The 42,145-nt window shown below is 59.4% G+C and carries 37 protein-coding genes and 4 tRNA genes; 30 read left to right on the top strand and 11 right to left on the bottom strand.

Annotated elements, in window-relative coordinates; all coding sequences use genetic code 11:
• Nucleotides 1-75 precede the first annotated feature (75 nt).
• Nucleotides 76-732 carry a DedA family protein gene (locus tag QZ540_RS01720; protein ID WP_294627256.1) on the bottom strand — a complete coding sequence of 219 codons (657 nt, stop codon included), beginning with the start codon at nucleotides 730-732 and terminating at the stop codon, nucleotides 76-78.
• A gap of 337 nt (nucleotides 733-1,069) precedes the next feature.
• On the opposite strand from QZ540_RS01720, the gene QZ540_RS01715 reads away from it, so the two are divergent.
• From QZ540_RS01715 to QZ540_RS01675, 9 genes are all read left to right on the top strand, one after another.
• Nucleotides 1,070-3,256 (top strand): RecQ family ATP-dependent DNA helicase, encoded by a 2,187-nt coding sequence (locus QZ540_RS01715; protein ID WP_294627255.1) that lies wholly within the window; start codon nucleotides 1,070-1,072, stop codon nucleotides 3,254-3,256.
• Between the two features lie 42 nt (nucleotides 3,257-3,298).
• Nucleotides 3,299-3,826, top strand: coding sequence for a nucleoside deaminase (locus QZ540_RS01710; protein WP_294627254.1), 528 nt, complete (start codon nucleotides 3,299-3,301; stop codon nucleotides 3,824-3,826).
• A 299-nt stretch (nucleotides 3,827-4,125) separates the two neighbouring features.
• Entirely contained in the window at nucleotides 4,126-5,013 is an 888-nt protein-coding gene (locus QZ540_RS01705) for a multidrug ABC transporter ATPase (RefSeq protein ID WP_294627252.1), read from the top strand.
• 2 nt (nucleotides 5,014-5,015) lie between these two features.
• Nucleotides 5,016-7,622: a YhgE/Pip domain-containing protein gene (locus QZ540_RS01700; protein WP_294627250.1), complete on the top strand. Its 2,607-nt coding sequence runs from the start codon at nucleotides 5,016-5,018 to the stop codon at nucleotides 7,620-7,622.
• A gap of 79 nt (nucleotides 7,623-7,701) precedes the next feature.
• Nucleotides 7,702-8,322, top strand: a complete 621-nt coding sequence (locus QZ540_RS01695) for a TetR/AcrR family transcriptional regulator (protein WP_070665911.1) — start codon at nucleotides 7,702-7,704, stop codon at nucleotides 8,320-8,322.
• Nucleotides 8,323-8,489: 167 nt separating this feature from the next.
• Nucleotides 8,490-8,576, top strand: a tRNA-Ser gene (locus QZ540_RS01690).
• Between the two features lie 172 nt (nucleotides 8,577-8,748).
• Nucleotides 8,749-9,387: a uracil phosphoribosyltransferase gene (gene upp / locus QZ540_RS01685; protein WP_070832204.1), complete on the top strand. Its 639-nt coding sequence runs from the start codon at nucleotides 8,749-8,751 to the stop codon at nucleotides 9,385-9,387.
• A 574-nt stretch (nucleotides 9,388-9,961) separates the two neighbouring features.
• Nucleotides 9,962-10,714, top strand: coding sequence for a winged helix-turn-helix domain-containing protein (locus QZ540_RS01680; RefSeq protein WP_294627247.1), 753 nt, complete (start codon nucleotides 9,962-9,964; stop codon nucleotides 10,712-10,714).
• 155 nt (nucleotides 10,715-10,869) lie between these two features.
• Nucleotides 10,870-11,415 (top strand): histidine phosphatase family protein, encoded by a 546-nt coding sequence (locus QZ540_RS01675; protein ID WP_294627245.1) that lies wholly within the window; start codon nucleotides 10,870-10,872, stop codon nucleotides 11,413-11,415.
• 79 nt (nucleotides 11,416-11,494) lie between these two features.
• Here QZ540_RS01675 and QZ540_RS01670 read toward each other — a convergent pair.
• Nucleotides 11,495-11,586 (bottom strand) — tRNA-Ser (locus tag QZ540_RS01670).
• Between the two features lie 256 nt (nucleotides 11,587-11,842).
• Between QZ540_RS01670 and QZ540_RS01665 the strand changes: the two genes are divergently transcribed.
• From QZ540_RS01665 to QZ540_RS01645, 5 genes are all read left to right on the top strand, one after another.
• On the top strand, nucleotides 11,843-12,199 hold the full coding sequence (locus QZ540_RS01665) for a DUF4190 domain-containing protein (RefSeq protein WP_294627243.1): 357 nt from the start codon (nucleotides 11,843-11,845) through the stop codon (nucleotides 12,197-12,199).
• Between the two features lie 222 nt (nucleotides 12,200-12,421).
• Complete coding sequence (locus QZ540_RS01660) at nucleotides 12,422-13,048, top strand: DUF4190 domain-containing protein (RefSeq protein ID WP_294627241.1); 627 nt, start codon at nucleotides 12,422-12,424, stop codon at nucleotides 13,046-13,048.
• Between the two features lie 182 nt (nucleotides 13,049-13,230).
• Nucleotides 13,231-13,674 (top strand): hypothetical protein, encoded by a 444-nt coding sequence (locus tag QZ540_RS01655; protein WP_294627239.1) that lies wholly within the window; start codon nucleotides 13,231-13,233, stop codon nucleotides 13,672-13,674.
• 188 nt (nucleotides 13,675-13,862) lie between these two features.
• Nucleotides 13,863-14,306: a hypothetical protein gene (locus QZ540_RS01650; protein ID WP_294627237.1), complete on the top strand. Its 444-nt coding sequence runs from the start codon at nucleotides 13,863-13,865 to the stop codon at nucleotides 14,304-14,306.
• Nucleotides 14,307-14,388: 82 nt separating this feature from the next.
• Complete coding sequence (locus QZ540_RS01645) at nucleotides 14,389-14,829, top strand: hypothetical protein (protein ID WP_294627235.1); 441 nt, start codon at nucleotides 14,389-14,391, stop codon at nucleotides 14,827-14,829.
• Between the two features lie 107 nt (nucleotides 14,830-14,936).
• On the opposite strand, the gene QZ540_RS01640 is transcribed toward QZ540_RS01645, so the two are convergent.
• A tRNA-Ser gene (locus tag QZ540_RS01640) sits at nucleotides 14,937-15,024 on the bottom strand.
• A 125-nt stretch (nucleotides 15,025-15,149) separates the two neighbouring features.
• On the opposite strand from QZ540_RS01640, the gene QZ540_RS01635 reads away from it, so the two are divergent.
• The 3 genes from QZ540_RS01635 (at nucleotide 15,150) to QZ540_RS01625 (ending at nucleotide 18,131) form a co-directional block, all read left to right on the top strand.
• Nucleotides 15,150-16,160: an NAD(P)H-quinone oxidoreductase gene (locus tag QZ540_RS01635; RefSeq protein WP_294627234.1), complete on the top strand. Its 1,011-nt coding sequence runs from the start codon at nucleotides 15,150-15,152 to the stop codon at nucleotides 16,158-16,160.
• 245 nt (nucleotides 16,161-16,405) lie between these two features.
• On the top strand, nucleotides 16,406-16,945 hold the full coding sequence (locus tag QZ540_RS01630) for a dehydrogenase (protein WP_294627232.1): 540 nt from the start codon (nucleotides 16,406-16,408) through the stop codon (nucleotides 16,943-16,945).
• A gap of 310 nt (nucleotides 16,946-17,255) precedes the next feature.
• On the top strand, nucleotides 17,256-18,131 hold the full coding sequence (locus QZ540_RS01625) for a CoA ester lyase (protein WP_294627230.1): 876 nt from the start codon (nucleotides 17,256-17,258) through the stop codon (nucleotides 18,129-18,131).
• A 112-nt stretch (nucleotides 18,132-18,243) separates the two neighbouring features.
• On the opposite strand, the gene QZ540_RS01620 is transcribed toward QZ540_RS01625, so the two are convergent.
• On the bottom strand, nucleotides 18,244-18,510 hold the full coding sequence (locus QZ540_RS01620) for a hypothetical protein (RefSeq protein WP_294627228.1): 267 nt from the start codon (nucleotides 18,508-18,510) through the stop codon (nucleotides 18,244-18,246).
• A gap of 106 nt (nucleotides 18,511-18,616) precedes the next feature.
• A tRNA-Thr gene (locus tag QZ540_RS01615) sits at nucleotides 18,617-18,691 on the bottom strand.
• 322 nt (nucleotides 18,692-19,013) lie between these two features.
• On the opposite strand from QZ540_RS01615, the gene QZ540_RS01610 reads away from it, so the two are divergent.
• Both QZ540_RS01610 and QZ540_RS01605 read left to right on the top strand, forming a co-directional pair.
• Nucleotides 19,014-19,766, top strand: a complete 753-nt coding sequence (locus QZ540_RS01610) for a thioredoxin domain-containing protein (RefSeq protein ID WP_294627226.1) — start codon at nucleotides 19,014-19,016, stop codon at nucleotides 19,764-19,766.
• Nucleotides 19,766-20,554 carry a spermidine synthase gene (locus QZ540_RS01605; RefSeq protein ID WP_294627225.1) on the top strand — a complete coding sequence of 263 codons (789 nt, stop codon included), beginning with the start codon at nucleotides 19,766-19,768 and terminating at the stop codon, nucleotides 20,552-20,554. The genes QZ540_RS01610 and QZ540_RS01605 overlap by 1 nt, the downstream gene beginning before the upstream one ends.
• Before the next feature lie 102 nt (nucleotides 20,555-20,656).
• Here the strand turns inward: QZ540_RS01605 and QZ540_RS01600 are convergent, their stop codons facing one another.
• Entirely contained in the window at nucleotides 20,657-21,631 is a 975-nt protein-coding gene (locus QZ540_RS01600) for a DMT family transporter (protein ID WP_294627224.1), read from the bottom strand.
• 182 nt (nucleotides 21,632-21,813) lie between these two features.
• Nucleotides 21,814-22,875: a DMT family transporter gene (locus tag QZ540_RS01595; protein ID WP_294627222.1), complete on the bottom strand. Its 1,062-nt coding sequence runs from the start codon at nucleotides 22,873-22,875 to the stop codon at nucleotides 21,814-21,816.
• A 271-nt stretch (nucleotides 22,876-23,146) separates the two neighbouring features.
• Here QZ540_RS01595 and QZ540_RS01590 point away from each other — a divergent pair, with 271 nt between their 5' ends.
• Complete coding sequence (locus QZ540_RS01590; protein WP_294627220.1) at nucleotides 23,147-24,028, top strand: di- and tripeptidase; 882 nt, start codon at nucleotides 23,147-23,149, stop codon at nucleotides 24,026-24,028.
• A gap of 112 nt (nucleotides 24,029-24,140) precedes the next feature.
• Here QZ540_RS01590 and purB read toward each other — a convergent pair whose 3' ends face one another.
• Nucleotides 24,141-25,574, bottom strand: coding sequence for an adenylosuccinate lyase (gene purB / locus QZ540_RS01585; RefSeq protein ID WP_294627218.1), 1,434 nt, complete (start codon nucleotides 25,572-25,574; stop codon nucleotides 24,141-24,143).
• Between the two features lie 251 nt (nucleotides 25,575-25,825).
• Here purB and QZ540_RS01580 point away from each other — a divergent pair, with 251 nt between their 5' ends.
• The 6 genes from QZ540_RS01580 to QZ540_RS01555 all read left to right on the top strand — a co-directional run bounded on the left by QZ540_RS01580 (nucleotide 25,826) and on the right by QZ540_RS01555 (nucleotide 34,391).
• Complete coding sequence (locus QZ540_RS01580) at nucleotides 25,826-26,419, top strand: ABC transporter substrate-binding protein (RefSeq protein WP_294627216.1); 594 nt, start codon at nucleotides 25,826-25,828, stop codon at nucleotides 26,417-26,419.
• Nucleotides 26,420-26,438: 19 nt separating this feature from the next.
• Nucleotides 26,439-28,892, top strand: coding sequence for an extensin (locus QZ540_RS01575; protein WP_294627214.1), 2,454 nt, complete (start codon nucleotides 26,439-26,441; stop codon nucleotides 28,890-28,892).
• Nucleotides 28,893-29,115: 223 nt separating this feature from the next.
• Nucleotides 29,116-30,243 carry a histidinol-phosphate transaminase gene (locus QZ540_RS01570; protein WP_294627212.1) on the top strand — a complete coding sequence of 376 codons (1,128 nt, stop codon included), beginning with the start codon at nucleotides 29,116-29,118 and terminating at the stop codon, nucleotides 30,241-30,243.
• Between the two features lie 402 nt (nucleotides 30,244-30,645).
• Nucleotides 30,646-31,812, top strand: a complete 1,167-nt coding sequence (locus QZ540_RS01565; RefSeq protein ID WP_294627210.1) for a thiamine pyrophosphate-dependent enzyme — start codon at nucleotides 30,646-30,648, stop codon at nucleotides 31,810-31,812.
• Nucleotides 31,813-31,814: 2 nt separating this feature from the next.
• Complete coding sequence (locus QZ540_RS01560) at nucleotides 31,815-32,801, top strand: alpha-ketoacid dehydrogenase subunit beta (protein WP_294627208.1); 987 nt, start codon at nucleotides 31,815-31,817, stop codon at nucleotides 32,799-32,801.
• A 99-nt stretch (nucleotides 32,802-32,900) separates the two neighbouring features.
• Complete coding sequence (locus QZ540_RS01555; protein ID WP_294627206.1) at nucleotides 32,901-34,391, top strand: dihydrolipoamide acetyltransferase family protein; 1,491 nt, start codon at nucleotides 32,901-32,903, stop codon at nucleotides 34,389-34,391.
• A 149-nt stretch (nucleotides 34,392-34,540) separates the two neighbouring features.
• Here the strand turns inward: QZ540_RS01555 and QZ540_RS01550 are convergent, their stop codons facing one another.
• From QZ540_RS01550 to QZ540_RS01540, 3 genes are read right to left on the bottom strand one after another with little or no spacing between them, the layout of a single operon-like run.
• On the bottom strand, nucleotides 34,541-35,686 hold the full coding sequence (locus QZ540_RS01550) for a hypothetical protein (RefSeq protein ID WP_294627204.1): 1,146 nt from the start codon (nucleotides 35,684-35,686) through the stop codon (nucleotides 34,541-34,543).
• A gap of 33 nt (nucleotides 35,687-35,719) precedes the next feature.
• A complete protein-coding gene (locus tag QZ540_RS01545; RefSeq protein WP_294627202.1) occupies nucleotides 35,720-36,382 on the bottom strand; it encodes a sugar O-acetyltransferase in 663 nt (220 codons plus the stop codon).
• Nucleotides 36,382-36,531 carry a hypothetical protein gene (locus QZ540_RS01540; RefSeq protein WP_005504480.1) on the bottom strand — a complete coding sequence of 50 codons (150 nt, stop codon included), beginning with the start codon at nucleotides 36,529-36,531 and terminating at the stop codon, nucleotides 36,382-36,384. Before QZ540_RS01540 ends, QZ540_RS01545 begins: the two co-directional genes overlap by 1 nt.
• Nucleotides 36,532-36,678: 147 nt before the next feature.
• On the opposite strand from QZ540_RS01540, the gene QZ540_RS01535 reads away from it, so the two are divergent.
• From QZ540_RS01535 to QZ540_RS01520, 4 genes are all read left to right on the top strand, one after another.
• Complete coding sequence (locus QZ540_RS01535) at nucleotides 36,679-38,457, top strand: long-chain-fatty-acid--CoA ligase (RefSeq protein ID WP_294627200.1); 1,779 nt, start codon at nucleotides 36,679-36,681, stop codon at nucleotides 38,455-38,457.
• A gap of 305 nt (nucleotides 38,458-38,762) precedes the next feature.
• Nucleotides 38,763-39,647: a MetQ/NlpA family ABC transporter substrate-binding protein gene (locus QZ540_RS01530; protein WP_294627198.1), complete on the top strand. Its 885-nt coding sequence runs from the start codon at nucleotides 38,763-38,765 to the stop codon at nucleotides 39,645-39,647.
• A gap of 145 nt (nucleotides 39,648-39,792) precedes the next feature.
• Nucleotides 39,793-40,848, top strand: a complete 1,056-nt coding sequence (locus tag QZ540_RS01525) for a methionine ABC transporter ATP-binding protein (protein WP_070846715.1) — start codon at nucleotides 39,793-39,795, stop codon at nucleotides 40,846-40,848.
• Nucleotides 40,849-41,544: a methionine ABC transporter permease gene (locus tag QZ540_RS01520; RefSeq protein WP_294627196.1), complete on the top strand. Its 696-nt coding sequence runs from the start codon at nucleotides 40,849-40,851 to the stop codon at nucleotides 41,542-41,544.
• The last annotated feature ends 601 nt before the right edge of the window (nucleotides 41,545-42,145 follow it).

Below are 42,145 nucleotides of genomic sequence, written 5' to 3'. Positions count from 1 at the left end.
GTTCAGACGTGTGCTCTTCCGATCTATCCCCACCCTTTCTCATTCCCGGCTCAGTAGCCGAGAAGGACTCACGTATTACTCAGCAGATTCCTGCTTCGCCTTCGAACGGCCACGCAGGTACTCGATAATAACCGGCACCACAGAAACCGCCACAATAATCACAGCAATGTACTCAATGTTGTTGTGCACGAACGGGATACCGCCCAGCAGCACACCCGCCAGACCAATCGAACCAATCCACGCAACCGCACCAACAACATTCCACAGGTGGAACTTCTTACGGTCGTACGAAGAAATACCCGCCGCAAGAGACACAAACGTACGAACAATCGGCACAAAACGGCCCAGAACCAGAGCCAAGCTACCGCGCTTCTGGAAGAACTCCTCAGTAGTGTGCAGGTTCTTAGTGCTCAGAATCTTCGCGTCATCCTTGAAGATCTTACGGCCGTAACGGGCACCAATCTGATAGCCAACCTCAGCGCCAGCAATAGCAACCAGCACCAGAACCGGGAAAGCAACCCACAGGGACAGGCCCATCTGCTCATGAAGCATACCCAGAGCAAAAATCAGGGAGTCACCCGGAAGAATCGGGAAAAGAACACCGGACTCAATAAATACGATAATTGCCGAAACAACCAGAACCCAGGGGCCGGTATCGAGCAGGAACTGCTCAAGGTCAAAGCCCAAGAGCGCAACCGGAAGATGCGCCAAAGCGGTGGCAAGAAAAGTCATGAAAAATCCTGAACTGTGAGTGGACCGCACACACGGATCGGCGGCGGAGTAACACCAGCATAGAAAGCGTACCTATGGTGAACATTGCGCATAACTATGCGGAGGCTGTGTATTACTGGCACAATTCTACCGGCATTTACGCCGGATGCACGGGTGAGCGAGGCGTAAATCTCCCCACCCGCACGGCGAAACTACACGAGGTGACGCGGCGCTCGCACGCCTCCCCAAGAAATGGCCATCCGCAGAGCCGAGCGATACGGGGTGTGACATGATGGGAAGAGAGTACGGCGCGTCGCGGCGTAGCGATGACCCCAACCACCCACCGTTGGAGAGAACCATGAACCCCCAGCAGTCAGCTTCCAGCCCCGCGGATTCCTTGCGCACCGATTCCCTGCGCGCTGACCCTCTGCATGCTGAAGCCCGCGAAGTGTTGCGCCGCCTCACCGGTGTCGCTGATGCTGAGTTCCACGATGGCCAGTACGAGGCGATTCGTGCCCTCGTCGCCGACCGAGCCCGCACTGTGGTGGTGCAGCGTACCGGCTGGGGTAAGTCCGCTGTCTACTTCATTTCTTCTCTGCTGTTGCGTGCCCGCGGTATGGGCCCGGCGCTTATTGTCTCCCCGCTACTTTCCCTGATGCGTGATCAGGTTGAGGCTGCATCCCGCGCGGGAGTGCGCGCTGCAATGGTGAACTCCGCGAATGTCACCGAATGGGATGAGATCCGCACCCGCCTCGAAGCTGATGAGCTTGACGTGCTGCTGGTGGGCCCCGAACGCCTCAATAACCCGGCATTCCGCGAGCAGTGGATACCGTACCTGCTGCCGCGCCTGGGTCTGCTCGTCATTGATGAGGCGCACTGTATTTCTGACTGGGGCCATGACTTCCGCCCCGATTACCGCCGCATTGGTTCGCTCATTAAGTCTCTGCCTGCAGGGGTTCCGGTGCTGGCGACAACCGCGACCGCGAATGACCGCGTCAGCCGCGATATTGCCGAACAGCTCAGCACTGACACCGCCCCCGTGCACGTAATCCGCGGCCCGCTATCCCGCGAGTCCCTGCGCTTGGGTGTGCTTACCCTGCCTGATGAGGCACAACGCATCGGCTGGCTGCTCACCCACCTGAACGACCTGCCCGGATCCGGCATTATCTACACGCTGACTGTCTCTGCGGCAGAAGATACCGCAAACGCTCTGCGCGCCAGCGGCTACGAGGTGCTCGCCTACACCGGCAAAACCGACCCGGATGAGCGCCTGGTTGCAGAGCAGGCACTCAAGGAAAACCAGGTGAAGGCTCTTGTGGCAACCAGTGCCCTCGGTATGGGTTTTGATAAGCCTGATTTGGGTTTTGTGGTGCACCTGGGCGCGCCGTCTTCGGCGGTGAGCTACTACCAGCAGATCGGTCGTGCCGGTCGAGGCGCCGCCAACGCGGATGTTCTGCTCCTGCCCGGTCGTGAAGACCGCGCCATTTGGGAGTATTTTGCGACCGCCTCCATGCCTAATGAGGAGCAGGCGCTGGCTGTTCTTGATGCGCTGGCTCAGGCCCCGGAGGGGTTGAGCATTACCGCTTTGGAGGCGCGCGTTCAGCTGCGCCGCTCCACCCTGGAGCTTCTGCTGAAGGTGCTGGACGTTGAGGGTGCCGTTGTGAAGGAAGGCAACTATTGGCGCCGAACCTCTTCGCCGTGGCGGTACGATAACGCCCGCTATGCGGCGGTGGCGCAGGCGCGTGTGGCGGAGCAGAACGCCATGCTCGAGTATGAACGTACTAGTCAGTGCCGCATGCTTTTCCTGGCTCAGCAGCTTGATGATGTTTCCGCTACCGCTTGCGGTCGTTGCGATGTGTGCGCGGGCCCCTGGTACCCGGCGGAGGTCCCTGCTGAGGCGCTACAGGCGGCACAGAATAGCTTCAACACGGTCGGTGTACCGTTGCAGCCGCGTCGTATGTGGCCGAGCGGTCTGGATCAGCTGATGGGTGCGGATGCACCGCGCGGTCGTATCCGCCCGGAGGAGCAGGCTGAACCCGGTTATGCGTTGGCGCGTCTGAGCGACATGGGGTACGGCACTCGCCTGCGTGAGCTTCTGGCGACGAATGAGCTGGGTGAGCCGGTTGATTCTGAGGTTCCTGCCGAGCTGGGTCGCGCCTGCGTGAAGGTGCTGGCGGCGTGGAAGTGGGGTGCCGCGGGTCGCCCGGTGGCGGTGCTGACTCTGCCTTCTCCGGTGCGTCCTCGTCTTGCTCAGTCGTTGGGCCGGGGGCTTGCATCAGTGGGTCGCCTGACGGATTTGGGGCAGGTATCTCTGGTGGATGAGCCGCGTTTCTTTGGCGGTAATAGCGCGTTCCGTTGCGCGGACGTGTTGCGCTCGTACCGGGTGCCTGCTGAGGTTCTGGACTACGTGCGTGAGCATCAGTGCCCGGTTCTGCTGGTTTCTGATGTGGTGGATTCGCGCTGGGTGTTTATTGCGGTGGCGCGTGAGCTACGACTGGCGGGCGCTTCCGCGGTGTATCCTTTCTCCTTGGCAGCTACTCACTAGGCTCGCACAATAATGCTTCATTTATTCCCCTGACGAGGATTTATGTCATATTCAGAATATTCAAAATTAACGGTCACTGACGGTTCCTCCGCTGTGCTCAGCGATATTCCCACTCGCCCTGAACACAGCGAGTGGATGGCGCACGCCCTCGCTGAGGGCGCCGCCGCAGGGGAGCGTGGAGAGATTCCTATCGGTGCCGTGGTGGTGGATGAGCGGGGCATCATTATCGGTTCGGCGGGCAACACCCGCGAGCAGGAGCATGACCCTAGCGCCCATGCTGAGGTGAATGCGATTCGTCAGGCGGCGGCGCATCGTGGGCAATGGCGCCTGGACGGGTGCACACTCGTGGTGACGGTTGAGCCGTGCCTGATGTGTGCCGGCACGATTTTGGCGTCACGCGTTTCGACGGTGGTTTTTGGCGCCTGGGAGGAGAAGACCGGTGCCGCCGGTAGCCGTTACGATGTGCTGCGTGATGGCAAGGTTGCCCCGGCTCCCGAGGTGTATGCGGGGGTGCGCGCCGATGAGTGCGCGCAGTTGATGGTGGACTTCTTTAAGGAACGCCGCCCCTAACCGTCACCCGTGGTGGCGCTTCAGGAACTGTTTTGTATAACGTGGAAAGCTGCGTGAGAACGCGTGGCTTTCCGCGTTATTTGTACGAAACCCCCCATTTATTTGAAAAATACTTCAAAAATTTCAAAATTGGTACCCAATTTCAGGCAAAAAGCCCACTACATCACACATGTCTGGGTCTACCATATATAGGCACTGGAGCCTCCGTCTGCCCGTGACTGAAAATAGATACCCCACGCAACCTGCGGAGTGCTCCCCGAAACTCACCTGAACCGTCCTGTAATCGAGGGGATTTACTCGTGCTTCGCGTTGACAATATTTGGGCTAAGGGGCGTCACCACGCCCTTTTTGGTCGTACCTCTTTTTCTGTAAATCAGGGCGAGGTCATCATTATTCAGGCGGATAGCCAGATGGAGCGCACCTCGCTGGGTTTGGCTCTTACCGGCCGTTTGCCCCTGTCGGGTGGCGAGATTTTCTGGAGCGCCGGGGATGGTGAGCCGCAGCCGATTTCGATGAAGAAGCTGCGCCGCATCAGTGACATTGTTGATTCTCCCGATGTGACTGCCCCGGAGCAGCACATGCGTGTGCACGATTACGTGTCTGAGATGCTCTCCTATAATCTGCCGGTTTTTGGTCGTCCCCGTGCGAGCCGCTGGCTGAAGGAACGCGGTCTTGAGGACCTGGACGGCCTGTGGATGGATGAGCTGGATGGTGAGATGAACATTGAGCTGATGGCGGCTTTGGCGCAGGCGAGTCCTTCGGACCTGCTGGTTTTTGATACGCCCTCCCGTCATTTGAATCACACCTATATGTGGCTGCCTTACCTGGAGGAGCTTGCCACTGACGAGGATCGCCCGCGTACCGTGGTGGCGATTGTTCCGCATATTTCGGAGTCTTGGCAGGGCGCCCGTGCTGTGGTGGGTAGCGTTCATATGGATCAGGACGGCGAGTTTGAGCCGGCTGAGGAGCCTGCGGAAGAGCTGTCCGAGACGGAAGAGCTGACTGAGGCTGAACCCGTGAATGACGTGATTGAGATGCGTGAGGTGGAGGAAATCCCTTCGGCCTCTTCGATTTCCTTCACCCCCGCGGCATCCGGCGCGCTCGGTCAGGCCACTGACCATAAGACTGACAACCAGAAGACCGGCAACCAGAAAACTGTTGCCCAGAAGACCGCTGAGAAGGAGTAAGAATGACTGTTCTGCGTGTGGCTCTTGTTGAGCTTAAGCGCCTGACCAGCGGTGTTTTGCCGGTTCTGGTGCTGCTTGCAATGTCCTGCATCCCGCTGCTGTATGGTGCCCTGTACCTGTACGGTAACTGGGACGCTTACGGCAATGTGAATGGCATTGTGGGCGCTCTCGTGGTTGAGGATGAGGGCGCGACGGATTCTGAGGGTCAGCAGGTGAATACCGGCGCTGACGTGAAGAAGAATCTTCTGGATGCTGGCACGTTTGATTGGCGTCAGGTGCAGACCCGTTCTGAGGCTGTCGAGGGCGTGGAGAAGGGCACCTATGACTTTGCGATGGTGATCCCGAAGGATTTCTCCCGCAATTTGCAGAGTGCCGGTTCGTTCAAGCCTGATGCTGACGGTAAGACGGGCACTATTGATGCGCGTTCGGCGGGTATTGAGGTCATTACGAATGACGCGAATAACTATGTGCTGACGAATATTGTCACGAAGGCGGGCACTGCGGTCCGTGATTCGGTGGCTGAGAAGGTCGGTAATTCGACGGCTAATTCGCTGTTGGCTAGCTTCACGACCATCCATTCGAAGATGGGTGAGGCTGCTGATGGTGCCTCGAAGGTGAATAACGGTACGGTGAAGCTGGCGGACGCTATCACTCAGCTGAAGGACGGCACCGCCACGGTGAATGATGGTGCCGTGAAGCTGAAGGATGGCACCTCCTCTTTGGCTGATGGTCAGTCCCAGCTGTTGGACGGTCAGAAGCAGTTGGCGGAGGGCGCCGCGAAGCTTGCTGATGGTGTGTCGACTTTGGATTCTGGTGCGGCGAAGCTGGATTCTGGTGCCGCGAAGCTTGCCGATGGTGCTTCGAGCTTGAAGGATGGTTCGTCGACGTTGGCTTCGGCGGCGGCGTCTGCTTCTGATGGTGCGGCGAAGCTGAAGGACGGCTCAGCGACTCTGGCTGAGGGTACTGCGAGCTTGAAGGATGGCTCTGCGGCGGTTGCGAAGGGCGCTAATGATTTGGCGTCGGGTATCCATCAGATGCGTGAAGGCATGGATCAGGCGGGTATTCGTGAGTTGCCGGCTGAGCTGAACGCGATGTGCATGCGCCTGCATGAGACGGATACTTCTGCTGGTAGTGGCGATTTTGGTCGTGACTTGTCGAATACTGTGGTGTCTGCGAGTGCGCAGAAGGTGCGTGCTCAGGTGACTCCGCTGGTTGAGGCGGGTACGTTGACTCAGGAGCAGGCTGATCAGCTGGTGGCGGCTGTTGATTCTGAGGAGACGAAGAATGAGGTTGCTGAGCTGAATCAGAAGGCTCTGCAGTCGCACCTGGCTACTCGTGATGCTGCCGCTGCTGATGCCCTGTCGAAGTTGAGTGCGTTGAAGTCGAGCCATTGTGTGTCTGATGGTACGTCGTCGACTGCGGCAAAGATTCAGACTTTGGTGGCTGGCGTGGATTCGCTGGATTCCGGTGCGTCTTCGCTTGCCAAGGGCGCTTCGTCGGTGGCTGATGGTGCCGCTCGCGTGGATGCTGGCGCATCCTCGTTGGCGTCGGGCTCGGCGACCTTGGCTGATGGTAATTCCAAGATCGCTTCGGGTGCTTCGAGCCTTGCGAGTGGTTCTGCGACTCTGTCCGGTGGTGCTTCTGAGCTGAAGGAGGGTACTGATTCTTTGAAGAACGGCACTGCCGAGCTGAAGGATGGTAGCGGTACTTTGGCGGAGAAGGAGCAGTCTGCGGTTGAGGGTCAGCAGAAGCTGGCTGATGGCGCGAATGAGCTGAAGGATGGCGCGTCGCAGCTTTCTGACGGTACGGCAAAGCTGTCTGATGGTTCGACTCAGCTGAATGATGGTGCTTCCGAGTTGAAGGATGGTACTTCGTCGCTGGAGAGCGGTCTGGCTTCTGGCGCTAAGCAGGTTCCGAGCCTTGCGCCGACCGATCAGGCGAAGGTTGCGGATACGATGTCGAACCCTGTGACTTTGTCGCAGGAGTCGTTGGCGTCGGCTCGTAACTATGGTGAGGGTATGGGTCCGTTCTTCATGTGCTTGGCGCTGTGGATTGGCGGCCTGATGCTGGTTCAGACGCTGCGTGTGATGAATAACCGTGCGCTGGCTTCGCATGCTCCGTCGATTCGCGTGATGCTCGGTAGCTGGATGCCGTTCGGCCTGGTGGGTATTGCTCAGGCGACTCTGATGTTCGCGGCGATTAAGTTTGGTTTGGGCTTTGAGATGGCTCATCCGTGGCTGGTGTGGCTGTTCCTCTGCTATGTGGCTCTGGTCTTTACCGGTTTCATTCATGGTTTGACGGTGATTTTGGGTGCGCCGGGTAAGCTGGTTGCTTTGGTCATTCTGATTCTGCAGCTGATTACTGCGGGCGGCACGATGCCGTATGAGACTCTGCCTGAGTCGATTCGTTGGATGCATGACTTCTTCCCGATGGGTTATGCGGTGGCGGGTACGCGTCGTTTGGCGTACGGCATTAATGAGTCGAGCCTGTGGGGCATCATGCTGGTTTTGACTCTGTGGGGTCTGGCTGGTCTGGTGTTGGGTTACATTGGCACGCGTCGTGATCGTACGTGGTCGCTGAAGAAGCTTGCGCCGGAGATTACGGTGTAACAAACCCTGTTTAGTCGCACCGGGGAAAACTGTCTAATAAAATAGAGATATATCTGCAAAAAGGGAGGGAGGACTTCTGATGTTGCAGCGCCCAGTCGCTGAAGCTGCAAGTCGTCGTCCCGGCCGTACTGGTAAAACTCAGTTGAAGTTGTTCAACGCTGCCATGGATATCATGACCCAGAAGGGGCTTGAGTACGCCACTGTTGAAGAGGTGGCTGCCCGGGCGGGGGTTTCTAAGGGAACTGTTTATTACAATTTCGGTTCTAAGAAGACCATGGTGGATCAGCTGGTCCAGTACGGCACGCAGTTGCTGCTGAGCGATGCGCGTCGCGCGGCGTCGGTTCATTCTGATCCGCGTGAGGCGTTGCGGAGTGCTATTCGTGCCGCGTTCCAGTATCTTGAGGACCGTCCGGGTTTTACTCGGATGTGGCTTGCGGAGGCGTGGAAGGGCGCGGATGGTTGGACCGAGGCGATGAGCGATAACCGTCTGGATCTTCTGAATTATTTGGAGGAGATGACGGAGGCTGTGGCTCGCCGCTATACGGTTGATACCGCTCAGAATCCTCGTGCGATTGCGATCTCTATGTTCGGCGCGATTTATATGCTTGCCATGGATCGTGAAGTGCATCAGGCGGAGCGCAATGCTGAGGATGCAACGCGTGCTGTCATGCTGGTTGTAGATGGGTATATCCGTCATTAGGCGGACCTGTTGGGTCTGCAGACGTAGCCGGGACTTCGGTGTCGGGTGTCGAAAAGGGCACGGTTAAAGGGGCCGTGAAAGAGGCGACACCCGGCTGCCGTACGCGCACGATATGTAGGCTCGTTCTTGCCCTCCTGTTGGGGGGTGTGCTATAGTTTTCCACTGTTGGTGGTGTGTCCGAGCGGCCGAAGGTGCATCACTCGAAATGATGTTTGGTGTAAAAGCCAACGGGGGTTCAAATCCCTCCACCACCGCACCAACGAAAACCCGTCGAGATTCGTCTCGGCGGGTTTTTGCATGCCCGGATTGTTCTGGGGTGGTGCTGGCGGGTGTTTGTGCGGCGTTATTTGCTGTGTTTTATGGGGTGTGTGCCACTTCCGGGGCTTTGCCGGTGCTTGCGGTTTCGGGGCTGGGTAAAATCGTATTATGCGTATTAAGATTCTTGACCACCCGCTGGTCTCTCACAAGATTAGTGTTCTGCGTGATAAGAACACTCCGTCCCCGATTTTCCGTCAGCTGGTTGATGAGCTGGTGACTCTGCTTGCCTATGAGGCGACTCGCGAGATCCGCGTGGAAGAGGTTGAGGTTGTGACTCCGGTGGCGACCACTACCGGTGTTCGTATTGCTGATCCGAAGCCGCTGGTTGTTCCGATTCTGCGTGCTGGTTTGGGTATGCTGGAGGGTATGACTCGCATGGTTCCGACCGCTGAGGTGGGCTTCCTGGGCATGGCTCGTAATGAGGAGACCCTGGACATCGTGACCTATGCTGAGCGTCTGCCGGAGGATCTGACTGGCCGTCAGGTGTACCTGCTGGATCCGATGCTGGCTACCGGTGGCACTTTGATTGAGGCTATTAAGTTCCTGCGTAAGCGTGGTGCTGAGTCTGTGACTTGTGTGTGCCTGATTGCTGCTCCTGAGGGCATTGCTGCTCTGGAGAAGGGTGTTGAGGGCATGGAGAATGTTGACCTGTTCTTGGCTGCTCGTGATGAGCGTCTGAACGAGAAGGCTTACATTATTCCGGGTCTGGGCGACGCCGGTGACCGCCTGTACGGTCTGGCTGAGTAATAGCCTGGCTGAGCGAGCTTATTTGCTTACGGTGAGCGGGCGCCTCTGCATATGTATGTGCGGGGGCGCTTCGCTATGTCTTGTGGGTATTCGGTGGGTTGCGTGCCGCGGTGTGGCGGTGCGTGTCTAATGTGTCTGGGGCTTGGGTGGCGATGGTGCGGCTGGGTGTTGGTGTAGGCTTTTGCAACACCCTCCCTATATGTGATTAGGAACACATTAAAGCATTTGAGGGCGCTTCAAAACTTCAAGCATATTCACAGTCTCACATGAAAATACAGGGCATGACCCATACATAAAAGAAACCGTGAATATTTATGTGAGAAAAAAGCTGAAAGCCTCAGGTTCCGCATGAAACCTCCCAAAATAGCGGAAGGGTATTGTACTCCTATTGGCCTCAAGGGGGTATCCATTATGCTGAATCCGCTTGATTTATCTGCCAAATAGGAGAAATATTAAGTAAGAGGATTGAGGCTCAACAGGTATTGGGGACTGTTCGCCTCGGCGTCACTTCCGGCGCACCCCACCCCATGTACGACTGGGATCCCGTACACAGACTTTGAGAGAAGGTTGAACCATGTCAGGCGCTGTACCTGGATATGTCCACATCTCCCAGCGCGGCCGCGCCGCTAAGCGTCAGGCCGTGCAGCCCCAGCGTCCCGCGATGCCGGCCGCAACGTTGCGCCCGATGACATTCTCTGCCGGGGATTCTGCCCATAAGCAGGCTCAGGAAAATGAGGCACGTGGCTTCGTGCTGTACGTGGGTCTGAATGAGGAACTTGCCGCCGCAAACGGTACCTCTCTGGTGCGTATTGTTCAGGATTTGCGCACCTACGCACACCACCTTGCTCCCGAGTCGGAGTCGTACGCTGCTGTGGCGTTGGCTCCCGTGAATGCTGAGGGTAGCGACCTTGAGGTTGTGCGTAATGCGTTGGGTGATCCGACCGCAATGTACATGCATCCGGAGGCGAATGTCGCCCGCGAAGCAGAGACCACGAACAGCCACTCTTCGGGCGTTCTGATTGACCTGGCGCGTCGCGAGGTGTTCCTGGACGGTGAGCCGCTCATGCTGACCTTCAAGGAATTCGAGCTACTGGCGCACCTGGTGGAGAATTCTTCCCGTACCGTGGGTCGTGAAGAGCTACTGAAGGCGCTGTGGAGCTCGGGTGACGAGCATCCGCACGAGCGTACGATTGACGTGCATATTCGTCGTCTGCGTTCGAAGCTGGGCCGCCTGTCGGGTACCGTGCGTACGGTGCGCGGTCAGGGCTACCGCTTCTTTGAGCACCCCGAGGTTGTTGTCTGGGCTGCTCCGGAATACTCGATTTAGCGTGTACAGAATTTAGTCTCTGTAGAGTACACCCCGGTGTGCTGGCGTGATGCCGGTGTGCCGGGGTTTACTTATGCCTGCTTACTTGTGTCTGCGGGGCTTGTTCACGTGGCGGTGTGCGGCACGTTCCGGCGCCCTCTAGATAGAATGGGTGTATGGCTGAAAATTCTTCCAACACTGCATCTGGCTCGCACCGCCGCGGGGTTAAGCGTCTGATTATTATGCGCCATGCGGAGGCTGATTGGGGTCTGAACGATTTTGATCGCCCGCTGACGAAGCGCGGTCATGAGCAGGCTGCCGCTGCTGGCGCTTGGTTGGCTTCTCGCGGTTATATTCCGGAGCAGATTATGTCGTCGTCGGCTTTGCGTACCCGCCAGACGACGACCTGGGTTTCGGATGGTTTGGGGGCGAAGGCGCCTACTGCTCATCTGGATGAGGGCCTGTATGAGGTGTCTGCGTCCCGCATCATTGCGCGTATCAACAGTGTTTCTGAGAATGTTCATTCTCTGATGGTAGTGTCGCATCTGCCCGGTGTGCAGGATGCCGCGCAGCGTCTGATGAGCCCCGATTCTGACCCGAATGCGTCCATGGATGTGTACTATGGCTTCCCGCCCTCTTCCATTGCGGTGTTTGAGGTGCCGGGGGAGTGGGCTCTGCTGGATGGTGCGGATGCGCGCCTCGCGGACTTCAAGAGCTTCTAGGCCAGGAGCTTCTAGACTTCGCGCCCGAATATAGTTGGGCATAGCAAAAGCCCCGTACCAGCCGGTACGGGGCTTTTAGTGGCGGAGACGGGGGGATTTGAACCCCCGGTCGAGTTTAACCCCGACCCTTCATTAGCAGTGAAGTCCATTCGGCCGCTCTGGCACGTCTCCACGGTGCGCTCGTGAGCGCATCCCTATAAGAATATAGGCTGTTTTGCGCTTGGTCAATTCGACCTGTGTAGCAGGTGAGGCGTAGGCAGGGGAGGTAGGCCTCTAGGCGTGGACTACCGGTCGTAAACATTGAGGCTCATACACATTTTCGATACACTGCATGTGTCCAACCGATAAATAGAGGGCGTCTCTGGCGTGTGATTTTTTCATACAGTGTTGCCAGAGTTGTCTTATTTACTCAACGAAATGAGAAATCATGTCTGAAAACCCCAACAACCCCCAGCCCCAGTTCAACCAGGATCCCCAGTTCAGCCAGGATCCCCAGTTCAGCCAGCAGGCTCCGTACGGTCAGCCGGTCCCGACCCCCGAGCAGCAGGCTCAGATGAAGAGGGCGAAGATTCTGTCGATTCTCGCTATTGTATTTGGTGCTGTTGGTTTGGTTCTTCTGAGCCCGCTTTTCAGTGCATTGGGCCTGGCATTTGGTTTGGCGGCTCTGCGTGTCCCTGAGCTGCAGACCCGTGGTCTGGCACTGACTGGTTCCATCATCGGTGGTGCTGCTCTGGTCCTGAGCATTATTGTTGTGGGGCTGGGTGCTATCAGGAACCTGGGCTAGAACCCTATAACGTTTTAGTCAGCATCCTCCATGGACACTGGCTACAGAAAGTCCGTGAGCGCTCCGTGCGCACGCGGGCTTTTGTGCGCTCTGTAAAGCCCGTGCCCAGTGCATCAAGGTGCATTGTGCGGGGTTGCATGACGGGCTTAGTTGTACCTGTCCCATTCATGGGTTAGGGTGAATTAGGTTTAATGCACACCAGCCGTACGAAAGTGAGATGCCATGTCTCAGACTCCTCGGGGCTCAGACCCCTACGACTACAACCCGGACTACAACCGTCTGAACGAGCAGTACAACCAGAACGGTCAGTACGGGCAGAACACTCAGTACGGCCAGGGTTCTTACGGCCAGTACGGGCAGGGCTCCCACGATCAGTATTCCTATGACCAGTACGGTCAGAATTCGTACGGTCAAGACTCGTACGGCCAGAACCAGTACGACCCGTATGGCCAGCAGTACCAGCAACCCGACCAGTACGGTCAGCCCATGATGGTTCCTATGGGCTTTTTGCAGAAGACTCCCGAGCAGATTGCTGGTGAGAAGGCTGCTCAGACTTCTACGGTGCTCGGTATTATCGGCTTGATTTGTACTCTAACGTTTGGCTGGTTCGTGCTGGGTCTGCCCTCTCTGATTCTGGGTGTTATCGGTGTCTCTAAGGCTAATGAGGCTGAGCGTTTCGGTGTGGCGGCTTCTACTGGCCGCATCCTGAACTGGATTAGTGTAGTCGTTGGTGGCATTTTCCTGGTGTTTTACGGCGGTAGTATTCTGCTGTTGATTCTGCTGGCTTCTTCAGATTCCGCAGCCAATTCCAGACTGGTGGATGTTGCGCAGATGCTGGCGCTTTTCTAAAAACTTTGCCCTCGCTGGAGGGTACGCATAGGCCCCGTTCCTCGACGTGAGGAGTGGGGCTTTGCTGTATGTATGCCGTGTGTTTCCTGGATTGGGCTCGACATGCTTGTTCCCTCGGCGGGGGAGGGTCTAGGGTGAAGTTAACGCCCCTTGCGTGTGGAATGTGAAAGGTTGTGGATGCAATGTCGCAGCTACCCCAAAACAATGAAGATTTTGATAACAACCCTGAATACGCCCAGCTCTACCAAGCGGATGACAGCCAACAGTCGGAGGCTGACGACACGGACGACTGGGAGCAACTTGCGAGCGCGCAACCTTCCGACGGGCAAGGGACACAAGACGGTAAAAGGGCAGCGAACCTCTCCCTACTTTTCGGCTTCCTCAGCCCGCTGTCTTTCGTTCTAGGGTTTTGGTTGCTTGTCCAGGGTCTTGGAGAAAGCGGTCTGCAGGTAGCTCTCGCCGCGCCGGTGCTGAACATCCTGGGTATCTGGCAGGGGCGGGTAGCGCAGAGGCATGGTACGCGCGCCCTCGAAGGTCGTATTCTCAACGGGCTGGGGCTATGCTTTTTCATCGGTATCGCCGCCCTCTTCATGTATATTGCGAATGCCTTGTCACAAATCAACTAACGACGCCCCCGATAACTCGAAACGGCATATGTGAAAAGCCCCGTTCCTCATGGTGAGGTGCGGGGCTTTGCTGTATGTATGCCGTGTATTTCCTGGAATGGGTCCGACATGCTTGTTCCCCAGGTGGGGGAAGGTCTAGGGTGAAGTTAACACCCCTCGCGTGTGGAATGTGAAAGGTTGTGGATGCGATGTCGCACCTACCCCAAAACAATGAAGCCTTCGATAACAACCCCGAATACGCCAAGCTCTACCAGGAAGATAACAACGAGCAGCCTAGCCCGGATACTTCTGACGAACAGCTACTACCCGCAAATGAGTCTCCGGGTGAGTTTTCAGATCAAGCGGCGGGTAAAAGGGCAGCGAACCTCTCCCTACTGTTTGTCTTCCTCAGCCCGCTGTCTTTCTTTCTAGGGTTCTGGTGTCTTGTCCAAGGTCTTGAAGAAACTGCTCTGCAGATAGCTCTCCTTGCCCCAATCCTGAACATCCTGGGTATCTGGCAGGGGTTCACAGCAAGGCGGCGCGGTACGCGTGCCAGCGGTGGCCTGATTCTCAACGGGCTGGGGCTATGCATTTTCATTGGTATCGCCGCCTTCATCATGCTGATTGTGAACGCCTTGTCAGGCATCAACTAATGACGCTGGCTCGATGGTGAGCTCAGATGCTCTCCCGAGTCGCTAGACACGTAACACCCGGTATTGAAAGGTTGTGGATGCGATGTCGCAGCTACCCCAAAACAACGAAGATTTCGATGACAACCCCGAATACACCAAGCTCTACCAGGAAGATGACAGCGAGCAGCCCGAGGTCGACGATACGGACGACTGGTCGCTACATGAAAGCGAGCTACCTCCCGACGTGCGGAGGGCACAAGCCGGTAAAAGAGCGGCGAACTTATCCCTCCTTTTCGGTGCCCTGGGCCTGCTGTTTCTCTTCCTGGGGATTTGGCTGTTTGCCGAGGAGCTTGAAAACGGTATAGTCCTGGCTATTATTGCCCCATTACTGAGCATCCTGGGCATCTGGCAGGTGTTCGTGGCACGCCGGTACGGCAAGCACGCCTTCGGAGGCCTAATCCTCAGCGGGATAGGAATCGGCATTGTCATTGCTATCGTTGCCCTCATCATATTGATTCTGAACGCCTTGTCACACATCCACTAACGATGCTCCCGGTAACTCAAAACGGCATATGCGAAGAGCCCCGTTCCTCGCGTTGAGGAACGGGGCTCTTTGCACTCCGCACATGAGGCGAAGCAGAAGCTATAACGCGGATGGTAAGGGATTTGAACCCTTGAGACGGGGTTACCGCCTACTGGTTTTCAAGACCAGCTCCTTCGGCCGCTCGGACAACCATCCATGCACTCCAGAGACCGGCATTTTATGGCAATACCGTGCCGCAGGGCACTAAGAGATTATCGCACGTTGTATGCTTTCTGTAAATCGCGCACCGACGATGGTGCTTCCGGCAATGAGGAGGACTCATGAGAGCAATTATCGAGAAAAACCACGGTGGACCTGAGGCTCTGACCATCACCAAAGTACCCGCCCCCGTGCCCCGCTCCCACGAAGTTCTCATCCGTGTTCACGCCGCCGGAATCAACCGCGCCGACGCTCTGCAGCGCCGCGGATTCTACCCGCCGCCCGCTGGTGCGAGCGCCATCTACGGCCTCGAAGTAGCCGGCGTTATTGAGGCGGTCGGTGAGGGTGTCTCCGTGGAGAACCGTGGCACCTCCGTCATGGCGCTCCTTTCTGGAGGCGGCTATGCCGACTACGTGACCGTCCCGGTCGACCACGTGCTGCCCGTACCCGAACAGCTGAGCTTCGTAGAGGCGGCAGGTATTCCCGAGGTTGCCGCGACCGTCTACTCGAACCTGGTACTCACCTGCGGTATGAGCATGAACCCCGCCGAAAACCTCAAGGAAGACGGCGAACCGGCGGTGGTGCTCGTGCACGGCGGCACCGGCGGTATTGGGGTGCATGCTATCCAGCTGGCGCTCGCCGCCGGAACTCGCGTGTTTGCGACCGTCAGCAGCGAGGAAAAAGCTGAATATGTGCGCTCACTAGGTGCGGAGCCCATTATCTATACCGAACATTCGTTCCGTGAAGTTCTGTTGGCTGAAACCGGCGGCCGCGGCGCCGACTACATCCTCGACGTAGTGGGCGGAAAGTACCTGGACGACAACCTGCACACCCTCGCCGACGGCGGCCACCTGTGCATTATCGGCCTGATGGGCGGCGCCAAAGCGGAATTGAACCTGGGCTACATGCTCTCCCGTCGCCTGTCGGTGCACGCCACGAGCCTGCGCACCCGCTCAGACCGGCAGAAGGCCGAGATCCTGCGCGGTGTACGCGAGCACGTGCTGCCGCTGATTGAATCCGGCAGGATCGGTGTGGGGCTGGACCGCGTTTTCGACATGGAGGAGGCGGTTGCCGCCCACGAGTACTTCGACTCGGGCCAGCATCGCGGCAAGATTGTGCTGCGCATGGTCTAGAAATCGCTGTGCTCCCCGCGGTGCCGCTTCACGTGGGTGCCGCGGGGAGCGTCGCGTGAGGGTCGCGTGAGGGTCGTGATGAAAATCCGGGTTTGAAATAATCAGCTGACTGCTGACATCTCGTCACCAAAAGAGATTTAGGGTAACCTAAGTATAAGGAGGTTTGCGGGTTGTCGCACAGCCCAACACCGGCAACCTCCACCAACCAATAGACACGGCACACACACCACGCAGAGGAGGACATATTGGGACTTAAAAGCTACCTGCAATCGCGCCGCGACGACGCCGAACTCGGCAAAGGCATCTGGCGCCGATCCCACGACCGGTTCATCCGCGGCATTGACCGCTTCCACCAGGTCCTCGAACGCCTAGCGGCAACCGATTCGTCCACCTCCATGATTGAGCTCATCGTGCCGGACGCAAACGCGCTCGCCGACCTGATTCCGCGCGTGCGCGCAGTCGCCATGGAGGCGCACCGCCTCGCCCCCAGCGACGGCGATATTCCCGCCTCCCCGTACGGCACCTACTCGGATCTGAACCGTGCCCTCTCCAAGGCGGGTAACGCCGTCGCCCTCTGCGCTGAAGCGCTCGCCATGGCACGCTGCTTCGGCGAATGCGCCACCGGATGCGACCGCCAGGTGAGTGTACACCGCCGCGTGGAAACCGTCCTTCAGCACATTGAGGAAGCCGAACGCCTCATCCAGCGCGCCCAGAAGGAAGCCGCCGGCGAGCTGACCTTCGACGACGGAATCCCCGTAGGCCGCACCGAACTCGTCGAAGCCTAACACCAATCGCGTGACCCGCCCGCAGCACCCACACCGGACGCTGCGGGCAGGCTCATTTAAACCGCCCACCGTGCCGCGTCCGCCAGATGAACACGGCCAATCTGAACGGTGCCGAGAGGGCGGGTTAGTTTGATGTGCACCTCAACAGGCGATACGCTTAAAGAAGGGGTGTAGGACACTTCTTATGCGGTTCCGTCACAATGGAGGTGACGACACAACGCGATGGTACGCGCGGAAGAACCGCAGGCTTTTTCCTGCCCCTCTACGGCACAACCCAATGCACAATAATTCACGGAAGAAGTCACACACCATGTTTGAATTCCACCGCAACGAGCGCGCACGCCAGCTGCGCCCCAGCCTCTCTCGTTCCTGGCTCCTCGTGCGCGCCAACTCCACTGAAGAAGTTTTTGAAGAGGCCTTCGAATCCGAGGCCGACTCCATCATCATCGACCTTGAAGACGGCTGCCCGCCCGAAGAGAAGGACACCGCCCGCGAACAGGTTGTCCGCATGCTCAACTCCGGCGTGGTCGCATGGGTGCGAATCAACGCCATCACCACCGAACACTGGTGGAAGGACGTCAAGGCTCTCAAGAACGTGAAGGGCCTGCGAGGCGTCATGCTCGCCACCGCAGAGCACGCCACCGACATCGACCGCACCGCAGCAGAGCTGCCCGCCGGTACCCCCATCATCGCGCTGATTGAGTCCGCACTCGGCGTGCACCACTCCGTCGAGATTGCCCGCGCAATCGGCACCTTCCGCCTCGCATTCGGCGCAGGCGACTACCGCCGCGACACCGGCTCCTCCGCAACCCCCATGGCGCTCGCCTATGTGCGTTCGCAGCTGGTCATCGCCTCCACCCTGGGTGGTCTGCCCGGCCCCATCGACGGCCCGACCCTCGGCGCATACGGTGCTGACCTCTCCAAGGCGTGCGGCTTCGCAAACGACCACGGCATGACCGGCAAGATTACTCTGGACATCCGCCAGACCGAGACCATCAACGCGGCATTCTCCCCGAGCGAGGTCGAAATCGAAGAAGCACACCAGATGCTCGACGTGCCCCTCGACGGCCCCCGCGACGGCTCCTACCTGCCGCGTTACCTGCGTGCAAAGAAGGTCAAGGAACTCGCCAAGGTCTACGGCCTGTGGGGCAAGACCGACAGCGACTTCCAGCGCGCATCCAAGTAAGGTGATCGCCTAAGGTACACGCGTAAAAAGCCGCGCATCCGAACCCCGAACGGGGAACCGGATGCGCGGCTTTTATATGCTCTAAAACCTCTGGCGCGCTACAACTTAGATGCTAGTTGCGGGGCGACTTGCCGCCCGTCAACGCATGAGCACACACATACGAAGTCACCAAAGAAATCACAATCGGCACCAAGAACGAGGTGTCATCCTCATACACGGAACGGTAGAAGAACCACACCGCCAAGGAAACCACCAGCGCCAGCACGTACACCAGCGCAAAACGCATCGTGGGGCTCATCGGACGCGAAGAACCCGCAGCGGCACGACCGCCCTGCGAGCGGTTCTGCAAACGCTGAGTATTTGAGGAGTGAGAAGACATGAGAATCTCCTAAAAATCGACGGTGACATCTCTCAAGACAATGACATCTCGCAGATGCTAAAAACCGCCGCAACACACCGGAAACCGGCACGCGTTACGGCGGATGTGGAGCCCCCAGTGGGATTCGAACCCACGACCTTTTCTTTACGAGGGAAATGCTCTACCCCTGAGCTATAGAGGCACATATGCTGTCATCCGTAGCCGCCCGAAAGCAACTGACGAACAGTGCATACCCCGCAATAGTACCAAAAAGGCGGGGGAGAGGCTAATTACTTTCAGCACCGAGACCGCAGCTGAGAGCCCGCGGCAGAGAACCTATGGCGTGCACTGCATTCACCCCACAAACCCGCCCGCAGATAGGGAATGTTCAGGGCAGAGGCATACAATAAACCCTATACCCACGGCGGCTGACAGCGCCTCACAGCGCCCAACAACCACTGGCACATCAACCACAGATGTATCAACCACAGACCAGCCCGCCACCCATAGAGAGAGGAACCATCATGACTTCACCCCTCAACCGCCGCACCCTTCTGCTGGGCGTAGTGCCCGCCGCCGCCCTGGGACTGAGCGCATGCGGTTCCAGCTCCTCCCAGTCTTCTGCGACCGCATCGGCATCTGCGAGTGCCTCGGCAAGTGGTTCGGCAAGCACCGCCGCTACCTCGGCGAGCGCCACCGCGAGCGCTTCGGCATCCGCTTCCGCGACCGCCGACGACGGCTACGTCGGCTACCGCCTCAACCGCGAAGTACCCGGCGCAGGCACCGCAACCCTGTACACCGACTACCAGTGCCCCTACTGCGCCAAGGCAGAACCCAAGTTCGAAGAAGCCGCCAAGAAGCTCGACGGCGTGCTGAACGTGACCGTACGCCACATGCCGCTGAACATGCACGTCAACGCCGTACCCGCCGCACTCGCAGTGGAAGCCGCCGAGGCACAGGGCAAGCACCTCGAAATGGCAAACAAGCTCTTCGCCACCCAGAACGACTGGAAGGGCATCAGCGAACGCGACAAGCTACGCACCCTCTTCAACGACTACGCCAAGGAACTGGGTCTGAACACCGAAGAATTCGACAAGGTTCTGCTCGCTTCCGATACCGTCAAGCCCATCCAGCGCGACTACGATCACGCCGTGAAGATTGGCGTGAAGGGCACCCCCACCTTCGTCGTGAACGACAAGGTCGTTGAGGGCCTGGATTCCTCCTCCTCGGTGGATGACCTGGTCAGCACCTTCAAGCGTGAAGCTGGCGTGAAGTAGTGGCGCACATTCAGCTCTCCGGCGGCCAGCGCGCCGAAATCCACCCGGACGGGTTCAGCGACCACGGCTACGTTCTCGAAATCGGCGGTGCCGAACAGTCCCACGTGGATATTGCGGACCCCTCCTACGTGTTCTACGAGTACCTGCGCCGCATCGCCAACACGGTGGATGCGCTCGCCCCCGCCGGCGAACCCATTACCGCCGCACACCTGGGCGCCGGTGCGTTGACCCTCGTGCGCTACATTCAGGCGACCCGCCCCGGATCCCGCCAGGTTGCTGTCGATATCGAACCCGAGCTTATGGGCTTCGTGACGGACCGCCTGCCGCTGCCTGTCGGCACCGACTGCCAGCTGGTAGTCGGTGATGCCCGCGAGCAGTTGGCGAACCTGCCCGAACTGCTGGGCGTACCCGGCTTCGACGCGATTATCCTCGACATCTTCACCGGCATGGACGCGCCCGCGCACCTGGCGAACCGCGACTTCTACCGCGAACTCAAGGACGCCCTGAGCGAGCGCGGCATGGTCGCCATTAACGTGGGCGATGACGCGGGTCTGCCCTTCTTCCAGCTGCAGGCAACCGCCATGCTGGAAGTCTTCGACCACGTGTGGTGCCTGTGCGAGAGCTCCATGCTCAGCGGGCAGAACGAAGGTAACCTCGTGCTGGTTGGTACCTCCCGTGAGCTGGACGAGGACACCCAGGACCGGCTGTACGCGATGGGCCCGCATCCGGCGGAGGTGCTCACCACCGACGAGTTGCGCGATCTGCTGGACGAGCTGGCCGAGAGCTAAAACTGGAACATAAAACCGTTGAGGCGGGTACCAACCAGGTACCCGCCTCAACGGTTTTGTATATGGGTTTTCTATATGCCGCGCGCCGGCGGAATTTTTGTTTTACTCGGGTAGCGGCACGGGGACGGGCTCCTCGCCCTCATCCTTCGGCTTGGGGGAGCTGCCCTGCGTGGTGGTGAGCGTAATACCCACACTCGCCGTCATCAGCAGACAGATTGCCACCCAACGAATCGGGCCGGTCTCCTGATTCAGCAGCGCCCAACCGGCAATCGCCGCAATCGCCGGTTCCATGCTCATCAGCACGCTAAACACCTGCTGCGGCAGGTTACGCAGAGCCATCAGCTCCGCGCTGTAGGGAATCACCGAAGCGAACATCGCGGTACCAAAAATCATGAGGAGCAGCATCGGATCCTGCGCCGCATTCCACAGCGGCTGGGGTGCCGGAACAATCGCCGCCACCGGAGCAATAAACGCGGCACCAACAAGCATCGCAACCGCCAGGCCGCTCGCACCCGGCACCAGTGCACCCACCTTCGCGCTCGAGCGAATGTACAGCGCCCAGAACACGCCAGCAACCAGAGCGAACGTCAGACCCAGGTAGTCGGTATCCCTACCGACCGCCGCCTCGTAGCCGAGCACCAGCATGCCCGCCAGGGCGCAGAGCACCCACACCGCGTCGCGGAGCCTGCGAGTCAGCATGGACGCCAACGCCAGCGGGCCCAAGAACTCCACCGCAACCGCCAAACCAATCGGGATGCGGTCAATCGCGCAATAGAAGAAGCCGTTCATCAGGCCGAACGTCATACCGAAAATGATGACGGCACACCACTGCTCCTTCGACCACGACAACGCACCCGGCGGCATCGTGCCGCCACGACGGGCACGCCAACGAGCCGCCAACCACACGGCGCTACCCACCACAATGGAAGCAATCGCCAGGCGGCTCACGCTAATAGCCAGAGCACCAAACAACGGGAAGAGCGTCACCGCGAACGCGGCACCGAACTGTAGCGACGAGCAGGACATCAACACAAACATGATGCCCAGCGCGGGGCGTTGGGGTGCGGTATGCGACAAGGTTCTCCTTCCTGCGCCTGATGAGGCGGTAGTTCTTCACGTGTGTATGCTGTGCCGCTACGGGGCAGAATGAACGCTCTAATAGCGCCGTTTTAAACAGTGCACCCCGGGCAACACGAGATACTATCCTACTCGTTACCCGGGGGTGCTAGAAACCGTCGACACGGCTACAGTTCAGTAGATTAGAGGCCCTTCGCCTCACGGTCAGCCTTAATCTGATCGGCAGAAGGAATCGTAATGGAGCTGGTCGCCATCTGCGCAATATCCACCGCGTGCGCATCCACAGCGCCGGGGAGGTAGCGGTCAGCTTCCTCCAGCGTGCCCTCCTCCTGCGCCTTCTTCTGGGCGCGAGCGTGAGAAATCGAAATACCGATACTCGCCGCCACCAGCAGAGCAATAGCAACCCAACGAACCAGGCCGGTAGCCTCACCAAGCATCACAATACCCACAGCCGCCGCAATCGCAGGCTCCAGGGACAGCACCACGCTGTAAATATGCGCGGGCAGCAGACGCAGCGAAGAAACCTCACCCAACGCCGGCAGAGCAGAAGCCAACAGACCCATCAGGCAGCCAATAGCCAGCAGGTTCACATCCTGGGTCACCTTCAACAGGTTATTGCCGCTCAGAATAAACGGGAACGGCAGAACCAGCAGAGTCGAAACCGCGTTACCCATCACCATGCCGCCCATACCCGGGATCAGCGCGCCCACCTTCTCAGTCGCCAAAATGTAGGCGGCACGAGAAATCGCGGTCAGCACCGCAAAGAACACACCCACCAGGGCGAAATCCTCCGGCTTCGCCTGCGACTCAGCCGTCAGAATTGCCATACCCGTAAAGGACAGGGCAATCCACACCAAGTCCAGCTTGCGGCGCGACATCACCGTCGCCAACACCAGCGGACCCATAAACTCAATAGCCACAGCAATCGCCAGCGGAACCTGCTCAATCGCAACATAGAAGAACGCATTCGCGCCCGTCAGCGCAACACCCATGACGACCACAGTCAGCCACTGCGCACGAGTCCACGAACGAATCTGCGGGCGGAAAAATGCCCACATCAAAATGGTAGAGGTCAACAGGCGCAGAGTCACCACGCCCCACGGGCCCAAATCGCCCATCAGCTGCTTAGCAAGAGCCGCACCGAACTGCGCCGAAATAATCGCGCCGGTCGCGTAAGCAACACCCAGCCCCTGAGTCATCACAGGAGAACGCGCAGCATTGGGCGTATGGGTGGAAGAAGTCATAGCAATCCTTATAGTCCAGAAGAGGTATTAGCCGCTATCTGTCATCAGGCGCGACCCGGAATCATCGTGAAACAGGTCACGCACTATGCAAACAATGAATAGTGTGTAATCTAGGACAATTTTACGCGGTTTAAAAATGGGCGCAAATAATGACCAAAACACCCTAACCAACCGCATACCACCCGCACGCCCTCAGTGAAAAAACACCCCCAAACCCCACCACAACCCCCATATTCAGGAAATATTCACCCAGCCGTGATTTACTGAGAGCATGCTTGACCCGAAGAAGTCTCTATTCGATGAGGACGGCAACCCCCGTCCCGCGCTAACCACCACCCTCGACAACGTACTGCGCATGCAACGACCGCTCGCGCTGTCCATCGTCAAAAAACTCCGTGAAGCGCACCCCGACGAAACCCCCGAACAAATCCACAAGCGCCTCGACCGCACCTACCTGCGCGACATCACCGCCATCGGCGGCGTCACCGGCGCATCCGCATTCGTACCCGGCGTAGGTACCGTCACCTCCATGAGCCTGTCCGCGCTCGCAGTCGGCGGCTACCTCGAACGCACCGCCCTCTACGCCCAGGCCGTCGCAGAACTGCACGGCGTGCACGTACACGACGCCGAAACCGCCCGCTCCATGGTCATGGCCATCATGCTCGGCGACGAAGGCTCCCAGCTCATGAACACCGTGCTGCTGCAGACCGGCAAGGCAAGCGGCGTCTCCAACAAGTGGGGCATGCTGCTCGGCAACTCCTCCGGCGGCAAGATGTTCAGCGTCGAACGCACCATCCGCAATATGTTCATCCGCCGATTCCTGACCCGCCAGACCGGCGCACTGCTCGGCCGCGCCCTGCCCTTCGGCGTCGGCGCAGTCGTAGGCGGCGGTGCAAACCTGACCCTCGGCAAGGACGTCGTGCGCAACACCCGCCGAGCCTTCGGCGACGCACCCGCCTACTTCCCCGCAGAGCTCATGATCACCCCGCGCGCACCCCGCGTACAGGGCGGCGACGGTTCGGAAAGCTCCTCCGGCGTGGCTGGTGCCCTCCTCAAGGGCGTCAAGGACGTAGGAAAGGCGGCAGGCAAGGTCTTCACCCGCGGCAAGGGCAACGACACCGAAACCGGCCACCGCCGCATGCTCGGCCGCTAAACCCGCTGGTTATAAAGCCAGAACATAAAAAGACCCAACACGCTAAAGACCCCGGATCCCTATACAGGGACCCGGGGTCTTTAGCGTGTAAACCGTTAGCGGGCGCTACAGGCTACGCGTTCTTCGCGTGGTCCAGCAGCTGAGCCGCAATACCGTTGTAGGTGTGCGGGGTCAGGTTCGACAGACGCTCCTCAGCCTCGGGGGAGAGGCCCAGGGTTGCCACGAACTCCTTGAGGCGAGCAGCATCCACGCGGTGACCGCGGGTCAGCTCCTTCAGACGCTCGTAGGGGTTCTCCATACCGGGAACACCCGCGATAGCCTCAGCGCGCATCACCATCTGGATCGCCTCAGCCAGGACCTCCCAGTTGGAATCCAGGTCAGCAGAAATCACGTCGGTCGCGATGTCCAGGCGCTTCAGGCCCTTCACCACGTTCGAAATGGCCAGAACCGAGTGACCGAACGCCACACCGATGTTGCGCTGAGCCGAGGAGTCGGTCAGGTCGCGCTGCCAGCGGGAAGTCACCAGGGTTGAGCCCAGCGAATCCAGCAGGGCGTTGGAGAGCTCCAGGTTAGCCTCCGCGTTCTCAAAACGAATCGGGTTCACCTTGTGCGGCATAGTCGACGAACCGGTTGCACCCGCCACCGGAATCTGGCGGAAGAAACCAATCGAAATGTAGCTCCACACATCGGTGCAGAGGTTGTGCAGCACACGGTTGAAGTGCGCAATATCCGAGTACAGCTCAGCCTGCCAGTCATGCGACTCAATCTGAGTGGTCAGCGGGTTCCAGGTCAGACCCAGGTGCTCCACAAAACCACGAGAAATCTTCTGCCAATCAGCGCTAGGCACCGACGCATAGTGAGCAGCGTAAGTGCCGGTCGCACCGTTAATCTTGCCCAGGAACTCGATAGCCTTCACGTGCTTGACCTGGCGCTTCAGGCGGTAAGCGAGCACGCCCATCTCCTTGCCCAGGGTGGTCGGGGTTGCGGGCTGACCGTGGGTGCGCGAAAGCATGGGAACCTCGCGGCCCTCCTCGGCCAGGTTCAGCAGAACCTCAATCAGCTCCTCCGCGGCGGGAATCCACACGTTCTGCACGGCATCCTTGATGCCCAGGGCGTAGGAGAGGTTGTTAATGTCTTCGGAGGTGCAGCCGAAGTGAACCAGCGGCACCAGGTGGCCCAGACCCAGGCCCTCCAGACGGCGACCAATGTAGTACTCAACCGCCTTCACATCGTGAACGGTGACAGCCTCAATCTCAGCCAGCTCCGCCACAGAATCAGCGTTGAAATCGGTCACGATGGCGCGCAGGCCCTTCTTCTGCTCCTCGCTCAGCGGGGACAGACCCGGCAGCACCTCGTGCTCGCACAGGTAAATGAACCACTCAACCTCAACGTGGATGCGGTCGCGGTTCAGCGCCGCCTCAGAAAGGTAGTTCGTCAGGGGTGCGGTCACGGAAGCGTAGCGTCCGTCCAGGGGGCCCAGCGCGAGTTCGCCGGTGCCCAGGTCAATACGGCCAGAAGGCAGGATGGTGTTATTGGTGTGAGACATAACTCTATTTTTGCATGAATTCGTCGAAAAAATGAGGCGGTCAGAACAAATGGACGTGATGGGTGGCCCCGTTAGTTGCAGAAATATGACATTGCGGGAAGCCGTCGAGGGGGCAGAAACGGGGTCCGAAGGGCCCAAAACGTGCGAATTTTTCGAAACAAGCCGAAGTTATCCACAGGTTGGCGCACTCCGCCTGCACGGTCACCGCGGCAGATTTAGCCTAAAACAAACCCGCCGTGAAAGGACACACTATGAGCACCCTCGTCGACACCACACCACCACCCGTACCCCAGCTGCCCCGCATCGAACCGACCGATATTCTCCGCGCTGCAGGACACATGGGCATCGGCACCGCCGCCGGCCACGCCCTCGCCACCCAGCTCATGGCAGCCGCCACCCTTGCCCGCGCCAAAGGCGCAGAACTCTCCCACAGGATGCGCACCGAAGCCCAAGAAATCCGCACCGCACACCAACGCGCCAACGAACTCAACGGCGACCACTGGGCATCCGAAGCTGGACGCGCCTACCGGCGACAGCTCGAAGAACACCGCGAAAAAATCCGCAACCAAGCCGAACAAGCCGAAAACGCCGCCGCCATGATCGCCGCCGCCGGTGAAGAACTCGCCAACGACCTCACCTCCAAAGCGCAGGCAATCGAAGCCGCCGCCTCCGCCGTAGATAACCTACTCGGCAAACTCGCCGACGGCGTCGCGGACGCCCTCGAAAAGCTTGACCCCGGCGAAATCATCGCCCGCTCAGGCGTGCAAAAAGCCCAGTCAGCGCTCGATTCACTCATGCACGTGAACCTGCCCGACGGGCTGAGCTCGCTCATCCGAACCCACTAACCTCACCCTAGGAGAAACCATGCTTACCGGACCCACCGTTGCACCCATCGGTGACCTCAGCGACTCTGCAGGGCCCACCGCAGGCACCATCAGCGTCGCCCTCGAAGAAATGCCCGCCATTGCCGACGGGCTCGACACCGTCAGCCGCACCTGCGCCGACCGCACCATGCCGATTCTCGGTATTGCCGCCGAAACCCGGCTCTTCCTCGGCATTAACGGACGCGCCCAGCAGGCAGCTGGCCTCTGTGCCGGCCTCGCCGCAGACCTCGGTATTAGCGCCGCAAAATTCGGCGCCACCGCAGCCGCCGTCCGCGCAGCCCACAGCTCCTACCTGCAGACCGAAAATATTGTCGCAGGCTGGTTCGAGTCCATGGGCATCGCAAAGGACGGCAAGCTGCCCGACGGACGCAGCACCCGAGACCACCTCCGCGGCCTCATCGCTGGAGAACCCGGCGAAGCTAACTACCTCTTGAAGCTCATCATTCCTGAGCTTGGGTACTTCTCTGCATCTCGAACGCTGCCGTATTCGCCTCTCGTAGCGGGTATTCTCTTCGGCTTCACCGCCTATATGGACGCCAAATGGAACCCCGAAATTGCGCGCTCGCGAGCATTTGACCGCCTTGCAAGCATGTTTGGCATTCCGCGAGGGCTCGTTCGAAAGGCACTGGGTGGTGGCCTATTCGGCATCATTAAATCTGGAATCGATACTTTTCTTGGCGCTAAGGCTCACAATATTCGGACCGCTTCTGCCGACGAATACGGTATTGCTGCGCATCGTGGCGAGAAAAACCAGCTTTCTGTAGGCGCCAGCTCGGACCGTCTGCTGGCTATTGGTAAAGCGCAGGACCTTGAACTTGAGCGTTCCCGACAGAACCCCTCGGCCGCTGAACGTGGTGCCGTGCTCGTCACCGTCATGTACGAAGCAGGACACGAAGGCGACCCAGCCCATGCCCTGTATGTCGTGAGTATCCCCGGCACTGTCTTTGATTCCCTCGAAGGGTCTCCTATAGACCCAGCCGGTATCACGCATGAATCATCCAGGCTGGGTTACATGAATGCCGCTTACGAGATGGTTTTGCAGGCTCTACGTGATGCAGGGGCACCCCAGGGAGCCCGCGTGTACATGGAAGGCTTCAGTCAGGGAGCCATGATTGCCTACAACATGGCGAATAGCCAAAAAATTGCCGAAGAAATCAACATTGTGGGTATTTATGCCCAAGGCACCCCATTGCGGGTTATGCCTGCTAAACAACGTGACTTTGCTGTGGATTACGTGGAAGGAGAAGGCGATGGGGTTCCTGATGTGGCAGAGCAGTCTCTTTTTGCCCAGATTTTCAAGGGAGCGTGGCGCCCCGATGAACGCGATACGGTAATCACCGTCGATAACTATAAGCATCATGCCGAAAATTACCAAGAAGCTCTATACAGTCAAGGGTATAGCAGCAAGGTGCCTGGCGGCATGCGTGCCGCAATGGACGGTAAAGAGTATGTGCTGGGGGAGCAGAAGGTTACCTCCGCCTCAACTATGCCGGATGGTCTGCCATCTGCTGTACGAATCGGTATAACAGCCGGACGTATCGGAACCTACGGTGGTGCTACTTTAGCATCAGGAACTGGGCTTAGCGGTTGGGGTGTAGTTGAGGCGATTGACGGGCAGACAGGCGGGCACCTAGCTAAAGCAAAGCGTAAAGTGCGAGAGAGTATCGAAAATATTCGACAGAATGTCGAAGACACCGTCTCAGACGTCCAGCAGGGCATGGAGATTGCCAAGCAGAAGGCAGAGGGTCTTCAGCGAGAATCTGGAGAAGCCGCATGGGCGGTTGCTAAGCAAATCCCCGCGGTCATCGAGGGTGCCCAGAAGACGATTCCTCACCCCGAGCCGACTCCGCAGGAAAAGCCTCAGGACCCGCCGCCTGCATGGCCTGAAACCCCTGTGCCGCAGATGCCCAAGGTACCCCTCCTGCAGGGATACAACCCGCAGCATCTGCCGCCCGCCATCAATATGCCGAGCGACCTGAGCCGCCCCGAGCCTGCCCCCATCAAGATGCCCGGGGACCTGAGCCGCCCGGAGCCTGCGCCCATCAAGATGCCCGCTCGAATCGAGGCAGAGGGACAGCTACCCCCTGCAGGCCTGATTCCGCCGGATATTCTGCCCACACCTGCAGATCTGCATACGCATGTCGGAAAGGCTATTACTCAGCCAATCATCGATCAGTTGCAGCTCCCTAACGCTGGTTCTGTGCTCAAGAATCTTCCAACCTTCGGACCCGGACAGGGCGGAGACTACGACGGCGGTGAGTCGCTCATCCCCACTCTGCCGGGGCTGAAGCCTGCGCCCATGCTCCCGCCCAAGAGCATTGACCCTGGATTCCTCGCACCAACTCCGCCCGAGAACATCGACCCCGGGTTCCGTGCACCAGGCCCTCCCGAGGACCTGACTCCCATCGAGGAGCGTGAACCCCTGGTGGTCTAAAACCCTAGCCTCAAGAACCAATCTTGACGGCTCGGTGGAGGGTGGAGGGGACGAGTAGAGTAGAGAAGAGAAAAGGAGGGGCACCGCTGGGAACAACCCCGGCGGCGCCCCTCCATCTTTGCGTACAGCGCTCGCCGTTGGATTGTTGCCGACTCGGCTCGCGACCTGCTCTATAGGTGAGAAGCGTTAGCCTCCGAGCTACCCGCAGGCACATACTGGAAGTATGAGCCAGTCAGCTGAACACGCCAACATCCGGGTCCGCCCCGTCTTCAACACCCTGCCCAGCTACGCGGCAGGCAAGCCGCCCGCACCCGTCGAAGGCCTCACCCAGTACAAGCTCTCCTCCAACGAGAACCCGCTGGGCCCCGTGCCCGAGGTTGTGCGGGTCCTCGCAGAATTTGCGACCGCGCACCGCTACCCCGACCCGCTCTCCACCGCCCTGCGCCAGAAGCTCTCCGCGCGACTGGGCGTGGATGCTGACGACATCGTCACTGGTGCCGGAAGCCTCGGGGCGCTCAATCAGATTCTCAAAACCTTCGCCGGCGTAAACGCCGACGGCGTGCAGGATGAAGTCATCTACGCCTGGCGTTCCTTCGAGGCGTACCCGATCCTTGTCGGCATTATGGGCGCTCGCAGCGTGCAGGTACCGAACCTGCCCAACGGCGCGCACGACCTGGACGCCATGGCGGCAGCTATCACCGACCGCACCCGCCTGATTCTGGTCTGCACCCCCAACAACCCGACCGGCCCCGCCGTCACCGAGAGCCAGATTCGCGCGTTCCTGGCGAAGGTGCCCGCCCACATTCCCGTGGTGATTGATGAGGCGTACTTCGAGTTCTGCGCCGCATCCACCGTGCCGGAAGGTGAAGAAGCCCCGCTGAACGGCCTGGACATCTACCGCGACTACGAGAACGTCATCATTCTGCGCACCTTCTCCAAGGCGCAGGGCCTGGCTGGTCTGCGCGTGGGCTACTCGATTTCACACCCGCAGATTACGCAGCATCTGCGCGTGGCGGCGACCCCGTTCGCGGTGACGGCGCTGGCGGAGGCGGCGGCTATCGCCTCCATCGAGCATGAGGATGCGGTGATGGAGCGTGTGAGCCACCTGGTCTCTGAGCGTGAGCGTGTGACCGCCCGCCTGCGCGATCTGGGGTACGAGTTCCCGAGCACTTACGCGAACTTTGTGTGGCTACCGCTGGGGGAGCGTACTGGTGAGTTCGTGCAGCTGATGGGTGAGCATGCGCTGTCGGTGCGTGCGTTTGGTACCGAGGGCGTGCGCGTGAGCATTGGCGAGGTGGAGGCGAACGACCGTTTCCTCTCGCTCTGCGAGGTCTTCGCGAAGGGGCTCTAGAGCCTCTTATGAAGGGGCTTGGGTGATGACCCGACCATAATTGAACAATGTACTATTTTCCCTAGTCGAGGTTCGTTTAGGCTTTTCAAATGGTTCTCGCGTGGGAAAAATGGTGGCTCGAAAAAGTGCTTAATAGCTAAACTAAACCTCCTATATATTCTAGAAAAAGAATATATAGGAGGTTTAATTTAATGATGTTCAAATAGTGAATGACAGGGCACAATACACTGCGTTATCAGCATAACTGCCGCGAGATAAAGCCAGAAAGAGTAGACTGGTAACTATATATGCCCAGACCCTCACAGGCCTGCCGGAACACCTCAAACTCTGCACCATCAGGTGAACGTTGAGACTAAAACCCGGGCCGCTGAGGGCCAAGCCCTCGTCACGTGTGGAGGTTAGATGCACGAGAACGACAAGTACCCCGGAGTGCCCGAACGCATCCAGCTCATGGATGAAAACGGCACCGTACACGAACACCCCACCTACAGCCGGTACATCGAAGACGTCAACGCAGACACCCTGCGCGAGGCATACCGCCTCATGTACACCACCCGCCGATTCGACGACGAGGCAACCGCCCTGCAGCGCCAGGGCCAGCTCGCCCTCTGGGTGCCCAGCCGAGGTCAGGAAGCTGCGCAGATTGGCTCCGCACTCGCCTACGCACCCAACGACTACATCTTCCCGTCCTACCGTGAGCACGCCGTCGCCCTGGCGCGCGGCGTGGATTTCCGCGACCTGATTACCATCTTCCGCGGCTCCACCACCCACGGCTGGGACATGAAGGCGCACAACTTCCACACCTACACCAAGGTGCTCGCCGCCCAGACCCTGCACGCCGTCGGCTACGCCATGGGTCTGAACTTCGACGCCGACATCGAGGCTGAAACTGGCACCCGCCCCACCGGTCAGGGTCAGGCAACCGACCCCGCCGAAGATACCCAGAAGCCTGCCGTGGCGGTCTACTTTGGTGACGGCTCCTCCACCGAGGGTGACGCGCACGAGTCCATGGTCTTCGCTGCTTCCTATAACGCACCGGTGCTTTTCTTTGTGCAGAACAACCGCTGGGCTATCTCCGTGCCCTTCGAGGTGCAGTCCCGCGTGCCGGTGTCCACCCGCGCCGCAGGCTACGGCTTCGAAGGTATCCGCGTGGACGGCAACGATGTCCTCGCCGTGCTTGCCGCAACCCGCTACGCCATGGAAAAGATTCGCGCTGGCGAAGGCCCCGTGCTGATTGAGGCTGAGACCTACCGCCTCGGCCCGCACACCACCGCGGACGACCCCACCAAGTACCGTACCGACGCCGATCTTGAGGGCCCGCTGCACCGCGACCCCATGATCCGCCTCGAGAAGTACCTGCGCGATAACGGCTACGCTGATGATGCCTTCTTTGCTGAGGTTGCAGAAGTCGCCCAGCAGATTGCATCCGGTGTGCGTGAGGCTGTTCTCAGCTCGGAACCTGCCGACTTTGAGCGTTTCTTTGACCGCGTCTACGCGCAGGAGCACCAGCAGGTGGAGGACGACCGCGAGTTCTACCGTAACTATGTTGCAGGCTTTGAGGAGGAGTAAGCATGAGCGAGAAAATTGAACGTTTGACCCTCGCCAAGGCCATCACCCGCGGCCTGGAAGACGCCATGGAGGCCGACCGAACCGTCGTCATGCTCGGTGAGGATATCGGCAAGCTCGGCGGCGTGTACCGTGTGACCGAGGGCCTGCAGGCGCGCTTCGGCAACCGTCGCGTCATGGATTCGCCCCTAGGTGAGTCCGGCATTATCGGCACCTCCATCGGTATGGCGCTGCGTGGCTACCGTCCCGTGCCGGAGATTCAGTTCGACGGCTTCGTGTTCCCCGCGTACAACCAGATCACGAGCCAGCTGGCGAAGATCCACAACCGCACTGATAAGCAGTACACGGTGCCGGTGACCATCCGTATTCCGTACGGTGGCGTGATTGGTTCGGTGGAGCACCACTCCGAGTCCCCGGAGGCACTGTTCGCCCACACCGCGGGCCTGCGCATTGTGACTCCCTCGACCCCGCATGAGGCGTACTGGATGACCCGCAAGGCGATTGAGTGCCCGGACCCGGTCATTATTTTTGAGCCGAAGCGCCGCTACTGGCTCAAGGGCGAAGTGGACTTTAGCGACACTTCCTTTGACCCGTTCAGCGCCCAGGTGGTGCGTGAGGGTACGGACGCGACCATCGTTGCGTACGGCCCGCTGGTGCCGGTCGCTCTGGCTGCCGCGGAGGCTGCCGTTGAGGATGGTCGTTCGATTGAGGTTATTGACCTGCGCTCGATTTCGCCGCTGGATGTGCCGACTGTTGCCGCTTCGGTGGCGAAGACCGGCCGTCTGATTATCGCGCACGAGGCACCGACTTTCGGTGGTATGGGTGGCGAGCTGGCTGCGGCCATTACGGAGCGTTGCTTCTACAGCCTGCAGGCGCCGGTGATTCGCGTGGGCGGCTACTACATGCCGTACCCGGTCTCGCGTGTTGAAGAAGAGTACGTGCCCGATATTGACCGTATTCTTGAGGCGGTTGACCGCGCTTTTGACTACTAGGCATGCCCTGATCTGACGTATCAGCGTGTTGCGCTATGGCGGGTTGTAAGCCCGCACAGAATATTCCGTATAGGGTATATGCCCTAGTGAGAGGTAAAAATGTCCCAGATTTTCCCGCTCCCTGACGTGGGTGAAGGCCTGACCGAAGCAGAAATCCTCAGCTGGAAGGTAGCCGTCGGCACCGAGGTCGCCATCAACGACGTCCTCGTCGAAATTGAGACCGCTAAGAGCGTCGTGGAACTGCCCTCGCCCTTCGCCGGCACCGTCGAGGCGCTGCTCGTTGCCGAAGGTGAAACCGTTGAGGTGGGCACCCCGATTATCAGTATCTCCGGTGGCGACAGCGCCCCCGCGGCACCGGTTGCACCCGCCGCGGCAGAGGCTGAATCCGGCGCCGCACTGGTTGGCTCCGGCCCCAAGGCGGATGCGGTGAAGCGCCGCGCCCGCAAGCGCCCCGCCTCCGCAACTCAGCCCGCGCAGGCTCCCGCGGCACCGGTAGCGCCTACCGTTCAGGCGCCTGTGGCGCACACCCCCGCCGACCCGGTGAACCGAAACCAGGGCTTGCTGAGCGAGCTGGCTGAGCGTGCCTCCCGCTTTGTGGAGAACAGTCCGCTGAACTCGGTGGTGCAGCGTCTGTCGCACGAGCCCGCTGCTGCGGCACCCGCTGCGGCTCCGGCACCGACCCTGCCGCCCGAGCAGGTTCCGCACCGCCCGACCCTGGCACCGCCTCCGGTGCGTCTTGCCGCAAAGGAGCTGGGTGTTGACCTGGCGAACGTGACCGCTACCGGTGCGCGCGGCCAGGTGACCAAGCAGGACCTCATGAACTATGTGGCGCACATGAGCGATGTGCAGCATAGCGGCGCCCGCCAGCCGTTCTGGCAGCCCGCGACCACTCCGGGTGACCGCATCGAGCGCATCCCGGTTCGTGGTGTGCGTAAGGCGACCGCGAAGGCGATGGTTTCTTCGGCGTTTAGCGCCCCGCACGTGTCCATCTTCGTGGACGTTGACGCCTCCCGCACCATGGAGTTCGTGAAGCGCCTGAAGCGCTCCCGCCACTTTGAGGGCGTGAAGGTCACCCCGCTGCTGGTGCTCGCTGCCGCAGTCATTTGGGCTGCCGAGCGTAACCCGCAGGTCAACGCAACCTGGACCGATAGCGAAATTCAGATTAAGCACTTCATGAACCTGGGTATTGCTGCGGCGACCCCGCGCGGTCTGATGGTTCCGAACATTAAGGACGCTCAGGAGCTGTCCCTGCGTGAGCTGGCGGTTGCGCTGAACAACCTGACTACTCGCGCCCGTGAGGGTAAGACTCAGCCCGCTGAGATGGCGAACGGCACCCTGACCATTACGAACATTGGTTCGCTGGGCATTGATACGGGTACCCCGATTATCAACCCGGGTGAGGTTGCGATTGTTGCCTTCGGTACGATCAAGCAGAAGCCGTGGGTGGTTGATGGTGAGGTTATTCCTCGCTGGGTGACGACCCTGGGTGGCTCGTTCGACCACCGCGTGGTGGATGGCGACCTGTCGGCTCGTTTCATGGCTGATGTGGCTGCAATTCTTGAGGAGCCTGCACTGCTGCTGGACCACTAGGCGGCACATTTTAGCTAGTCAGCGTCTTATTGTTGGGTAGCTGAGGCCGTTTAGGATCCAGATTTAGATACAGAAAACCTCCGGTACCTTGCGTAAGGTACCGGAGGTTTTTTGTCTTCTCTAACGCCGAGGCACAGGCGCTGAGAAGCCTAGGCGTCCTCGCGTGCCACCTGGTCGCTCGGGTACTTGTCCACGCGGCGGTGGTACAGACGTCCGCAGAGGCCGCCGAGGATAGCGCCGAGGAAGCTCAACGCCAGAACCAGCAGAACCGCCAGCAGACCGTTCGCGAAATCACCCGCAATCAGCTTCTGCAGGGACAGGGACGCAACACCGTTCTGGAACAGCTGAGGCGCCAGGAAAGTCGCCAAGGAGCCGAGGATGAGCGCCATAATCTGCCAGAGCCACACGGCGATACCCTGCTTAGCGCCAGCGAATCGTGCCATACGACCCGCCGCGTAGCCGCCCACCAGGTAGGCGAAGAAAATGAGCACGCTCAGCGCCACTGCGACCGGCACGGCGTTCGATGCGCCGCTGAAGAGACGGGAGACCACCGAGGCGTACTCGATGGACTCGCTCTGACCGGTCAGGGTCAGCCACGACTGGATGCCCCAGAGTCCGCCATCCATGATGGAGGTGGCGACCAGCCAGCCGAGCAGGCCGGGGAGCACGTGCATGCGCGAGTAGCGGTTCTTCTGCATCTGCAGGGCGGTTGCGGCGGTGAGGACGGGCTCTGCGCCCGCCGCGCCTGCGGTACCTGCGGGGGTGGGGATGACGAAGTGGTCATCATCCGCGGGGTCAGTCTGCGGGGCGCTGGGTGCCGCATGGGCGTTGCCGGGTGCGGGCACCTCGTAACTTGCCGCTACGGTCGGTGCGGTAGCGGGGGCGGTGGAAGCGCTACCGCGCACGTTGTCGGCGCTGGGGGCTGCGGGCTTGTCGAGCCAGCTGAGGTTATCGGTAGCGGGTTCGCCCAGGTTAGCGCCGTTATGCGCACCGCTGTTTGCCCCTGCCGAGGCTTGGGTGGAGGCGCCTCCGGTAACAATCGGCTGGGTTGCGGTAGCCGCCTCGGTGAGGGGGCGGGTCGCATCCTGCGAGGACTGCGCGGAAGAGGCCGCCTCGCGCGCCTTTTCGTGCGCGCGGCGCGCCGCGTTCAGGTCCTCATCGGTCAGGACCACCGTGGGGTCGTCGGAGGAGAAAGCCGCCTCCCACAGGTCACTTTCGGTAGGTGTAGATGCCGGGGCAGAGGAAGACGCCGCGGCGGCAGGGCGCTGCTGCGGGGTGTTGTTCTGTGAGTTCATTAAATCCTTTGGATTCTAGTCCTGGGCGCTGATTTAGCGGTTGCGGTCAGCGTAGAAGGCGCGTGCTTCTTCCAGGGCTTCTGCGGAGTAGGTGTGCGGGTACGCCGGGCGTTCGTTCTCGTCCAGGGTACGAATCACGCGGCCGGGGTTGCCCATCACGAGGGAGTTAGCCGGGACGTCCTTGGTGACGACGGTGCCTGCACCAATCACGGAGTTCTTGCCGATGGTCACGCCGCCCAGAATAATAGCGCCGCCGCCAATCCAGACGTTGTCTTCAACGGTAATGGGCTTGCCACCTTCCCAGTATGCGGCGCGGTCAACGGGGTTGAGCGGGTGGGTGGGGGTGAGGAACTGTACGTTGTTGCCGACGAGGACGGTGGAGCCGATGCGGATCGGGCAGACGTCCAGGAATACGCAACCGAAGTTGAAGAAGGAGCCGTCGCCAATGTAGGTGTTCACGCCGTAGTCGAAGCGCGCGCCGGGGCGGATGTGGGAGTGCTCGCCCAGGTGGCCGAGGTGTTCACGGTAGACGTGCATTGCCTGTGCCTGCTCGCCGCGTGCGTAGTGTTCTTCGGCGAGGATGGTTGCAGCGTGGATGCGCTTGTACTGCGCGGAGCATTCGGCGTCGGGCATGTAGGCGGCGCCGGAGATCATGCGGTTGAAGATGTCGCCGTTGGGGCGCTGCGGGGTGCGCATTAGTGGGCTCCTCCCAGAAGGTAAGCAAGTGCGATGATGGCCATTCCGAACAGGATGACGACTCCTCCGGCGATGGCGAATCGTTTGGAAATTTCGCGGAGGAGCTTCTTGAACTGTTCGTCAGTGATGTCTTGCTGTCGTTTACTCATGCTTTAAGTATCCCAGAGTTGCTGGGTTCTGCCTTAGTGTTTTGGTGTTTATTGCGGTATCTGGGGCGGGCGTACCATGTGATTTTCAGCGTGGAAAGAAACGGTGCTGAGTTGAAGCCTGCGGGGGCGGGAAGGCACAATCATTGCATGACTGAGGCTCAGAAGAACACGAACCTGCAGGATGCGGCGGCTCCTGCATCCCCCGCTGGCGCATCCGCTGGCGCATCGGCTGGTGCACACCCGTTGGCGCATCGCCCCTGGTTGAAGAATTATTCTTCGTGGACTGCCCGCGATATTGAGCTGCCCGAAACCTCGCTGAGCCACCTCATTGACGAGGCGGTCCGCACCGTACCCCACAAGGTGGCGCTGGAGTTCTTTGGCGCGACCACCACCTACGCTGAGCTGGGCAATCAGATTGAGCGTGCGGCGGAGGGCCTGCGCGTAGCGGGTGTGCAGCCGGGCGACCGTGTGGCGCTGATTCTGCCGAACTGCCCTCAGCATATTGCGGCGTTTTACGCGATTCTGCGTCTGGGCGCGATTGTGGTGGAGCATAACCCTCTGTACACGGGCGCGGAGTTGCGCCACATGTTTGAGGATCACGGCGCGAAGGTCGCGATTGTGTGGGATAAGATCGCTTCGCATATTACGGGTCTTCCGGCTGATATCCGCCCGAACCATATTTATTCGGTGAACATGATTTCTGCGATGCCTGCGCTGATGCGTACCGCGCTGAAGCTGCCGCTGAAGAGTGCGCGTGCTTCGCGTGAGAAGCTGACTGGTCCCGCTCCGGGTACGGTGCTGTGGGCTCAGCTGGTGAAGAGTGAGCGTATTGATCCTGCGCATCGCCGCCCGACCGCGCACGATATTGCGTTGCTGCAGTACACCTCGGGTACGACCGGCCTGCCCAAGGGCGTGATGCTTACGCACCGCAACCTGGAGTCGAACGGCCGCATGGGTGAGGCGTGGATTAACCCGGGCGATGACGAGGTCATTTACTCGGTTCTGCCGCTGTTCCACGCGTACGGCATGACCCTGGGCGTGACGATTGCGTCGCTGTGCCGTGCCCGTCTGGTGCTGTTCCCGACCGTGGACATGGACCTGATTTTGAAGGCGATGAAGAAGACCCGCCCGACCATTCTGCCTGCGGTTCCGCCGGTGTACCGCCGCCTGATGGATGAGGCGAAGAAGCGCGGTGTGTCCCTGGAGGGTATCCGTTACGCGGTGTCTGGCGCGATGAACCTGCCGCCTGAGCTGGTTGCCGAGTGGGAGGAAGCCTCCGGCGGTTTCATGGTGGAAGGCTACGGCCTGACCGAGTGTGCGCCGCTGGTGTCCTGCAACCCTCTGAATGACACTCGTCGTGCCGGTTTCATTGGTGTTCCGTTCCCCTCCACCGATATTCGCGTGGTGGACCCGGAAACCGGCGAGGACGTGCCCGAGGGTGAAGAGGGCGAACTGTGGGTGAAGGGTCCCCAGCGTTTTGCAGGCTACTGGAAGCGTGAAGACGAGACCGCGAAGACCATCACCCCCGATGGTTGGTTGCGTACCGGCGATATTGTGCGCCTGGACGAGGACTACTTCATCCAGATTGTTGACCGCATCAAGGAGGTCATTATTACCGGTGGTTTCAACGTCTCCCCGACGGAGGTTGAGGTCGCCCTCAAACAGCACGACATGGTCGCGGATGCGGCAGTCGTCGGTATTCCGCTGCCCGCCGGTGGCGAGATGGTCGTTGCCGCCGTGGTGCCCGCCCCGGGACGTGTGGTGCAGGAGCATACCCTGCGTGAGCACTGCTACTCGAAGGTGACCCGCTATAAGGTTCCGCGCCGCATCGTGGTGGTGGATGATTTGCCTCGTTCGATGCTGGGTAAGGTTCTGCGCCGTAAGGTGCGTGAGCAGCTGATTGCTTCGGGTGAGTTTGACCAGTAGGCGTTAGCGGCTCGCTGATTGCCCGTTTTATGAACGCCGGCTTGGGTTTTTGTACCCTTGCCGGCGTTTTGTGTGCGCCTGAATACACCGTCAATGACGCTTTGTGACCTGGAAATAATCACCGCATGACGAAATATGACAAAATATGACGACCTTGACGTTCTGTGTCTCATGAATAGCTCTTAACTTCCACACCCGCCCCCGCGCGTGCTGTAATTGTCCCATCATCATTCCCATCGGACGTGCTAATACCAACGTCAGCACCCGGTGGAACGCATCATCATTCAACAGAAAGATTCATAGCCGTGAAGAAGTTTGCTGCTGCACTCGCAGTTGTCCCCATGGTCTTTGGCCTGGCAGCCTGCGGTTCCACCAACTCCTCCTCTTCCTCCTCTTCCGCATCCAAGAAGGTCACCATCGGTGTGGTTGGCTCTGAGAAGTTCAACAAGACCCTGAAGGAAGAAGCTAAGAAGCAGGGTATCGACATTGAGTACAAGGAGTTCAGCGCTTACACCGAGCCGAACCCCGCACTGGACGCCGGTGACATCGACATGAACCGCTTCCAGCACATCGCGTACCTGTCTAACTACAACGTGAGCGCTAAAAAGGACCTGCAGATTGTCGGCCCGACCGTCATCTACCCGATGGCTCTGTTCTCCAAGAAGCACTCCAAGCTGGCTGACATCCCCCAGGGCGGCGAGATCGTTATCCCGAACGACACCGTGAACGAAGCACGCGCACTGAAGCTGCTGAAGACCAACGGTCTGGTTACCTTCAAGAACGCTGACGTTGACGCACCCACCATCGACGACGTTGACACCGCTAACTCCAAGGTGAAGGTCACCCCCGTCGACGCAACCCAGACCGTGGTTGGCATGGAGTCCGCTGACGGCGCAGTCGTCAACAACGACTTCCTCAAGGATGCAGGCCTGAAGCCCGCAGACGCACTGGCTCAGGACGACCCCAAGACCGACCCCTCGGCAATCAAGTACGTGAACCTCTTCGTTGCTCAGAAGGACAAGGCTGACGACGAGACCTACAAGAAGATTGTTGAACTCTTCCACTCCAAGGCCGTCATGGACGTCGTTCAGGAAGAGACCCGCGGCACCGCTGTTGAGGTCAACGTGAGCACCGACGAGCTGCGTCAGTCCCTGGCTAACGAAGAAGCCAAGCTGCGCGCCAAGAAGTAATCTTCTCAATACACGCCTCCTCTAGGCATACGCAAAGGCGGTAAGTCTAAGAACCCGATGCGGGTCACGACAGGCTTACCGTCCTTTGCGTAACGGCGTTAAGGCCCTTTAGCGCCCCAACCACGACATTTACGGATACATATTTATGAGTGAACTGGCACAGAGCTTCGGCGATAGCACCTCGCCCATGGTGGTTCTGGACGGAGTCTCCAAGGTCTTCGGCAACGGCCCCAAGGCAGTAGTTGCTGTCGACAACGTCTCCCTCACCATTAACCGCGGTGAAATCTTTGCAATTATCGGCTACTCCGGCGCCGGTAAGTCCACCCTGGTCCGCCTCATTAACGGCCTGGAAACCACCACCAGTGGCACCCTGACCGTTGGCGGCTTCGAAATTTCCGGCAAGCGCGACTCCGAACTGCGCGAAGCACGCACCAACATCGGCATGATCTTCCAGCAGTTCAACCTGATGAACTCCCGCACCGTGCTCGGTAACGTTGAGTTCCCCCTGAAGATTGCCGGCTGGTCTAAGAAGGACCGCCGCGCCCGCGCCCTGGAAATGCTCGAGTTCGTGGGCCTTGCCGACCGTGCAGGCCACTACCCGAACCAGCTTTCGGGCGGTCAGAAGCAGCGTGTGGGTATTGCCCGTGCGCTCGCGACCAACCCCGCACTGCTGCTGGCGGACGAGTCCACCAGCGCGCTGGATCCGGAAACCACTCATGAAGTGCTTGCGCTCCTTAAGCGTGTGAACCGTGAACTGGGTGTGACCGTCGTGGTGATTACCCACGAGATGGACGTGGTCTCCAGCATCGCTGACCGTGTGGCGGTCATGGAGTCCGGCCGCGTGGTCGAGCAGGGCAACGTCTACGACGTCTTCTCCAACCCGCAGACCGACGTGGCGAAGCTGTTCGTGGCAACCACCGTCAAGCTTGCCCCCACCGGCAAGGAGGCGGCTGAGCTGCGCGCGAACCACAAGGGTTACCTCATCAACGTTGAAATCGTGGAGGGTAACCAGGAGCTCGGTAAGGTGCTGTCTTACCTGGGTGCCCGTAACGTCCGCTTCAACATTGTGGGCGGCGGTATTGAGACTCTGCAGGGCAAGGCGTACGGTACCCTCACCCTGGAACTTCTCGGCGAAATCACCAGCATTGATGCCGCTGTTGCTGAACTGAAGACCGTTGCCCGCGTGCAGGAGGTGCGCTAAATGTTTGCTACTACTCTTCCGCTGGCTGCGTCTAAGACTGACTGGTCTGAGTTCCTGCCCGAGAAGCTACTCCCGGCTATTGGCGACACCTTCTACATGGTGTCTATCACCATGCTGTGTGCCGGTCTGGTCGGCCTGATTGTGGGTGCTCTGCTGTACACCACTCGTGCAGGTAATATTTTCCAGAACCGCTTCGTGTACACGATCCTGAACATTCTGGTGAACGTGATTCGCCCGATTCCGTTCATTATCCTGATTGCGGCGCTGGGCCCGCTGACGAGCGCCGTGGTGGGTACCCGCCTGGGCGTGAACGCTGCGGTCTTCGCGATGAGCTTCGGCGCTGCGTTCGCTATTGCCCGTATCGTGGAGCAGAACATGGTCTCCATTGATCCGGGCGTGATTGAGGCGGCGCGCGCGATGGGCGCTTCGAAGCTGACCATCCTGTTCACCGTGATGATTCCCGAGGCGCTTGGCCCGCTGATCCTGGGTTACACCTTCCTCGTTATTGGCGTGGTGGATATGTCCGCTATGGCCGGTTACGTGGGTGCCGGTGGTCTGGGTAAGATCGCGATTGTGGACGGCTACCAGCGCTTCAACGATGAGATTACCTGGGCTGTTGTGGCGATTATTATCGTCCTGGTTCAGCTGGTTCAGTTCATCGGTAACTTCCTGGCGAAGAAGGTTATGCGCCGCTAAGCTCGTACCCCTATAGGTACAGCAGATAAAGCATAGAAGACCCCCGGTCTGCTCCTTGAGGAGCGGGCCGGGGGTCTTTCTTCATACCGGGGGAGGAGATGCTATTCGCTTAGCCCTGCGCCACCTCCAGGTACATATCCGGGGCAGGCTTACCGGTGGGAACGTCGTTGCTGCTGACCCAGGTGCGCACCAGCGAAAAAAGCATACGCACGTAGGAAAGAAGAAGAGAGGTGGGTGAAAGTAGCAGGGGAAGTGAAGACTGTTTACCGCTGTATCTGCGATAAGAACCTAGAAATGTGTAAGGCAGAGGAGCATCTGAAGTGCATTAAGACGACTTAGGATGCAAGTTTGCTGAGGAGAGAGAACGGGCTGGGAGCTTTAGCAGCTAAATACTATAGTTTGTAGTGGTGCAAATTATTATTGAATTATTACTAAAATAATTTTGACTCCCATTTTGCTGATTGATATCATAAAAGTGTTCCGGTTCACATCAAGCTAGAGATATCATTAACAGCTATTGTCGGAGCCGGTATAGAAGGACGTGGAATCGCGTTCTACGCAGATTGGGGTATACCACCGCTGAAAGCAAAAATTGAATAAA

This window comes from uncultured Rothia sp., from assembly GCF_916049665.1.
Lineage (GTDB): Bacteria > Actinomycetota > Actinomycetes > Actinomycetales > Micrococcaceae > Rothia.
The sequence above is the reverse complement of the archived record's forward strand: the minus strand, read 5'-3'. Positions and strand labels throughout refer to the sequence as shown.

What these genes read in the sequence shown, in the direction of transcription:
- QZ540_RS01545 (WP_294627202.1), bottom strand. Translation starts at nt 36,382, where the DNA reads ATGCGCACCCCGCAGCGCCCCAACGGCGACATCTTCAACCGCATGATC.
- QZ540_RS01660 (WP_294627241.1), top strand. Translation starts at nt 12,422, where the DNA reads ATGTCTCAGACTCCTCGGGGCTCAGACCCCTACGACTACAACCCGGAC.
- QZ540_RS01580 (WP_294627216.1), top strand. Translation starts at nt 25,826, where the DNA reads ATGAGCACCCTCGTCGACACCACACCACCACCCGTACCCCAGCTGCCC.
- QZ540_RS01675 (WP_294627245.1), top strand. Translation starts at nt 10,870, where the DNA reads ATGGCTGAAAATTCTTCCAACACTGCATCTGGCTCGCACCGCCGCGGG.
- QZ540_RS01700 (WP_294627250.1), top strand. Translation starts at nt 5,016, where the DNA reads ATGACTGTTCTGCGTGTGGCTCTTGTTGAGCTTAAGCGCCTGACCAGC.
- QZ540_RS01680 (WP_294627247.1), top strand. Translation starts at nt 9,962, where the DNA reads ATGTCAGGCGCTGTACCTGGATATGTCCACATCTCCCAGCGCGGCCGC.
- purB (WP_294627218.1), bottom strand. Translation starts at nt 25,574, where the DNA reads ATGTCTCACACCAATAACACCATCCTGCCTTCTGGCCGTATTGACCTG.
- QZ540_RS01710 (WP_294627254.1), top strand. Translation starts at nt 3,299, where the DNA reads ATGTCATATTCAGAATATTCAAAATTAACGGTCACTGACGGTTCCTCC.
- QZ540_RS01715 (WP_294627255.1), top strand. Translation starts at nt 1,070, where the DNA reads ATGAACCCCCAGCAGTCAGCTTCCAGCCCCGCGGATTCCTTGCGCACC.
- QZ540_RS01540 (WP_005504480.1), bottom strand. Translation starts at nt 36,531, where the DNA reads ATGAGTAAACGACAGCAAGACATCACTGACGAACAGTTCAAGAAGCTC.
- QZ540_RS01535 (WP_294627200.1), top strand. Translation starts at nt 36,679, where the DNA reads ATGACTGAGGCTCAGAAGAACACGAACCTGCAGGATGCGGCGGCTCCT.
- QZ540_RS01595 (WP_294627222.1), bottom strand. Translation starts at nt 22,875, where the DNA reads ATGACTTCTTCCACCCATACGCCCAATGCTGCGCGTTCTCCTGTGATG.
- QZ540_RS01625 (WP_294627230.1), top strand. Translation starts at nt 17,256, where the DNA reads ATGTTTGAATTCCACCGCAACGAGCGCGCACGCCAGCTGCGCCCCAGC.
- QZ540_RS01590 (WP_294627220.1), top strand. Translation starts at nt 23,147, where the DNA reads ATGCTTGACCCGAAGAAGTCTCTATTCGATGAGGACGGCAACCCCCGT.
- QZ540_RS01635 (WP_294627234.1), top strand. Translation starts at nt 15,150, where the DNA reads ATGAGAGCAATTATCGAGAAAAACCACGGTGGACCTGAGGCTCTGACC.
- QZ540_RS01650 (WP_294627237.1), top strand. Translation starts at nt 13,863, where the DNA reads ATGTCGCACCTACCCCAAAACAATGAAGCCTTCGATAACAACCCCGAA.
- QZ540_RS01555 (WP_294627206.1), top strand. Translation starts at nt 32,901, where the DNA reads ATGTCCCAGATTTTCCCGCTCCCTGACGTGGGTGAAGGCCTGACCGAA.
- QZ540_RS01720 (WP_294627256.1), bottom strand. Translation starts at nt 732, where the DNA reads ATGACTTTTCTTGCCACCGCTTTGGCGCATCTTCCGGTTGCGCTCTTG.
- QZ540_RS01570 (WP_294627212.1), top strand. Translation starts at nt 29,116, where the DNA reads ATGAGCCAGTCAGCTGAACACGCCAACATCCGGGTCCGCCCCGTCTTC.
- upp (WP_070832204.1), top strand. Translation starts at nt 8,749, where the DNA reads ATGCGTATTAAGATTCTTGACCACCCGCTGGTCTCTCACAAGATTAGT.
- QZ540_RS01610 (WP_294627226.1), top strand. Translation starts at nt 19,014, where the DNA reads ATGACTTCACCCCTCAACCGCCGCACCCTTCTGCTGGGCGTAGTGCCC.
- QZ540_RS01620 (WP_294627228.1), bottom strand. Translation starts at nt 18,510, where the DNA reads ATGTCTTCTCACTCCTCAAATACTCAGCGTTTGCAGAACCGCTCGCAG.
- QZ540_RS01560 (WP_294627208.1), top strand. Translation starts at nt 31,815, where the DNA reads ATGAGCGAGAAAATTGAACGTTTGACCCTCGCCAAGGCCATCACCCGC.
- QZ540_RS01575 (WP_294627214.1), top strand. Translation starts at nt 26,439, where the DNA reads ATGCTTACCGGACCCACCGTTGCACCCATCGGTGACCTCAGCGACTCT.
- QZ540_RS01565 (WP_294627210.1), top strand. Translation starts at nt 30,646, where the DNA reads ATGCACGAGAACGACAAGTACCCCGGAGTGCCCGAACGCATCCAGCTC.
- QZ540_RS01645 (WP_294627235.1), top strand. Translation starts at nt 14,389, where the DNA reads ATGTCGCAGCTACCCCAAAACAACGAAGATTTCGATGACAACCCCGAA.
- QZ540_RS01550 (WP_294627204.1), bottom strand. Translation starts at nt 35,686, where the DNA reads ATGAACTCACAGAACAACACCCCGCAGCAGCGCCCTGCCGCCGCGGCG.
- QZ540_RS01695 (WP_070665911.1), top strand. Translation starts at nt 7,702, where the DNA reads ATGTTGCAGCGCCCAGTCGCTGAAGCTGCAAGTCGTCGTCCCGGCCGT.
- QZ540_RS01520 (WP_294627196.1), top strand. Translation starts at nt 40,849, where the DNA reads ATGTTTGCTACTACTCTTCCGCTGGCTGCGTCTAAGACTGACTGGTCT.
- QZ540_RS01525 (WP_070846715.1), top strand. Translation starts at nt 39,793, where the DNA reads ATGAGTGAACTGGCACAGAGCTTCGGCGATAGCACCTCGCCCATGGTG.
- QZ540_RS01665 (WP_294627243.1), top strand. Translation starts at nt 11,843, where the DNA reads ATGTCTGAAAACCCCAACAACCCCCAGCCCCAGTTCAACCAGGATCCC.
- QZ540_RS01655 (WP_294627239.1), top strand. Translation starts at nt 13,231, where the DNA reads ATGTCGCAGCTACCCCAAAACAATGAAGATTTTGATAACAACCCTGAA.